52 protein-coding genes (1 of these 52 running past the window's edge) are annotated in these 57,671 nt (G+C 55.3%); 24 read left to right on the plus strand and 28 right to left on the minus strand.

The features are described 5' to 3' along the window. Positions 1-55 precede the first annotated feature (55 nt). The 6 genes from Q8W32_RS06965 to pilG all read right to left on the minus strand — a co-directional run bounded on the left by Q8W32_RS06965 (position 56) and on the right by pilG (position 6,268). On the minus strand, positions 56-1,927 hold the full coding sequence (locus Q8W32_RS06965) for an Hpt domain-containing protein (RefSeq protein WP_305414304.1): 1,872 nt from the start codon (positions 1,925-1,927) through the stop codon (positions 56-58). Next, entirely contained in the window at positions 1,924-2,811 is an 888-nt protein-coding gene (locus Q8W32_RS06970; RefSeq protein WP_305414305.1) for a protein-glutamate O-methyltransferase CheR, read from the minus strand. The genes Q8W32_RS06965 and Q8W32_RS06970 overlap by 4 nt, the downstream gene beginning before the upstream one ends. A 25-nt stretch (positions 2,812-2,836) precedes the next feature. Next, positions 2,837-4,891, minus strand: coding sequence for a methyl-accepting chemotaxis protein (locus Q8W32_RS06975; RefSeq protein ID WP_305414307.1), 2,055 nt, complete (start codon positions 4,889-4,891; stop codon positions 2,837-2,839). A gap of 67 nt (positions 4,892-4,958) precedes the next feature. Then, on the minus strand, positions 4,959-5,483 hold the full coding sequence (locus tag Q8W32_RS06980) for a chemotaxis protein CheW (protein ID WP_303432909.1): 525 nt from the start codon (positions 5,481-5,483) through the stop codon (positions 4,959-4,961). 2 nt (positions 5,484-5,485) lie between these two features. Next, complete coding sequence (gene pilH / locus Q8W32_RS06985) at positions 5,486-5,851, minus strand: twitching motility response regulator PilH (protein WP_303432907.1); 366 nt, start codon at positions 5,849-5,851, stop codon at positions 5,486-5,488. Positions 5,852-5,884: 33 nt separating this feature from the next. Continuing rightward, the gene (pilG, locus tag Q8W32_RS06990; RefSeq protein ID WP_303432905.1) at positions 5,885-6,268 is read right to left on the minus strand and encodes a twitching motility response regulator PilG; all 384 of its coding nucleotides are present in this window, start codon (positions 6,266-6,268) and stop codon (positions 5,885-5,887) included. A 191-nt stretch (positions 6,269-6,459) separates the two neighbouring features. On the opposite strand from pilG, the gene gshB reads away from it, so the two are divergent. The 12 genes from gshB (at position 6,460) to Q8W32_RS07050 (ending at position 16,158) form a co-directional block, all read left to right on the plus strand. Beyond that, positions 6,460-7,407: a glutathione synthase gene (gene gshB / locus Q8W32_RS06995; RefSeq protein ID WP_303432903.1), complete on the plus strand. Its 948-nt coding sequence runs from the start codon at positions 6,460-6,462 to the stop codon at positions 7,405-7,407. Between the two features lie 127 nt (positions 7,408-7,534). Beyond that, entirely contained in the window at positions 7,535-8,416 is an 882-nt protein-coding gene (locus Q8W32_RS07000) for an energy transducer TonB (RefSeq protein WP_303432901.1), read from the plus strand. Continuing rightward, positions 8,416-8,973, plus strand: a complete 558-nt coding sequence (locus tag Q8W32_RS07005; RefSeq protein ID WP_303432899.1) for a YqgE/AlgH family protein — start codon at positions 8,416-8,418, stop codon at positions 8,971-8,973. The genes Q8W32_RS07000 and Q8W32_RS07005 overlap by 1 nt, the downstream gene beginning before the upstream one ends. Next, positions 8,973-9,425 (plus strand): Holliday junction resolvase RuvX, encoded by a 453-nt coding sequence (gene ruvX, locus Q8W32_RS07010; protein WP_303432897.1) that lies wholly within the window; start codon positions 8,973-8,975, stop codon positions 9,423-9,425. The genes Q8W32_RS07005 and ruvX overlap by 1 nt, the downstream gene beginning before the upstream one ends. Before the next feature lie 14 nt (positions 9,426-9,439). Further along, positions 9,440-9,934 (plus strand): bifunctional pyr operon transcriptional regulator/uracil phosphoribosyltransferase PyrR, encoded by a 495-nt coding sequence (gene pyrR, locus Q8W32_RS07015; protein WP_303432895.1) that lies wholly within the window; start codon positions 9,440-9,442, stop codon positions 9,932-9,934. A 61-nt stretch (positions 9,935-9,995) separates the two neighbouring features. Continuing rightward, complete coding sequence (locus Q8W32_RS07020) at positions 9,996-11,006, plus strand: aspartate carbamoyltransferase catalytic subunit (protein WP_303432894.1); 1,011 nt, start codon at positions 9,996-9,998, stop codon at positions 11,004-11,006. Then, positions 11,003-12,229 (plus strand): dihydroorotase, encoded by a 1,227-nt coding sequence (locus tag Q8W32_RS07025; RefSeq protein ID WP_303432893.1) that lies wholly within the window; start codon positions 11,003-11,005, stop codon positions 12,227-12,229. The genes Q8W32_RS07020 and Q8W32_RS07025 overlap by 4 nt, the downstream gene beginning before the upstream one ends. Before the next feature lie 300 nt (positions 12,230-12,529). Beyond that, a complete protein-coding gene (locus Q8W32_RS07030) occupies positions 12,530-12,619 on the plus strand; it encodes a lipoprotein (protein ID WP_305414462.1) in 90 nt (29 codons plus the stop codon). Between the two features lies 1 nt (position 12,620). Beyond that, the gene (gene lysA, locus Q8W32_RS07035) at positions 12,621-13,877 is read left to right on the plus strand and encodes a diaminopimelate decarboxylase (RefSeq protein ID WP_305414309.1); all 1,257 of its coding nucleotides are present in this window, start codon (positions 12,621-12,623) and stop codon (positions 13,875-13,877) included. Next, complete coding sequence (gene dapF, locus Q8W32_RS07040) at positions 13,874-14,704, plus strand: diaminopimelate epimerase (RefSeq protein WP_303432890.1); 831 nt, start codon at positions 13,874-13,876, stop codon at positions 14,702-14,704. Before lysA ends, dapF begins: the two co-directional genes overlap by 4 nt. A gap of 55 nt (positions 14,705-14,759) precedes the next feature. Continuing rightward, positions 14,760-15,434 carry a DUF484 family protein gene (locus Q8W32_RS07045; RefSeq protein WP_303432889.1) on the plus strand — a complete coding sequence of 225 codons (675 nt, stop codon included), beginning with the start codon at positions 14,760-14,762 and terminating at the stop codon, positions 15,432-15,434. Between the two features lie 16 nt (positions 15,435-15,450). After that, complete coding sequence (locus tag Q8W32_RS07050; protein WP_305414311.1) at positions 15,451-16,158, plus strand: HAD family hydrolase; 708 nt, start codon at positions 15,451-15,453, stop codon at positions 16,156-16,158. A gap of 68 nt (positions 16,159-16,226) precedes the next feature. Here the strand turns inward: Q8W32_RS07050 and Q8W32_RS07055 are convergent, their stop codons facing one another. Further along, on the minus strand, positions 16,227-16,433 hold the full coding sequence (locus tag Q8W32_RS07055; protein ID WP_303432885.1) for a hypothetical protein: 207 nt from the start codon (positions 16,431-16,433) through the stop codon (positions 16,227-16,229). Positions 16,434-16,527: 94 nt separating this feature from the next. Then, entirely contained in the window at positions 16,528-18,600 is a 2,073-nt protein-coding gene (locus Q8W32_RS07060; RefSeq protein ID WP_305414312.1) for a sigma-54-dependent Fis family transcriptional regulator, read from the minus strand. A gap of 339 nt (positions 18,601-18,939) precedes the next feature. Here Q8W32_RS07060 and Q8W32_RS07065 point away from each other — a divergent pair, with 339 nt between their 5' ends. Further along, complete coding sequence (locus tag Q8W32_RS07065; RefSeq protein ID WP_303432883.1) at positions 18,940-20,772, plus strand: NAD(P)/FAD-dependent oxidoreductase; 1,833 nt, start codon at positions 18,940-18,942, stop codon at positions 20,770-20,772. 120 nt (positions 20,773-20,892) lie between these two features. Here Q8W32_RS07065 and speA read toward each other — a convergent pair whose 3' ends face one another. Continuing rightward, positions 20,893-22,791 carry a biosynthetic arginine decarboxylase gene (gene speA, locus Q8W32_RS07070; protein ID WP_303432882.1) on the minus strand — a complete coding sequence of 633 codons (1,899 nt, stop codon included), beginning with the start codon at positions 22,789-22,791 and terminating at the stop codon, positions 20,893-20,895. 235 nt (positions 22,792-23,026) lie between these two features. On the opposite strand from speA, the gene speE reads away from it, so the two are divergent. Then, a complete protein-coding gene (gene speE / locus Q8W32_RS07075) occupies positions 23,027-23,896 on the plus strand; it encodes a polyamine aminopropyltransferase (RefSeq protein WP_305414314.1) in 870 nt (289 codons plus the stop codon). 115 nt (positions 23,897-24,011) lie between these two features. Here the strand turns inward: speE and Q8W32_RS07080 are convergent, their stop codons facing one another. Beyond that, complete coding sequence (locus Q8W32_RS07080) at positions 24,012-24,416, minus strand: cytochrome c5 family protein (RefSeq protein ID WP_303432878.1); 405 nt, start codon at positions 24,414-24,416, stop codon at positions 24,012-24,014. A gap of 228 nt (positions 24,417-24,644) precedes the next feature. Then, on the minus strand, positions 24,645-25,388 hold the full coding sequence (locus tag Q8W32_RS07085) for an ABC transporter substrate-binding protein (protein ID WP_305414315.1): 744 nt from the start codon (positions 25,386-25,388) through the stop codon (positions 24,645-24,647). Between the two features lie 226 nt (positions 25,389-25,614). Here Q8W32_RS07085 and Q8W32_RS07090 point away from each other — a divergent pair, with 226 nt between their 5' ends. From Q8W32_RS07090 to ggt, 7 genes are all read left to right on the plus strand, one after another. Continuing rightward, the gene (locus tag Q8W32_RS07090) at positions 25,615-25,812 is read left to right on the plus strand and encodes a YnbE family lipoprotein (RefSeq protein ID WP_303432874.1); all 198 of its coding nucleotides are present in this window, start codon (positions 25,615-25,617) and stop codon (positions 25,810-25,812) included. A 15-nt stretch (positions 25,813-25,827) separates the two neighbouring features. Next, on the plus strand, positions 25,828-26,151 hold the full coding sequence (locus tag Q8W32_RS07095) for a YdbL family protein (RefSeq protein WP_305414317.1): 324 nt from the start codon (positions 25,828-25,830) through the stop codon (positions 26,149-26,151). Between the two features lie 85 nt (positions 26,152-26,236). Beyond that, positions 26,237-26,833: a LemA family protein gene (locus tag Q8W32_RS07100; protein ID WP_303432870.1), complete on the plus strand. Its 597-nt coding sequence runs from the start codon at positions 26,237-26,239 to the stop codon at positions 26,831-26,833. A 34-nt stretch (positions 26,834-26,867) separates the two neighbouring features. Next, positions 26,868-28,841 (plus strand): M48 family metallopeptidase, encoded by a 1,974-nt coding sequence (locus Q8W32_RS07105; RefSeq protein WP_305414318.1) that lies wholly within the window; start codon positions 26,868-26,870, stop codon positions 28,839-28,841. A 192-nt stretch (positions 28,842-29,033) separates the two neighbouring features. Continuing rightward, on the plus strand, positions 29,034-29,528 hold the full coding sequence (gene coaD / locus Q8W32_RS07110) for a pantetheine-phosphate adenylyltransferase (protein WP_303432868.1): 495 nt from the start codon (positions 29,034-29,036) through the stop codon (positions 29,526-29,528). 11 nt (positions 29,529-29,539) lie between these two features. After that, on the plus strand, positions 29,540-29,797 hold the full coding sequence (locus Q8W32_RS07115; RefSeq protein WP_303432867.1) for a YfhL family 4Fe-4S dicluster ferredoxin: 258 nt from the start codon (positions 29,540-29,542) through the stop codon (positions 29,795-29,797). A gap of 122 nt (positions 29,798-29,919) precedes the next feature. Further along, positions 29,920-31,707 (plus strand): gamma-glutamyltransferase, encoded by a 1,788-nt coding sequence (gene ggt, locus Q8W32_RS07120; protein WP_305414319.1) that lies wholly within the window; start codon positions 29,920-29,922, stop codon positions 31,705-31,707. A gap of 73 nt (positions 31,708-31,780) precedes the next feature. Here the strand turns inward: ggt and Q8W32_RS07125 are convergent, their stop codons facing one another. Both Q8W32_RS07125 and Q8W32_RS07130 read right to left on the minus strand, forming a co-directional pair. Continuing rightward, the gene (locus tag Q8W32_RS07125; RefSeq protein WP_303432865.1) at positions 31,781-31,975 is read right to left on the minus strand and encodes an oxidoreductase-like domain-containing protein; all 195 of its coding nucleotides are present in this window, start codon (positions 31,973-31,975) and stop codon (positions 31,781-31,783) included. Positions 31,976-32,049: 74 nt separating this feature from the next. Continuing rightward, complete coding sequence (locus Q8W32_RS07130; protein WP_303432864.1) at positions 32,050-32,457, minus strand: DUF2750 domain-containing protein; 408 nt, start codon at positions 32,455-32,457, stop codon at positions 32,050-32,052. Between the two features lie 423 nt (positions 32,458-32,880). Here Q8W32_RS07130 and Q8W32_RS07135 point away from each other — a divergent pair, with 423 nt between their 5' ends. Beyond that, the gene (locus tag Q8W32_RS07135) at positions 32,881-36,555 is read left to right on the plus strand and encodes a hypothetical protein (RefSeq protein WP_305414323.1); all 3,675 of its coding nucleotides are present in this window, start codon (positions 32,881-32,883) and stop codon (positions 36,553-36,555) included. Positions 36,556-36,789: 234 nt separating this feature from the next. After that, positions 36,790-38,619 (plus strand): hybrid sensor histidine kinase/response regulator, encoded by a 1,830-nt coding sequence (locus Q8W32_RS07140; protein WP_305414325.1) that lies wholly within the window; start codon positions 36,790-36,792, stop codon positions 38,617-38,619. Here the strand turns inward: Q8W32_RS07140 and Q8W32_RS07145 are convergent. From Q8W32_RS07145 to glnT, 12 genes are all read right to left on the minus strand, one after another. After that, the gene (locus Q8W32_RS07145) at positions 38,616-39,248 is read right to left on the minus strand and encodes a response regulator transcription factor (protein WP_303432861.1); all 633 of its coding nucleotides are present in this window, start codon (positions 39,246-39,248) and stop codon (positions 38,616-38,618) included. The genes Q8W32_RS07140 and Q8W32_RS07145 overlap by 4 nt on opposite strands. 215 nt (positions 39,249-39,463) lie before the next feature. After that, positions 39,464-39,790 (minus strand): multidrug efflux SMR transporter, encoded by a 327-nt coding sequence (locus tag Q8W32_RS07150; protein WP_303432860.1) that lies wholly within the window; start codon positions 39,788-39,790, stop codon positions 39,464-39,466. A gap of 95 nt (positions 39,791-39,885) precedes the next feature. Beyond that, positions 39,886-40,596: a hypothetical protein gene (locus Q8W32_RS07155; protein ID WP_305414326.1), complete on the minus strand. Its 711-nt coding sequence runs from the start codon at positions 40,594-40,596 to the stop codon at positions 39,886-39,888. A 149-nt stretch (positions 40,597-40,745) separates the two neighbouring features. Next, the gene (locus Q8W32_RS07160; protein ID WP_305414327.1) at positions 40,746-43,790 is read right to left on the minus strand and encodes a 2Fe-2S iron-sulfur cluster-binding protein; all 3,045 of its coding nucleotides are present in this window, start codon (positions 43,788-43,790) and stop codon (positions 40,746-40,748) included. Further along, a complete protein-coding gene (locus Q8W32_RS07165; protein WP_303432857.1) occupies positions 43,790-44,080 on the minus strand; it encodes a sarcosine oxidase subunit delta in 291 nt (96 codons plus the stop codon). The genes Q8W32_RS07160 and Q8W32_RS07165 overlap by 1 nt, the downstream gene beginning before the upstream one ends. A 274-nt stretch (positions 44,081-44,354) precedes the next feature. Next, positions 44,355-45,620, minus strand: a complete 1,266-nt coding sequence (locus Q8W32_RS07170) for an FAD-dependent oxidoreductase (RefSeq protein ID WP_305414330.1) — start codon at positions 45,618-45,620, stop codon at positions 44,355-44,357. Between the two features lie 17 nt (positions 45,621-45,637). After that, positions 45,638-46,510, minus strand: a complete 873-nt coding sequence (locus tag Q8W32_RS07175; RefSeq protein WP_303432855.1) for a bifunctional 5,10-methylenetetrahydrofolate dehydrogenase/5,10-methenyltetrahydrofolate cyclohydrolase — start codon at positions 46,508-46,510, stop codon at positions 45,638-45,640. 9 nt (positions 46,511-46,519) lie between these two features. Then, on the minus strand, positions 46,520-47,386 hold the full coding sequence (gene purU, locus Q8W32_RS07180) for a formyltetrahydrofolate deformylase (protein WP_305414331.1): 867 nt from the start codon (positions 47,384-47,386) through the stop codon (positions 46,520-46,522). Between the two features lie 293 nt (positions 47,387-47,679). Next, complete coding sequence (locus Q8W32_RS07185; RefSeq protein ID WP_303432853.1) at positions 47,680-49,011, minus strand: FMN-binding glutamate synthase family protein; 1,332 nt, start codon at positions 49,009-49,011, stop codon at positions 47,680-47,682. Between the two features lie 23 nt (positions 49,012-49,034). Further along, the gene (locus tag Q8W32_RS07190) at positions 49,035-49,718 is read right to left on the minus strand and encodes a protein glxC (protein WP_303432852.1); all 684 of its coding nucleotides are present in this window, start codon (positions 49,716-49,718) and stop codon (positions 49,035-49,037) included. 38 nt (positions 49,719-49,756) lie between these two features. Further along, positions 49,757-50,653, minus strand: coding sequence for a glutamine amidotransferase family protein (locus tag Q8W32_RS07195; protein ID WP_303432851.1), 897 nt, complete (start codon positions 50,651-50,653; stop codon positions 49,757-49,759). A 164-nt stretch (positions 50,654-50,817) separates the two neighbouring features. Next, entirely contained in the window at positions 50,818-52,167 is a 1,350-nt protein-coding gene (glnT, locus tag Q8W32_RS07200) for a type III glutamate--ammonia ligase (protein ID WP_303432850.1), read from the minus strand. Positions 52,168-52,466: 299 nt separating this feature from the next. On the opposite strand from glnT, the gene Q8W32_RS07205 reads away from it, so the two are divergent. Further along, positions 52,467-53,057: an XRE family transcriptional regulator gene (locus Q8W32_RS07205; RefSeq protein WP_303432849.1), complete on the plus strand. Its 591-nt coding sequence runs from the start codon at positions 52,467-52,469 to the stop codon at positions 53,055-53,057. A gap of 175 nt (positions 53,058-53,232) precedes the next feature. Here the strand turns inward: Q8W32_RS07205 and Q8W32_RS07210 are convergent, their stop codons facing one another. The 3 genes from Q8W32_RS07210 to Q8W32_RS07220 all read right to left on the minus strand — a co-directional run. Next, on the minus strand, positions 53,233-55,170 hold the full coding sequence (locus Q8W32_RS07210; RefSeq protein ID WP_305414334.1) for a metallophosphoesterase: 1,938 nt from the start codon (positions 55,168-55,170) through the stop codon (positions 53,233-53,235). A gap of 189 nt (positions 55,171-55,359) precedes the next feature. Continuing rightward, the gene (locus tag Q8W32_RS07215) at positions 55,360-56,262 is read right to left on the minus strand and encodes a LysR family transcriptional regulator (protein WP_303432847.1); all 903 of its coding nucleotides are present in this window, start codon (positions 56,260-56,262) and stop codon (positions 55,360-55,362) included. Positions 56,263-56,383: 121 nt separating this feature from the next. Next, positions 56,384-57,671 carry the 3' portion of an amidase gene (locus tag Q8W32_RS07220; RefSeq protein WP_305414335.1) on the minus strand. Its footprint extends 2 nt past the window's final position, so only the last 1,288 of its 1,290 coding nucleotides appear in the window; only part of the start codon is in view: it crosses the right edge, with 1 base visible at position 57,671; it ends in the stop codon at positions 56,384-56,386.

Raw genomic sequence — 57,671 nt, forward strand, 5'->3', positions numbered from 1 at the left:
CCCCCCCCCCCCCCCCGCCCCCTCGCCCTCCCGCTGGCTCTGGATCTGTCTCTGTCTATGGCGCTGGCTCTGTCTCTGGCTCTGGCTCTGGCTCTGGCTCTGGCTCTGGCTCTGGCTCTGGCTCTGGCTCTGGCTCAACAGTATTGGTAGCGTCTGTCACGCTTGCCAATGGTTTTTCTGCACCAGATGCCATATCGAGGTCGGTTTCTGGATCCGTCGCATCCAGTGACGTATCACCGGTTGCGGTATCCGCTACGTCGGCACTGCGGTTTGGAGCCTGTATATCGGTAATACTTTCCAGTGATTCCCATACCCGTTGCAGGATATCGTCACCTGGGTTACGTGGGTTGTCGGTATAACGCTCAATAAAGTATTCAACACCGGACAACACATCGGCAAAGTGATCCAGAGTCGTCCAGTCTGAACGCGCTCCGGACTCAATCAGCTGTTCAATAAACGGGGCTGCGATATGCAATATTTCGGCAACCGCTGGCAGCGGCACCATACGCAGAGAGCCGGCAATCGAATGCAGCAATGCCGGAATATCGCGCAGTTCTTCGGTATTCCATTGATTGCCAACGTAAGCAATGATGGCGTCCTTGACCTGCTCCAGCACATTACGAGCTTCACGCAGAACGGCTTTCTGGGCGTCGGTCAGAGCATCGGACTCATCACCGCCAGCCAGATTGCCATCCCGGATCATTCCGGAGAGTGTTGCTTCAACAAACAGCAGCGCACCAGCGACATCGAACAGGGCGGTATTATCCAGCACTCCCTGTTGTTGCATGTTTTCCAGTACGGTCAGTTGTTCTTGTATCGCTTGCCGTGGCGCACCCAGCCCCAGCATACCCATGGTATCGCTGACCTGTTTGGCTGCGGTCAGTACCTCAGCCAACGGCTCAACCGTTGCACTGGGATCCCGCATGGCCAGATCCAGCTTGTCCTTGATCGAGGTAATCTCTTCGGCCAGAACGGTCAGAACCTGGCCAACGGTATCCCGATCAGGGCCGGAAAGGACATCACGCTCGTGCTGGATTTCGTCTTCGGTCGGCAGGGCAGAATCGAGCTGAAAGGATTCCCGTACCGCTGCAATCGCCTCACCCTTGATGGTGGTGCGAGCAACATAGAACAGCAGGTTTTTAACCAGTTCATCAGACGCAGCCTGATTCAGTACCTGCTCACCCTGGGTAATCAGGTCTTTCAGTATCTGGTCGAGTTCGCGTAACAGTTGCTTGGCACTGGCCGGCATATGCTGCTGGCCAATCAGCCATTCGCTGAACGCCATGGCAGGCTGCCAAACCACACCGGATGGGGTATGACCCAGCGCGTTATGCAACCGGCTGAAGACTTTCAGCAGATATTCCTTGGCAACTTCCGGCTTTTTGTTTTGCAGTAGCTGCGATGTCGCGGCCTGCAACATCTGCCGGACCTTGCGGATCCACTGCTGGAAATCGTCACGGCTGAAACGTGCCAGTTGGGCAGGTGTCAATACCGCCCGACGCTGCATACGTGGACTGAACAATGCGGTTTCAGACAGCAGGCTGTCACCGCGGGCTGAGCGTAATTCATTCAGAATAGGCAGCAGGACAACGGGCAGATCGCGCCGACCCACCTTGACGTGATCCAGATAATGAGGCAGCTGGATAATAGCCTGCATCAGGACTTCCAGCCCATCCCGTTCATTACGCAGCTGGCCATCAGCCAGTGCGGCCGCAACGGCTTCCATTTCTTCTGCCAACAGGGCGGCACCATAAAACTCCACCATCTGGAGTGTGCCATGAACCTGATGCAGGTAGCTGAAGCAGAATTTCAGTCTGCTGTTATCTGCGGGGTTTTCACCATAAGCTTCCAGTGATTGCTGAGCTTGCTGGAGTGTTTCCTGGATTTCCCCTTTCACCCATTCCAGGGCGATGTAATCCTGACTCATCGCCGTTTGCTCTCCCTGTTAGAATCATTTTGCTTACGGACAAAGGCTGTCAACTTGCCACCACGTACCGGGTCGACCAGAGGATTACTCCAGCCGACGATTTCACCAAGACCAATCACCAGAATTCCCCCTGGAACCAGCCGTTCAGCAAGGACATTAAGAATCTCCCGACGTCGCCAGCGGCGGAAATAAATCAGCACATTCTGACAGTAAATCACGTGCTGGGACTGTAGCGGAAATGCGGAAAGATTCAGTAGATTCACCTGAGTAAAGCAGCAACGCTGACGAACGCTATCAGTCACCTGCATATGACCGTCGTCAGTACGGAGACAGTATTGGTCGCGGAGGTCGTCCGCGATCCATCCAAGGGCAGACAACGGATATCTGGCATCTCGCGCCTTGCGTAACGCAAAGGTAGAGATATCAGTCCCAGTGACTGCGTATTGATGCTCGACAGGAGACAGGTACTTATCTGCAACCATACCCAAACTGTATGCTTCCTCTCCTGATGAGCAACCGACACTCCACATTTCGAGAGTTTGACCATCGTCCAGTGCCGTCGCCATTGTCTGAATATAATTTCCAACAAATTCAAAGGCATCGGGATCCCGAAAAAAGCGGGTTTCCTGCACGGTCAAACGGTCGACCAGAGTATTCCACTCAATCGCTCCGGTCGGGCCGTTCACAACCTTACTGTAATATTCGGAGTAATTACTGCACTCTATTTCACGCATCCGGATACCCAGGCTGGTCTGCAGAAAAGTCCGTCGTTGAACCGGCATACACATTCCTGTTCGCTCTTCCAGCAGAGCTTGCCAACGACCAAACTGGTCATCGCTAAGCTCTGGCATCGTGCTGACAACAGGACGACTCTGATGATTCATAAGGAGTCTTCAACCAGGACTGTGATTACAGTACCTGTTGTTGCTCCATATCCAGGTCCGCTTCTGGCAGTTTGAAGCCCGCCACAGATTCACGCAGTTTGTTCGCCATTTCTGCCAGGTTACCAATCGATTTCGCCGTGGCGGTGGTACCCGCCGATGTTTGCGAAGTAATTTCCTGAATAACGTTCATCGTATTGGAAATATGACCCGCAGACGAAGCCTGCTGACGTGCTGCGTTGGAGATGTTCTGAATCAGTTCCGCCAGGTTTTTCGATACGTTTTCAATCTCTTCCAGTGCCACACCGGCGTCTTGTGCCAGACGGGCACCACGTACCACCTCGGAAGTCGTCGTTTCCATCGAGATTACCGCTTCGTTGGTATCGTTCTGAATCGTTTTAACCAGTGCTTCAATCTGCTTGGTTGCAGCAGCTGAACGTTCCGCCAGCCGCTGCACCTCATCCGCAACTACCGCGAAGCCCCGACCGGCGTCACCGGCCATGGATGCCTGAATAGCGGCGTTCAACGACAGAATGTTGGTTTGGTCAGCAATATCGGTAATCAGGGAGATGATGTCACCAATCTCCTGTGAGGATTCACCCAGACGTTTGATCCGTTTGGAGGTTTCCTGAATCTGCTCACGGATGTTATCCATGCCGTTGATCGTTGCCTGTACAACTTCTGCACCCTTGTTGGCGATCGCTACCGACCGCTCCGCAACCGCAGAGGATTCCGAGGCGTTAGCCGATACCTGGTCAATGGACACCGCCATTTCGTTGATCGCCGCCGATGCACCGGCAATTTCTTGCGCCTGGTGTTCGGATGCTTCCGCCAGATGCATCGCCGTGGCCTGTGTTTCCTGGGCCGCTGACGATACCTGTACCGCTGTTTCGTTAATTGCCGATACCAGTGAGCGCATCTGGTCGATGGCGTAGTTGATGGAGTCAGCAATCGCCCCGGTAAAGTCTTCCGTTACCGTTGCTGATGCCGTCAAGTCACCATCCGCAAGGTCAGCAATTTCGTCCAGCAAACGCAGAATAGCCATCTGGTTCTGTTGGTTCTGGCTTTCTGTTTCTTCCAGGTCGCGACGGGTTGACTGGTAAGACAAGTAACCCAATGCAACCATCAGCATCGCGGCCAGTACCGCAGCACCGTATCCCAGTGCCTGCAGTACAGTCCGCTCATCGGCTTCTGTCAGAATGGTTTCGGTCAGCTCGGATGTCTGGTTCAGCAATATACCAGAGTTGGTAAAGATGCTGTCGGATGCCTCACGCACCTGGAACAGCTCTGGGGAAGTCTCAAGAATTTCGTCTACCGAACCGGATACAAACTCGAACAGTTCGGATACTTCGGAGAGTGCCAGTATCGCCTCGTCGTCGGTTACCTTGGAGATGTTCATCGCCACGTTGCCTTGCACCATGCCGTTCAGTACTCGACCGAACAACGAGGCATCCCGACCAAACGCATCGGCGGCCATTACCGCGTCTTCACCACCCGCCAATACCTTGTTAACCGAGCGCACAATACGTTCCGCCAGCCATGACTGACGCTGGGCAACTGCCACCTGATCGGCTGGAGCGCCGTTATCAAGCAGGATTTCTACAATTTCATCGTATTCCACTTGCAGCTGGGGAATCGTTTCAGACAGTGTTGCGGCAACTTCGTGCAAAGAGAGGATGATGTCCTGGGCACGTACAATCTGGTCAGCATTCTGGCTGACACTGTCCCAAACCTGTTGCACGTCGGTCATACTGGCCACTTCGGCAGGAGCCAGGCCCACTTCAGGGTTACCGTTTTTCAGGTAGTTCCAACGCACTTCAAAGTTGTCACGGGCAATCCGGAGCTGTTCAAACGCTTCCCGGTTACCGGATGCAGATTCCACGGCGTTGGTCGCCATCTGCTGCGACAGTACCCGCAACTCACCCGCATGCTCGATGTATTGCTCATCACGGTTTTGCAGGCTGTTCACATACACCGTAATACCAATAAACAGGCCAAGGGATGCGACCAGCAGCACTGCCAACACACCATTGACTCCATTCTTCAAAACCGTCGAAAAGACGTTACCAGCTTTCGAACTCATGCCCTTGTCTCCACACTTACTGCATGCATTATCCTGGCGCCCCGAATGGAGTCACCTCAGAACCCGGTCACACCGCGATCTGCATAAACTCCGGGGATTGAATCAGTTCGTCAATACGAAAAATTGACCAGATTTTCTCATTCCGGTCAAAACCATATTGGGTATATTTTGCCAGCGCCGGATCCACCTGAGTCAGTTCACTCATGGTATCCACCGGAAACTGTTGCATCCCCAACACCGCATCAACAAGCAAACCCGTCAGTACATCACCTTGTTCAATCACCAGCACTCGCCGGGAACGCCAGTTGGCTTTCCCTGTCAATCCCAACATACCGGCCAGATCCATAACCGGAACCAGGCGGCCACGCACATTGGCCACCCCCAGCACCCAGCTACGGACACCGGGTACCTTGGTCATTTTGGGAGGTTGCAAGATCTCTGCTACCTGTCCCATATCCGTTACAAACTCATGCCCCGCGAGCAAAAAACCGACCCCCCGCCAATACGTCACCGCCTCAAGTTGCTGAGGCAATTCCGAGGCGTTACGGCGGCTGCGGTCGGCAATACTGACAAGCAGGGCAAATGGGCTCATCGTTACTTGGCCATCACCGAGTTGATTTCAGACAGCAAGATGCTTTCTGACACTGGTTTGACCAGATAACCACAGGCACCCTGGCGCTTGCCCCACACCCGGTCAGTTTCCTGATCCTTGGTGGTAACAATAATGACCGGTATACCAGAGGTTTCCGCGTCTTTGGTTAGCTGTCGGGTTGCCTGAAAACCGTTTAAACCAGGCATAACAATATCCATTAGTACTACATCTGGCTTTTCCTGTTTTGCCAGTGCCACACCGTCCGCACCATTCTCTGCGGTAAGGACTTCATGACCATTTTTCTCCAGCATAGAACGAAATACTTCTGTTTCTGTTGGAGAATCATCTACTACCAGAATGCGAGCCATGCTTGGTACCCCTTAATGCTTCGCGTGCTTGTCTTATGATTTTACGTATTGCCGTATTGAACCCAGGAGCTCGTCTTTGCTGAACGGCTTCGTGAGATATTCGTCAGAACCTACGATGCGACCTTTGGCCTTGTCGAAAAGGCCGTCCTTACTAGACAGCATGATCACTGGAGTGGACTTGTATTTGGAATTGTTTTTTATCAGTGCACAAGTCTGATAACCATCCAGGCGCGGCATCATGATGTCGACAAAGATGATATTGGGGCTGGTGTCTGCGATTTTGGCGAGGGCATCAAAGCCATCGGTTGCCGTAATCACCTCACAGCCTACTTTTTTCAGCAGGGTCTCTGCCGTGCGACGAATGGTCTTGCTATCGTCAATGACCATCACTTTGATGTTTTGAAAGTTGTCGTCCATATTAGGGCCTTAACCATCCGATCGTTAATTGCTGTTTTCGGCCGCGACCGCATGCATATGACGTTACGGTGCACTTTTGTATCACACATTAATGTACCAAGCTATAAGGTTCCCATGTCAAAACTGTTTCACCGAATGGAGATCCAATTACGATAGAATCCAAATCAGACTCTTGTTTTGAGGAAAACAGAATGATCAGAAAGCTCGGGGTTGTCATGGATCCCATTAATGATATTAGTGTCAAGAAAGATACATCACTTGCCTTGCTGAATGCCGCACAGGAGCTTGGTTGTGAACTCTTTTACATGGAACAGGCCGATTTGTACATTGACGCAGGCCGTGCAATGGCACGAATGGCTCCACTTACTGTCAGCATGAACCCTGATCATTGGTTTGACCTTGGTGAATGGCAACACCAGCCGCTGTCCGATCTCGATATTATCCTAATGCGTAAAGATCCGCCTTTCGATGGCGAATTTATTTACAGCACCTATATTCTGGAATTGGCCGAACAAGCAGGTGTGCTTGTCGCCAACAAACCTCAAAGCCTGCGCGATTGTAATGAAAAAGTCTTTGCGACGCACTTTTCCGAGTTTATGAGCCCTACTCTGGTAACGCGCAGTGCCGAGCTGTTACGCCAGTTTCATCAACAACATCAGGACGTTATTTTCAAACCACTGGATGGCATGGGTGGCTCTTCGATCTTTCGCCTGAAGCATGACGACCCGAACGTCAGCGTTATCATCGAGACCCTGACCAATCATGGCCGCCAGCAAATCATGGCGCAAAAATTCATCCCGGATATTACCGAAGGTGACAAGCGGATCCTGATGATCGACGGGGAGCCGGTACCATACTGCCTGGCACGGATTCCAGCCAAAGGAGAAACCCGTGGCAACCTGGCCGCCGGTGGTCGTGGTGAAACCCGCCCCCTGTCGGATAACGACTGGGCCATCGCCAGACACATCGGCCCTGAGCTGAAAAAGCGGGGACTGTATTTTGTTGGTCTGGATGTCATTGGTAGCTGCCTGACAGAAATCAACGTCACCAGCCCTACCTGTGTGCGTGAAATCAGTCGTGATTCAGGTATCGATATCGCCGGTCAACTGATCGCCGCATTGCTGGCAAAACTCGACTGATTCACTGAATCAGCTCGTTTTTACCACTGTTGACCCCGGCAGGTGGACAAAAGCCGGGGATCAGCGCAGACTGCGTGCCTATTGCAATCCGCCCTTTAAACCGAAGCCGTTCTGCGACAGATACCTCATGCCTGCTGCCGTTGTCTCCAGTTCCGACCGTCTTTCTTTTGCCCTCTTTCTGGCATTGCTGCTGCATGCCATGATTGTGCTGGGTGTCAGCTTTCGCCCGGACGATCGCAGTAACCTGTCCAAAACCCTTGAAGTCACCCTGGCCAGCTATCGCAGTGACAAAGCGCCGGAAGAAGCAGACTTCCTCGCCCAGGAAAACCAGGAAGGCAGCGGCACCGAAGAGGAAGCCCGCATGCTGACCACCGACGTCGAAGCGCCGTTCCAAAGCAACGACATCACCCCGGCCTCGGTACAGAAGCAGGAAGTCTCGGCCCCCAAGGCCGTCGCCAACACCCCGGCCCGTATCACCACAACGGCCGCCAGCCCAAACCAGGCCGTCAGCAGTCCCGACAAACAACCGCCAGTGGAAGCCAAACCAGTACCGGAAGGGCCACCCAAAATGCTGCTGCAGCGCAGTCTGGAAATGGCCAGTCTCGAAGCCAAACTCGACAGTATGCGTCAGGCTTATGCCAAGCGTCCCCGGGTCCAGCGTCTGACCGCAGCCTCCACCATGAAGGCCAGCGACGCCTATTACGTCAACACCTGGCGTAGCAAAATTGAAAAGATGGGTACTCTCAACTACCCCAAAGAAGCGGAAAACTGCTTCGACAACTGCCGTTTGCGCGTACTGGTTTCCATCAATCCCAACGGCACCATCCATAATCTTGAGGTGCTGGAGTCCTCCGGCCGCAAGGTACTGGATGACGCCGCCTTGCGGATTGTGCGTATGTCGGCTCCTTTTGCCCCTTTCACGGAAGAAATGCGCAAGAATACCGATCTCCTGGAAATCATTCGTACCTGGCAATTCAAAGGTAACCGCTATCTGTCGGAAGGATCCTGATGCAAGAACTCAACAGCCTCGACAACCAGCTTCTGATTGCCATGCCACAGCTGCAGGGTAGCGAGTTTGACAGCGCCGTTATTTACCTCTGTGAACACGACCAGGAGGGGGCCATGGGGCTGGTATTAAACAAGCCTCTGGATATCGACTTTGCTGCCGTCTGCGAACAGCTCGACATTGCCCGTCATCAAGGCATCAATACCACCATGCTCAAAGGTGGCCCTGTCGGCACCGAGCAGGGATTTATCCTCCACCAGCAACCGGGCCAGTGGCAAGCCACCGAAGCCATCAGTGAATTTGCCCACTTGACGTCGTCCAAGGATATTCTGACCGCCATTGGCCTGGGAGTAGGGCCGGAAAACTACCGCCTGACCCTGGGCTATTCCGGCTGGGGACCAGGCCAACTGGATGAGGAAATTCTCGGCAACAGCTGGCTGACCGTCGACGCCGATGCCGAACTGCTGTTTGACACCCCTCCCGAAGCGCTTTACCAGACCGCACTGCAGCGCCTCGGCATTCGCAGCACAGCATTGACTGATCAGGTAGGTCACGCCTGATGAGTCATATTCCTGCTCGAGTCATGCAAGTCATGGCGTTTGATTTTGGCACCAAACGTATTGGTGTCGCCATTGGCCATCGCCTGACCGGCAGCAGTACGGCTTTAAACCCGGTCAAGGCCAACGATGGCGTCCCCAACTGGGATACACTCGCAGCCTTGGTCAGTGAGTGGCAACCCGATGCCTTTGTCGTTGGTCTGCCACTGAACATGGATGGCAGCCCTAGCGAGATGAGCACCCGGGCCGCCAAATTTGCCCGACGTCTGGAAGGACGTTTGCACAAACCTTCGTTTACCCATGACGAGCGCCTGACCAGCTACGAAGCCAAGGGCATTGTCATTGCCGATAGCGGTGAACGAGACTTCGGCCGCCACTCAGTGGATGGGCTGGCCGCACAATTGATTCTTGAAAGCTGGATGGGCGAGCACCCTCGCCCTGACGACGAGCAGTAACAGGGAGAAGCCCCATGCAATTACCGGATATTCAGCTCGCTTGCAGCACTCTGGCCACTCGCCTGGACAGCCACTTGCAGCAACACAAGATAAACCAGCCATTATTTATTGGCATCCGCACCGGTGGCGTCTGGATAGCGGAGCGCCTGCACCAGCAACTGCAGCCATCAGAGCCACTTTACAGCCTGGATATCAGCTTTTATCGGGATGATTTCACTCACCACGGTTTACATCCCGAAGTCAAAGGCTCGGAATTACCCGATACCATCGAAGACCGCCACGTTATTCTGATCGACGACGTTATCATGAGCGGCCGCACTGTACGGGCCGCCATCAACGAGCTGTTTGACTACGGCCGTCCGGCCAGCATTACCCTGGTTGCCCTGTTTGATATCGGTCGGCGCGAGCTGCCTATTCAGCCCGATGTGTACGCAGCCCGTTTGACACTTGAAGAAGGTCAGCTGATCAAGCTCAGCGGCCCGGAGCCATTGGCCATCAGCCTGCTCTGACACCAGTATTCGGGGTGCCTCGGCACCCTATCGGTTTGGTTACAACACACATGGTTCTCCTATGACAACTGATCCCAGCCAGCTTCAGCTCACCGCCGACGGCAGGCTAAAACACTTCCTCACCACCGAAGGCCTCAGCCGGGCATTACTGACTGAAATCCTCGACACCGCCGACTCCTTTATCAGCACCCAGGAACGGGCCGTCAAAAAGGTCCCGCTGCTGCGCGGCAAAACCGTGGTCAACCTGTTTTTTGAAAACAGCACCCGCACCCGTTCGACCTTCGAACTGGCGGCAACCCGGCTGTCTGCTGATATTCTCAACCTCGACATCCAGCGTTCCGCGACCGCCAAGGGCGAAACCTTGATGGATACGCTCTGGAACCTGGAAGCCATGTACAGCGACATGTTTGTGGTGCGTCATGCCGATTCCGGTGCCGCCCATTTTATCGCTGAACAGGTAACCCCCAACGTTGCCATCATCAATGCCGGGGACGGCCGCCACGCGCACCCGACCCAGGCCATGCTCGACATGCTGACCATCCGTCGTCACAAGCATCAGATTGCCGGTCAGATTGTTGCCATTGTTGGCGACATATTGCATTCCCGCGTTGCCCGCTCCCAGATCCATGCCTTGCTGGCTCTGGGTGCAGCGGAAGTTCGTGTGGTCGGCCCCGCCACCTTGCTACCCAAAGACATCGAGTCTCTGGGGGCCAAAGCGTATTACGACCTTAATCTGGCGCTGCGGGATTGCGACGTAGTGATCATGCTGCGGCTGCAAAAAGAGCGTATGCAAAATGCCTTGTTGCCCAGCGAGGGGGAGTTTTTCAAGCTTTACGGCCTGACTACGGAAAAACTGGCACTAGCCAAACCCGATGCCATCGTTATGCACCCCGGCCCCATCAACCGTGGTGTCGAGATTGAATCTGCGGTTGCCGACGGCCCTCAATCCGTCATTCTCAACCAGGTCAGTTACGGTATCGCCGTGCGCATGGCGGTGATGGCCATGGCCATGAGCGGCCAACAAGCCAGCCAGCAAGCGGCCCAGCAACCAGTTGAAGGGGATACCGAATGAAATATCTGCATATTCGTGATGCCCGTGTCATTGCACCGGCACAACAACTCGATGACGTCTGTGATTTGTATCTGGCCGAGGGGCAACTCCGGGCTATTGGCGAAAAACCGGCCGGTGGCACGATCGAATCCACCCTCGACGCCCAAGGCAACTGGTTAGTACCCGGTTTTATCGACCTCAGCAGCTATCTCAATGAGCCGGGTTATACCCAGCGCGGCACCATTGCCAGCGAAACCCGGGCTGCCGCTGCCGCCGGATTCAGCCATGTCTGCGCCCAGCCACTTACCCGTCCGGTAGCCGACAGCCCGGCGGTGATCCAGCTGATGCAGGACAAAGCCAGCAGCGCCGGATATTCGCGGTTATTGCCACTGGGAGCACTCACTCAGGGGCTGGAGGGCGAACAACTGGCCAATATGGTCAGCTTGCGTAACGCCGGTTGTATCGCCCTGAGCAACGCCCGTCAGCCAATCAAGGACAGCTACGTCTTGCGACGATTAATGGAATACGCCGCCACCTACGACATTTTGCTGTTTTTGTCCGCTGATGATGCCGCATTGTCCAATGGCGGTGTGATGCACGAAGGCCCGACCGCCACACGACTGGGCCTGGCCGGCATTCCGGAAACCGCCGAAACCATCGCGCTGGCGCAAATCCTGCTGTTGATCGAACAAACCGGCGTTCGCGCTCATATCAGCCAGATCAGCTGCGCCCGCAGTGTCAGTATGCTGCGGGAAGCTCGCCAGCGTGGATTACAGGTCAGCGCCGACGTCGCCATCGCCAATCTCTGTTACACCGACGCCCAGGTCAACGGCTACGACAGCCGCTACCACCTGCTGCCGTCGTTACGCAGCGAAGCAGACCGGCAGGCACTGCTGGCAGCGGTCAACGCTGGCGAACTGGCGATTTGCTCCAACCATCAACCGCACGAAATTGTCGCGAAAAAAGCCCCATTTGCCGAATCCGCCGCCGGCATGGCGCTGTACGCTCCGTTTATTGGCTTACTGCTGCAGCGGGTTAACGATGGCGAACTGACACTCAATGCCGCCTTGTCGGCACTGAGTACTCTCCCGGCGGCAACCCTCGGTTTACACTCCGGGTTTGCAGAAGGCCAACGCTTTAATGCCAGCCTGATCAACCCGGAACAAACCGATGCATACGGTCGCAGCGGGCAAGTGATCGCTACCTTTGTGGATGGCTTCAAGGTCTACCAACAACCATCCTGAGTTCTCTCTCTGGCACTGATCACACAATGCCTGCGCTCCGGTTTCAGCCTCTGTATTCCGATACCGGGGCTGAAATCTACCCGTCTATGTAAAGTCAGTGCGAATAGATCTCAGCAGTCAAGACAGCCTGCACAGGCAGTGTATAATGCCTGCAAATTCGAGATACAGAACCCGCGTGCCAGTGCATCGCTCTCTGAGTCATCAGAGCAGATCCAGACACTGGCTACGCCCGTAAGCAGATAGCCATTACCCATGATAAATCTGAGTTACCGCCTGCCATCGTTACCGCTTCTGACCGCCATGTTACTGGCCGTATTGGCGCTCAGCGGTTGTGGTCAGAAAGGCCCTCTGTATCTGCCCGACCAACCTGATACGGAAACGACTCCCTAATATGTCAGCCTTTACTTACCTGCAGGGCAGCCTGCACGCCGAACTTGTCGACCTCGCCGGTCTTGCCGAACAGTACGGCACGCCCTTGTACGTCTATTCCCGTCAGGCTCTGGAACAGCAGTACCAGGCCTACGATGATGCGCTGGGTGAATGGCCACATCAGGTCTGTTTTGCGGTCAAAGCCAACTCCAACATCGCCGTACTGAATGTACTGGCACGACTCGGAGCCGGTTTTGATATTGTCAGCCTGGGTGAACTGGAACGGGCACTGGCCGCCGGTGGCGACCCTGCCCGGATGGTGTTTTCCGGGGTTGGCAAACAAGCCGTCGAAATGCGCCGGGCACTGGCAGTCGGCGTTGGCTGCTTCAATCTTGAATCAGAGGACGAGCTCGAACGCCTGAACGACGTTGCTACTGACATGGGTCTGGTCGCCAAGGTCTCGGTTCGTGTCAATCCGGACGTTGACGCACAGACACACCCTTATATCTCGACGGGGCTGAAAGACAACAAATTCGGCATCGACATTGAACGCGCTCCGGCCGTGTATCAACGCGCCACCAGCCTGCCCGGCATTCAGGTCGTTGGTGTCGACTGTCATATTGGCAGCCAGCTGACCTCAATTGATCCATTTATGGATGCCATCGACCGCCTGCTGGCGCTGATTGATGAGCTGGCCGACCTGGGTATCACCATCCAGCATCTCGATCTGGGTGGCGGTTTGGGCGTTTGTTACCGCGACGAACAACCTGCCAGCCCGGCCACCTATGTGGCCGCCGTCAAAGAGCGCCTGGCCGGACGTTCACTGAAACTGATTTTTGAGCCGGGCCGTTCCATTTGCGCCAATGCCGGTGTTTTCCTGACCCGGGTTGAGTACCTCAAACTCAATGAGCACAAGAATTTTGCCATCATTGACGGGGCAATGAACGACCTGATCCGACCGTCCTTGTACTCCGCCTGGCAAGACATCAAGCCTGTTGCAGAAACCAGCAGCGCCATCGAACGCCGTTATGATCTGGTTGGCCCGGTTTGTGAAACCGGTGACTTTCTGGGCAAAGACCGCGATCTGGCCCTGCAACAAGGCGATCTGTTGGCAGTGATGTCTGCGGGAGCCTATGGCTTTGTCATGGCCTCCAACTACAACAGCCGTGGCCGCCCGGCAGAGATCATGGTCGATGACGAGCAGGCGTATCTGATTCGCCGCCGCGAGACCATCGAACAGCTGTTCGAAGATGAGAATCTGCTGCCGGTGGATTCATGAGAGTCAAATTCAGCAAGATGCACGGCCTCGGTAACGACTTTGTGGTAATCGATCTGGTGACTCAAACCGGCCGAATCCGCCCCGAGCGAGTCCGGGAACTGTCCGATCGCCACTTTGGTATTGGCTTCGATCAGTTACTGGTGGTCGAACGCCCCAGTCGGCCCGATGTCGACTTCCGCTATCGCATCTACAATGCCGATGGCAGTGAAGTCGAGAATTGCGGCAATGGTGCCCGCTGCTTTGCCCGTTTTGTTAACGAGCAAATGCTCACCGGCAAACAGGATATTCGGGTCGAAACCGCCAACGGTATTATCGAGCTACATCTGACCAACGAGGGTCAGGTGATGGTGGATATGGGCCCGGCGATTCTGACACCGGCCGACATTCCGATGATCGCTGAACAGTTCATGCCCGAATATCAACGCCATGTTGCCGGTATTGGTGACGTGCGCTTCGGTGCCGTGTCCATGGGGAATCCCCATGCCGTGATCCGGGTCAACGACCTCGATAACGCTCCGGTACAGCAGTGGGGACCGATCATTGAATCCTGCGAATACTTCCCCAACCGGGTCAATGTCGGCTTTATGCAGGTCATCAATAGCCACGCCATTCGCTTGCGGGTATTCGAGCGAGGAAGTGGTGAAACTCTGGCCTGTGGCACCGGTGCTTGCGCGGCGGTGGTATCCGGGCAGTTACGTGGCTGGCTCGAACCGGGCGTGACGGTATCGTTACCGGGTGGCGAGCTGACGATTGACTGGGATGGTAAATCCAGCGTCCGCATGACCGGGCCAGCCGTGACGGTTTATGATGGTCGGGTTAACCTCTGATTCCCCCAACCATTGACGCTGAACAACGCTTCTGACAGAACAAGGTAAGGACCGCATGAGCCAGCAACCCCGACTCACCGACGCCGATGTCGCACAGTACCTGGAAGATCATCCCGAATTTTTTGTCGGCAAGGATGAGCTGTTATCCCATTTGCGTATTCCTCATGAAGCTCACGGAGCGACCAGCCTGATCGAGCGTCAGGTCCAGGTGCATCGGGATCGTAATATCGAGCTACGCCAGCGCATGTCTGACCTGCTCGAAAATGCCCGCCGGAACGACCAGCTGTTCGAAAAAACCCGGCGGCTGGTGCTGGCCCTGATCGAAGCCAACAGCTGGCTGGCGCTCCATACCGCACTGGATGACTCATTGCGTAATGATTTTGGCGTCAACGCCTGGGCCATGCTGCACTTTACCGAGCGACAGCTGGAGCGACCACTGATCGCGGTGCGTAATCAGGAACATCAGCGTAATATCCAGCGGCTGTTCAAAGGCCATCGCGCCATTTGTGGCCAGCTGCCCAAGGCCGATATGGCCGCCTTGTTGAGGCTCGATACCACCGATATGGAATCCATCGCTGCCGCCCAGATTCGGGGCCAGGACAACCATGGCCTGCTGGTACTGGCCAGTCAGGATGGTAATTACTACCGTACTTCCATGGATACCCTGTTTCTGGATTATCTCTGTGACGTACTGGCCTTGCGCTTACAGCAAACGCCGGTTAACCGTTAAACAATAAGGCAATGCTTTGGCTCTGAAACTGATCACCCTCGATCTCGACGATACCCTCTGGCACACCGCCCCGGTGATGCAACGCGCCGAGCAAGCCTGCTATGACTGGATATGCGCCCAATGCCCCGGGTTTGCCGACCTTTACAGCCGGGACGGCCTGCGCCAGTACAAATCAGAATTGGCCGAATGCTACCCGTCATTGCAGCATCAGATATCCAGGCTACGCTTCGAAACCCTGCGCCGGGCAGCCTTGCAAACCGGCTGTGACAGCAGCACGGCCCATGATCTTGCCAGTGCCGCCTTTGAGGTGTTCTCCCAGGAGCGCAGCACGCTGGAATTGTTTGCCGGTGCCGAAACCATGTTGCAACAATTGTCGGCACGTTGGCCCTTGATCGCCGCCACCAATGGCAACGCTGATCTTGAGCGTGTGGGTATTCATCATTATTTCAGCGCTCACCTGAACGCCGAAACCGTTGGAGCAGCCAAACCACAGGGAGATATTTTCTTGGCGGCCCTGGCTCACGCCGGTGTCGAAGCGCACGAATGCTTACATATTGGCGATCATCCGCATCACGATATCGACGCAGCCCGAACGGTGGGTTTACATACGTTGTGGGTCAATCTGGACAACCGTATCTGGCCGGATACCTTTAGCCCGCCGACCCTGCAAGTCCGCACGCTGTCTGAAGTCGTTGAGCTGATTCAGCGCTGGCAGCAGCCATAACAACCAACAACAACGCCACAGACAAACCCGGCAACATATGGCTCTGCCGCCAACCAGGGAGCCATCCCTCAGATTGGACGACGGCCGTAACTGGTTTGCGGCTTGCGCGGCGGGTCTGCCATCATCCGGTCTTCTACCTTTTGAATTTGGCCGCCGCCAGACAAAAAGGCTTCGACATCACTGGCCAGCGCTTGCTGGCGTTGCTTGTGTGCAGCATCACTCTGCTTGAGTTCGCTACCGTCATCTGCCGGTCTTTCAAAATGATCATCAGACATTTGAATCCCCTCTTGTTAACTGCTCCCCATTGCATATAGACCACTCGGGCAGCCTTAGCGCGGTACGATACAATTATTTACACGCCATGGCTCTCTAAACCAAACGGTTCTGCGGTTTCCCTCCAGCGTGCCCGGATACAATGCAAGTCTGGCGCTGGATGCTGTATTTGCGAATACGACGGTACAAGGTTGGTCTGGACACCTTCATCACCCGGGCCACGGCACTGAGATTCCAGTCATGCTGATCCAGTAACCCCACCAATGCCTGTCCTTCTGCATTCAGTGATGGATGGCTCGCCGATTCAGAACGGGACACCGCAGCCGAAGGTACTGCACCGGTTGTCATCATCGATCTGCTCAGCACATGACTAGTCTCCCGCGCACCAGCGACAGAAGCAGATTGATCACTGTGAAGAAGCTCCGGCAGATCCGCCAGCGTAATAACATCATCACAGCTATTGGCTTCTGCAAAGGCCAGTACGTTGACCAGCTCACGAACATTGCCAGGCCAGGCGTAGGCTAACAAAGCGCTGATCACATCCGCCCGCAAGCGCAATTCCGGCCGTTGTAATTTTTGTTTCAGTTCTGCCAGTAAAGCACGTATCAAAAATTCCCTGTCAGCCCGTTGCCGCAGTGGTGGCAGAGTCAGCGTCGCGCCATTCAAGCGATAATATAAATCGGCCCGGAATTCGTTACGTTCAATCATGGCCTGAATATTATGATGAGTTGCGGCGATGATACGACAATCAACGAAAACCGCCTCATCAGCCCCCAACGGCGTGACTTCGCCTTCGGCCAGCACGCGCAACAAGCGAGTTTGTAACTGCAAGGGCATATCGCCGATTTCATCCAGAAACAAGGTGCCGCCATCGGCTTGCTGCACCAGCCCTTTGGTACCCTTGCTGCGTCCGCCGGTAAAGGCTCCTGCGCGGTAGCCAAACAGTTCACTTTCAATCAAAGATTCCGGTATGGCGGCACAATTCAGCGCGACAAAGGGCTTGTTGCGGCGGTGGCTGCTGGCGTGAATCGCATTGGCCAGCATATCTTTACCCGTTCCGGTTTCTCCCAGAATCAACAAATTGACATCACGCTGACGCAAACGCTTAGCCTGTTCGAGGGTTTTACGCATGGCCGCATCATCACCGGCCAGACAGTCCAACTCCGGCACCCTCTCAAGTGGCCGACTGACATCCACGGGTGCCGGGCCAGTTGCCACCGAGATGCAGGGACGCTTGGGTTCTATCAAGGTGCCGAACACCGTTTGTCCACTCGAGGCCAGATGGAAGGCTTGTACGCCATCGCCACGAGTCTGGTTAATGGCCAGAATATCGTCCCAGTCACTGTCCATCAGCTCCGGCAAACCCACAGGATTATCGGCCAGCAATAAACGTCCGGCGGTATTGGCTGCGATAATTTCACCTGTGTCATCCAGCGCAAACAACACCCGACCATTAAGAGCAACAAACTCCCGTGAGTCGTCACAACGAAACACCAGATGACGACGATAACGGCGCAGAAAGTAAGCATCTTCAATCATATGTGCGTACAGCTGGGTCAAATGCAAGGCAAACATCTGGCTGTCCCGCGCTGCCGGAGAATTCAGCGCAGAGATATCCAGCACCGCAATCAACTCACCGGAAGGGCCAAAGATCGGGGCAGCAGTACAGGTCAGGCCAATATGGGCACCGTCAAAATGATCCCCCCGATGGCAAGTCAGCGCTGCCTGCTCCTGAATACAGGTACCCACCGCGCAGGTACCGGCATAACTTTCATCCCAGTCAGCACCCAGATACAACCCCGCCCGCCGCAAGTGGTCATCAAGATGGCGCTCACCATGAAACTGAACCGTTACGCCACGGTGATCGGTCAATAGCAAGACATAGCCCATCCCGTGAATACTGGCGTAAAGCTGGTTAACCCCGGCACGCGCAACGGCCAGCAGTTCATCAGCCGCCTCTTGATGCTCCTTCAGGATAGACCGAGTCACAATCCGGGCAGACTGTTGACGTCCGGGCTGCAACCCATATTGCTGCAAACAGCGTTGCCAAGAGCGGCCGATCATATCGGCGTCAGCAGACTCTGGTGGCCGCCGGGCGAATTCAGTAATCGCTTGGGTATGAGCACGGGCGCAGATCGCATCGGTTGAGCAGGTCATATGTTCAGGCACCTATATCCATCCTTGCCGCCTGGCGGCCAATACTTATTGTTATCAGGTCAATCAGTCTAAAGAGACTATGTAGTGGCTGTCACAGGCCCATTCGTTCCACTTTCGTTCAGCGTTACAACTGTAATGTGACCACTGCAGCTGTATCGTTTTCGGCGTTACAGCTGTTTCACAGCTTGCCTCCAGTACCGCTACAGATATTCCGATTAAAAATAAATCTTATTATTTATCAGTAAGTTATAAGAACAAATAACAATGCACTCAATCTGGCACAGCAGCTGCTATAACCCATCAGAGGCTCAGCGCCCAAATAAAAACAACAAGAGAAAGCAGGAGTTATCCATGACCCGGAATTCCACAGCCACACCGGCGGCAACGTCACCACAGTCCCCCGCATCCATTGAGGCACAAACCTGGCTCGATCACTTCAATCAGGCGTTACAGAACCGTAATACCGCAGCGGCTACGTCCCTGTTTGAACCGCAAGGGTTCTGGCGCGATCTGGTCGCCTTCACCTGGAATATCAAAACCCTGGAAGGCCGGGACGCCATACAGGCGATGCTGACCGAAACACTCGCTCAGGTGCAGCCATCCAATTGGCGGCTGGAAGAAGAAGCCACCGACAACAACGGTGTGATTGAAGCCTGGATCTGTTTCGACACGGCTGTCGCTCACGGACGAGGCCATCTGCGCCTACGTCAGGGGCAAGCCTGGACGCTACTGACCACCATGGTGGAGCTGAAAGATTTTCCGGAAAAACGTAATGCCCAACGCCCTCGAGGAGCAGAACATGGTATTCAGCGTAACCGTCAAACCTGGCAGGAAAAGCGCCAGCAGGAAGAAGCCGAACTGGGCTACGAAAAGCAGCCTTATTGCCTGATTATTGGTGGCGGCCAGGGAGGAATCGGTCTTGGTGCGCGGCTGCGCCAGCTGGAAGTACCAACCCTGATCATCGACAAGCTGGAAAAACCCGGCGATGCCTGGCGTCGACGCTACAAGTCCTTATGCTTGCATGATCCGGTCTGGTACGACCATATGCCGTACCTGCCCTTCCCTGATCACTGGCCCGTCTTTGCACCGAAAGACAAAATCGGTGACTGGCTGGAGATGTACACCAAGGTGATGGAATTGAATTACTGGGGTTCGACCGAATGCACTTCAGCCCACTATGACGAACAGGCCGAAGAGTGGGTAGTACAGGTCAATCGTCAGGGTGAAGCATTGACCTTGCGCCCCAAACAGCTGGTGCTGGCAACCGGAATGTCGGGTATCCCGAATATTCCCAGGATTCCAGGGCAAGACAGTTTCGAAGGTGAACAGCATCACTCCAGCCAGCACCCAGGTGGCGAAGCCTATGCCGGTAAACGTGTTGTGGTACTGGGAGCTAACAACTCCGCCCACGATATCTGTGCCGCGCTGTGGGAACACGGTGCCGACGTTACCATGATCCAGCGTTCTTCCACTCATATCATCAAATCCGATACCCTGATGGACAAGGTACTGGGAGGCTTGTATTCCGAAGAAGCGGTACAAAACGGTATGACGACCTACAAGGCCGATCTGACCTTTGCCTCAATTCCTTTCAAGGTGATGCCGGAATTCCATATTCCCATCTACAAAGAAGTGGCCGAGCAGGATGCCGAGTTTTATCAAAGCCTGGAGAAAGCCGGATTTATGCTTGATTTTGGCGATGATGGCTCCGGTCTGTTTATGAAATACCTGCGCCGGGCATCGGGCTACTATATTGACGTGGGGGCATCCGAGTTGATAGCCAACGGCGATATCAAGCTGAAAAGCCGCACCACCATCGAACAGATATTACCCCACTCGGTGATACTGACCGACGGCACGGAGCTACCTGCCGACCTGATTGTCTACGCCACCGGCTATGGCTCGATGAACGGCTGGGCCGCCCGGATTATTTCCCAGGAAGTCGCCGACAAGGTGGGCAAATGCTGGGGCATGGGATCGCAAACCACCAAGGACCCAGGACCATGGGAAGGGGAATTGCGCAATATGTGGAAACCCACTCACCAGCAGGCGCTGTGGTTCCACGGCGGTAACCTGCATCAGTCGCGTCATTACTCGCAATATCTGTCCCTGCAAATCAAGGCTCGCATGGAAGGGATTGCAACCCCTGTCTATGGCATGGAAGCTGTCAATCACTTGTCCTGAGTGATGACTCCGGACTGAAGGCCGGTCAGCGGTCACACGACGGTTGACCGGTTTTGCTCCGTTCCGTACATCAAACCCCGCATCAGCGGGGCTTGCTGGCTTGAATATTCAGGCCAGCGCTTATAACTGCAAGTAGGTGTACGCCTGCATGGATTCCGCCAGTTCACGCTGGAACATCGCTTTGTCGCTGTCATCCAGTGCGCTCTGTTCTACCTGACTGAGCAGGCGGTGGCGAATATCATCTTCATTAAAATTGACGTAACCCAACACCTTGGCAATATGATCGCCCCACACCGGATTGTGCAGCTGAGGCTGGCCTTCGGCATCCAGCACAACATCCACCGAGTCGGTATCCCCGAACAGGTTGTGCAAATCGCCGAGAATCTCCTGATAAGCCCCCACCATAAAAAACGCCAGCATATCGCCGCGATTGATCGATGGCAGCGGCAAGCTGGTGCCCAGACCGTCATTTTCAACATAATTATCAATACGGCCATCCGAATCACAGGTGATGTCTTGCAACACGCCGCGATACGCCATCGGCTGATCCAGCCCCGTCACCGGCAGGATAGGGAAAATCTGGTTGATACCCCAGATATCCGGCAAAGACTGGAACAGCGAAAAATTCACAAATACCTTGTCGGCCAGCTTCTCTTGCAGTTCGTCCAGCAGGGGCCGATGGGCACGATTGCCGGGGTTCAGTTTTTCCACCAGCAACTGGCAGGTACGGGCGTACAGGGTTTCAACACTGGCTCGCTGCGCCAGTGACAACAGCCCGAGACTGAACGAGGCATGGGCTTCCGCCACCCAGTGCTGGATATCGTGAAACAACTCCACCAGACCGCTACTGCGAGATGCCAGCAAGGTGTCATACGCCCGATACAGACCTTTGAGGCACACAGGGTCGCTGTCTTGCATTGGCTCCAGCTCGCCATCAAGGGGCCGCTCATGGTCAATGATTTCGGTTAATAACACCGCGTGGTGAGCAGTCATGGCACGACCGGATTCCGTCAGAATATGAGGTTCCGGGGCACCGATTTCGGCGCAGATCTCCTTCATGGCTTCCACGACTTTGCGGGCATATTCCTGCATGCTGTAGTTCATTGAGCAATAACTGCGCGAGCGTGTGCCTTCGTAATCCACGCCCAGGCCGCCCCCGACATCCAGCCACTGCACCGGAACCCCCAGCGTCACCAGCTCGGCAAAGATACGGCTGCACTCGCGCAAACCGGTATGAATATCGTGGATATTGGCCAGCTGCGAGCCCAGGTGGAAATGCAATAACTGCAGCGTCTCCAGCTGCCCTTGCTGACGCAGCAGCTCCACCACTTGCAGAATCTGCAGGGCCGACAGGCCAAACTTGGATTTTTCACCGCCGGTATTCTGCCAGTTGCCCTTGCCGATGGTGGCCAGCCGTGCCCGCACCCCCAGCCGTGGCTGGACGCCAACCCGCTCCGCTTCGCGCAGGATCATGGGTAATTCCGACAGTTTTTCGATCACCAGAAACACATGATGGCCCATTTTCTCTGCCATCAGCGCCAGCCGCACAAAATGCGCATCCTTGTAGCCGTTACACACAATCGTCGCCTTGATATCACGGGTTTGCGCCAGTACCGCAATCAGCTCCGGCTTGCTGCCGGCTTCCAGCCCGATCCGTTCAATGCCCGCCAGGCGCTGACCGGCAACAATTTGCGCCACCACCGGTTGCTGCTGGTTGACCTTGATGGGGTAAACCGGCGTAAACCCGCCCTGATAATCACATGCCTGGCGTGCCTGCTCAAAAGCCTGCACCAGACTGCCCACCCGGTGATGCAGAATACCGGGGAAGCGCAGCAAGACCGGCAAACGCAGGCCTTCCTGACGCACCAGTGCCGATAACCCTTCGAGGTCGATACCTGCGGACGGGGATGCATCCGGGTGAATACTCAGGTTGCCCAGATCATTGATACGGGCATAACCCTCACTCCAGTAAGGCAGGTTATAGACATCACTGGCGGAGGCAGGTTGGGCGGTGGTCATGGGCTATCCTGAATGCTGATTCACTTGGCGCGAATCCGTGGTTAAGGTATCTTGCTGCGCCAAAGAATGGTCGCGGTAACGGCAGCTGTTATCGGCTCGCAGAATCCGCAACGACCGGCGTTAGATCAATTCACGGATCAACGCACAGATCGCTGTCGGGGCGAGCGCGGACGGCATATCCGTCGTGCTGCCAGCCGCCGATTTTAAAGAACATCGATTCATTTGAGTATCCAATATGACACACTCACTGGCAGACGGCTGGTTTACCGAAGTATTTGATCAACAAGGCTCTGCCTTTTCCCTGAAAGTGAAGGACAAAATCGACAGCGTTCAAAGCGAATTCCAGCGCATTGATATCTACGACACGGAAACCTTCGGCAAGCTGATGGTGATTGATGGCTGCACCATGGTCTCTACCCGTGAGAACTTTGTGTACCACGAAATGATGTCGCATATAGCGCTGTTCGCTCACCCGGCCCCCAAAAACGTTGCCATTATTGGTGGTGGCGACTGTGGCACCCTGCGCGAAGTGCTGAAACACCCAGGCGTTGAGCAGGTCTGGCAAATCGATATCGATGAGCTTGTGACCCGCATGTCGGAGCAACACTTCCCGGAACTGTGTGAATCCAACGCCGACCCACGGGCCAATATTTTATTTGCCGATGGCATTCAGTGGATCAAGGATCGCGCACCGGAATCCCTGGATGTGATTATTATCGACAGCACCGACCCTGTTGGCCCGGCAGAAGGACTGTTTGCCATCGATTTTTACAAGGACTGCTTCACGGCGCTGGCGCCACTGGGCATTGTGGTACAACAGTCGGAATCACCGCTGTACCACAGTGACTCCATCATCAAGAAAATCCATGTTGATATGGCCGCCGCCGGTGCTACCAGCAGCCACACCGTGCAGTTTCCGCAAGTGATTTACCCATCCGGTTGGTGGAGCTGTACTCTGGCCAGCAAGGGGGGAGATACCACCAGCTTCCGTATCGAAGACGCCGCAGCCAAACCGTTCCGCACGGAATACTATAATGCCGAAATCCATGCGGCCGGTATGGCCATGCCTGAGTTTATGCGTCGGGCGCTGAATATCGCCGACTGATGCCTGACCCAGCCCGGACGAGCAACACAGCAACACCGGGCCGGGACAAATCACAGGCACAAAAAAAGCCGCGATAACGCGGCTTTTTTTGTGCCTGTGGCAAAGTAACCGAAGATTACTCGTGACCAGACATAAACTTGATAGCCGCCAGCAGCTCATCTTCCGAGCAATCCAGGCAGTTACCTTTTGGTGGCATGGCATTGAGGCCGTTGACCGCATTGCTCAACGTGGCTTCAAAGCCTTTATCCAAACGAGTGTTCCAGGCAGCAGTATCGCCTTTCTTTGGAGCACCCAGAATACCGCTACCATGGCAGGCAATACAGGCAGCACCATAGATGTCTTCGCCAGAGCGAGGACCGGATGCAACCACAACAGCACCACCACACTCTGCACCCACACAAACGTCACCCACCGGGGCGATACGTTCGCGAATGTTTTCTTCATTAGTAGCTGTCGCAGCGAATGCTTGCGAAACCAATAAGGTGGCAGCAACCAGAATCAGCGCTTTCAGATGTTTCACAACGGTCCCCTTTTTAAGCTAATACGGCTTATCAGAATTAGAATCGCGCGAATTATAGCGAGTTTTACGAGCTCATTGGAATCAAACAGCATGACTGAACGCAAGGGACGATGGTATTAGGCTGCTTCAGTGTTGACGAAATCCGCATTTTCACTGCCATAATGGCCCTTTTCATGGCGATAATTGCCTCTTGAAAGGTGGTATCCAATACATGAAAAAAACAGCAGACTACTTTAAATAACGATCCAGAATCGTCTGATAACGGCCACTCTGACGCAATTGCTGCAACCCGACGTTAAATTTATCCCGCAAGGCCGGATTGCGAAAGCCAACCCGATAGTGGACAGGATCCAACACATCAAACACATCCACCTTGAGTCCGGTATTCACCCGGGTTGTCTGATTTCGATAAAAATCAAAAATATGTTGATCAATAACAATCATCTCAGTACGTCCAGAGAACAACATTTCTATCTGGCGATTTTGCCGTATGGTTTCACTGTATTGAGGGTTACGAAGACTCATGCGCCCGTATTCCGGCCCCAAGAGCTGCTGGGCAGTCTGAAACCCCAGCACACGATAATCGGCCATATTGGCAACGTGATCCAGCTTGATCCCGGCGGATGCCAGCGCCACAGCCACGTTGTGATAAGTAATGTATTCATCTGAAAAAAAGATGCTTTTATCCGCTGGCTCATCGGTCTTGGGCAAGGTCATCGCCGCCGCCACATTTCCCTGATGCAACAGACTGCGCACCCGGATATAAGGTACGTACACTGGCTCGATGTCATATCCTTGCAGCGCCAGCACTTCGCGAACAATCTCCAGCTCTGCCCCTGAATCTTCTTCAGTAATAATATAGGGCGACATGGAAATGCCCACCGCAACCCGGATGGATTCCGCCATCACAGGACAGGCCAGGATCAACAGCAACCATGCTGTCAGAGGGAATCGCACAAGGCTATTTGTCATTAGAAAGTCAACCATGCCATAAAATAAACCAAAGTCCTGATCAAACACCGTATCCACGTATTATCATTCCGGGCACGGTAAAAGCTGCACTGTCTGATCGATCAACCGATCCCCTGACGACCCGACCATGCCAGACCCGGGTACTGACTGTCTACTGACGCCAGACAGCGGTTGCATTGCCACAATCCAACGTTACAGTAGAGTCCAATTGCCCAGGAGGCTTGTTATGCCATACACCCCCCGCATTGTCTTGAGCGTGTCTGCGATTGTTCTGGCCAGCGTTTTATCAGCCTGTACCGTCAAACTGGCCGCTCCCGAAAAACCCATTACCATCAACCTTAACGTCAAGATTGAACACGAAGTCCGGGTCAAGGTAGAAAAAGATCTCGACAATCTGTTTGAAGAAAACGACGCCCTGTTCTGAGTTATGGAGATATTCATGAAACGACTGCTGCTGGCACTCTGCACCCTGATGCTGTCCTTTTCGGTTATGGCCATCGACCTTGACACCGCTCGGGAGTCGGGTTTGGTGGGCGAACGACTGGACGGCTACCTTGGCCTGGTCGATACCAGCCATACTGAAGCCGCCGCCCTGACGGTTGAGATCAATCTCAAGCGCAAGATCCACTACCAGGAAATTGCCAACAAACAAAACGCACCACTGGCCAGTATTGAAAAAATTGCCGGAGAAAAACTGACGACCAAAGCCAACAAACAGGGACTGTATTACCAGACTGCCAACGGCGACTGGGTGCGGAATTAATCTTCGTCAATAATCATGCGTCACACGATCCTCGACCCCGTCATATCAGCATATCGAGGACGAGCTAACCGAGAAAGGAACTGTTATGGATATATCTACCATTGTCACGCTGGTTGTTATTGCCTTGCTGCTGATTTATCTGGTGTCGATTTACAACACTCTGGTGAGCTACCGCAACCGTTACGAAAACAGCTTTGCCCAGATCGAAGTGCAACTGAAACGGCGCTACGACCTGATTCCCAATCTGGTAGAAACCGCCAAGGCTTATATGAGCCACGAGCGCGAAACCCTTGAAGCCGTTATCAATGCGCGCAACAGCGCGGCCGCAGGACTGAAAGCCGCTGCCAGCCACCCTGGGGCCGCCGATGCCATGCAACAACTGATGAACGGCGAAGGTGCCCTGACCGGTGCCCTCGGTCGCCTCAACGTGGTGATGGAAGCCTACCCGGATCTCAAAGCCAATCAGAACATGATGCAAGTCTCGGAAGAACTGACCAGCACCGAAAACCGCGTCTCGTTTGCCCGTCAGGCCTTCAACGATGCCGTCACCACCTACAACAGCTATCGCCAGTCCTTTCCACCGGTAATGTTTGCCGGCCTGTTTGGTCACCGGGAAGATGCACGCCTGCTCGAATTTGCCGACAGTGCCGCCATCCAGGCAGCACCCAAAGTGTCTTTCTGATTAGCCCCGACCGTACAGGCAGAGTGGATACAATATGGACTTCTTTAACCATCAGGATCAGGCCCGCAAACAAACCCGGCGACTGATTCTGCTGTTTGTTTTGGCCGTGGTGGCGCTGGTGGCTGCCATCAACCTGCTGGTAGCACTGATTATCTGGTACGGCCAGGGTCAGACCATCAACAGTGTTGAGCTGGCCGCCCGGGCGAGTCAGCCGGGCCTCTCCTTTTTTGATTCCCTCTCGACAGAACGAATCCTGATCATCTCGGCACTGGTGATGCTGGTCATCGGACTGGCCAGTCTGTATCGCTGGCTCAACCTGCGTGGTGGCGGTCATGTGGTGGCCGAATCTCTCGGAGGCCATCGCCTGCCCCCCAACAGCAGCGATTTTTACGAACGCCGCTTGCTTAATGTCGTGGAAGAAATGGCCATTGCCGCCGGTATGCCGGTACCACCTGTCTATGTACTGGACGACGACAGCATCAATGCCTTTGCCGCCGGTTATCAGGCTTCCGATGCGGTGGTCGGCGTGACCCGAGGCTGCATGACCAAGCTCAGCCGCGACCAGCTGCAAGGGGTTATTGCCCACGAATTCAGCCATATTGCCAATGGTGACATGCGGCTGAATATCCGGTTGATGGCGCTGTTATTCGGCATTCTGTTTATTGCCCTGAGCGGCCGTTTTATTATCGAAGCCACCAGCCAGCGCCGCCTGCTGAGTTCCAGCGACAAACGCAATAACAGCGCGCCATTCTGGGCCATTGGCCTGGCATTGCTGGTACTGGGTTATATCGGCGTTTTTTTTGGCAACCTGATCAAGGCAGCGGTTTCACGACAACGTGAATTTCTCGCCGACGCCTCCGCAGTGCAGTACACCCGAAACCCGGAAAGTATTGGTGAAGCACTGAAAGTGATTGGTCATGGCAGTGGCAGCGACATCAGCAGCCCGGAGCGCGAAGAAACCGCCCACCTGTTTTTTGGCAGCGCCATGCACTTCAGCCTGCCACTGTTTGCAACACACCCGCCGCTGGAACAACGTATCCGCCGCATCGAACCCACCTGGGACGGCCGTTATCTGGCACCACAGGCCAGAGCCGATGCCGAACAGGCCAACCCCGAGCTGGTTGATCACTCATCCAGTGCCAGCCGACTGGCTGGTGTCATGGGGGTTGCCGCGGCTGTTGCAGCAACCAGCGGGCGTCCAGACTCTGCCAGCCATGCTATCAATACGATCAATAGCCCGGCCGATCATCAGTCGGGCAGCCCGGCCATGTCTCTGTCCGACCAGGCCCGTGACCCGCATCAGGCTCAGGCACTCATTTATGCACTGCTGCTGGCTCCTCCCGAGCGTTTTGTGCACGACCAACAGCTGAATCTTATTCTGCAACAGGCCGGTCGCGAGACATACCAACAGGCCCTGCGGCTGATTCCTGCAATCCAGGCTCTGGCGCCAGAACAACGGTTACCACTGGTTGAACTGGCCATTCCGGCTCTCAAACAGCTATCCGAAAACCAGTACCGTACCTTTCACACCCTGCTGATAGGCCTGATGAAAGCGGATGGCCAGATTGATCTGTTTGAATGGTGTCTGTTCCGCTTGCTGAGTCAGTATCTTGCTGGCCACTTTAACAAGGTCACCCCGGTCAAGGCCCGCTACAGCAAGCCCGAAGCGGTCGCTGACGACATCGCCGTATTACTGTCGTTCCTGGCCGCCAAAGGCCACGATGACTCGGAAAGCGCCGCCCAGGCCTTTCAGATGAGTCTGGCTGACGGGGCTTTTGGTTCACTTGGTATTCAGTTTCAGCCACCGGGCAACAGCCTGAAACCGTTGAACCAGTCGCTCACCCGGCTGACCGAGCTATACCCCCATATCAAAGGCCGATTGATCAAATCCATGGTAGCCTGCGGCCGTGCTGACGGTATATTGCGCCCGGCTGAACGCGACCTGATCCATACCATCGCCGCGATTCTGGAAACCCCTGTACCGGCCGGAGTGCTGGCCCAATGCTGATGGGGCAACAACTGTTATGATGACATCCGGCACCATTTGCTATTTGCTTTTTCACTGGCAATTGCCGCCCAAAGCCAGCAACAGTCTGATCAATGGCCTGACCAGGGTCATGAACAACCGTTGTAACCTTTATTGTGGCTTGGGTAGCTTTTGTTTACTATGCGCCCGACCTGAACCTCAGAGGCCACAGCCATGAATACTGTCGTCTACCCCGGTACGTTCGACCCCATTACCAATGGCCATACGGATCTGGTTGAACGCGCAGCGAAGATGTTTGACCACATCATCGTTGCAGTTGCAGACAATCAGAAAAAACGGCCTATGCTGGAACTGGACGAACGCGTCGACCTGGCCCGTGAAGTGCTGGCCCATCTGCCCAATGTTGAAGTTGTCGGCTTCAGTAACCTGCTGGCAGATTTTGTCCAGGAACGCGATGCCAACATCATCTTGCGAGGCCTGCGTGCCGTCTCGGATTTCGAATACGAATTCCAGCTCGCCAATATGAATCGCGTGCTGGCTCCACGTGTCGAGAGCATGTTTCTGACACCGGCGGAGAAATATTCGTTTATTTCATCCACTCTGGTGCGCGAAATTGCCTCCTTGCAGGGCAATATCAGCAACTTCGTACACCCGGCAGTCGCAGACGCCTTGGTAAAACATGTTAATGAGTCACGGCCACACGCCTGACGGAGGAATAAATGTCGTTAATTATTACTGATGAATGTATCAACTGTGACGTGTGTGAGCCTGAGTGCCCCAACGAAGCAATTTCTGCCGGTGAAGAGATTTACGAGATCGATCCAGGCAAATGTACAGAATGTGTTGGCCACTACGACGAGCCCCAGTGTCAGCTGGTCTGCCCTGTCGATTGTATTCCGCTGGACGAAAACAACACCGAAACCCAGGAAGAGCTCGAAGCCAAGTACGAACGCCTGACGGGCAAACAAGCTTCCTGAACTGACCCTCTGAGCTGAACACCCTGTTCTGCTGACGATAGCGTGTTTGCCTTGCAGCACGCTATCGGGTTGCGCACACTGGCATCTTCTATACGGCCTTCCGCCGCCATTCAGGATGACCGATGACCGCAACCTTATTATCCCGACTGTTACACCAACCACTCGTTTACCGCCCGGGCTTGTTATTACTCATATTGATCGGGGTGGTTGCCTGTGCCCAAACCGAAGAGCCGTCCACGGCGACACCTCCAACAACCACGCCGGAAACAACCCTGATCGTCAGGCCCCAGCCCCCCGGTTCCCATGCCATTGCCAGCGCCCACCCATTGGCAACCCAGGCCGGTATGGATATCCTCAATGCCGGTGGTAACGCCATTGATGCCGCCATCGCCGTTGCTGCCAGTCTTGGTGTGGTTGAACCCTACAGTGCTGGCATCGGCGGTGGTGGTTTCTGGCTGCTGTACCTGGCCGACCGCCAGCAATACCGTTTTGTTGACGCTCGCGAGCAGGCCCCGCTGGCGGCCCACCGTGATTATTATCTCGATGAGCAGGGAAACGTTATCCGCGACAAGGCCATTAACGGCCCCACTGCTGCGGCGATTCCCGGGCAGGCCGCGGCTTTTCACTGGCTTGCCGAACAGTATGGCCACTTGCCACTCAGCACCTCGTTACACGCCGCGATCCAACAGGCCCGTGATGGCTTTGCGGTTTACCCGCAATACCGCAAATTACTGAACTACCGCTTAAAAACCCTGCAACGTTACCCCGACAGTGCCCGCCTGTTTCTCAGTAACGGCAAGATGCCAGCCGTTGGCCACCTCATCCAGCAACCCGAACTGGCCATCACCCTGGAACGCCTGGCCAGCCAGGGCCACGACGGCTTTTACCGTGGCCCGACCGCCGCGGCGCTGGTTAAAGGCGTCCAGGCTGCCGGTGGCGACTGGACGTTACAGGACCTGGAAAACTATCAGGTGATAGAACGTCAGCCCATCACGGCAACCTTGGGGGAATACACCCTGATCAGCGCTCCACCGCCATCCTCTGGTGGTATTGCCCTGACCCAGATGTTAACCATGCTGGCGCAATTTCCCTGGCGCAGCATGGATCAGGTACAACAAACCCACTTGCTGGCCGAAGTGATGCGCCGGGCCTACCACGACCGCGCCAAATACCTTGGTGATCCCGACTTTGTTGACGTACCAACCCAACACTTGATGTCGACCAGCCACAACCGGCAGTGGGCCGACAGCATCCGTCTCGACCGAGCCACGCCATCCATCTCGCTAGCAGGCCCCAAAAACATCGAAGAAGGTTTCCACACCACTCACCTGTCAGTACTGGATGCCCACGGCAATATGGTGTCTGCCACGCTCAGCATCAATTTACCCTTTGGCTCTGCATTTACCGTTCCCGGCACCGGGGTGTTGCTGAATAACGAAATGGATGATTTCTCGGCCAAACCCGGCGCACCCAATGCCTATGGTCTGGTCGGTGCAGAAGCCAATGCCATTGCTCCCGGCAAGCGACCGCTGTCGAGTATGAGCCCCAGCCTGCTGATCTCCGCCGACCAGACAGCCATTATTGGCACTCCGGGCGGCAGCCGTATTATCACCATGGTCTTGCTCGGCATATTACAAGCCATGCAAGACAAGCCGGTCGAAGACTGGGTGGCCCAGCCACGTATTCACCACCAATACCTGCCCGACAGAATCCAATATGAACCCGGCAGTCTGACACCGGATCAGCGGCAACAGCTGCAAGCCCTGGGTCATCAACTCAAGGATGCTGGACGCCAATATGGCAATATGCAGGCAATTCGGTGGGATCATGTATCCGGTGCGGTGACTGCCGCCGCAGACCCGAGAGGAGAAGGTTCGGCACAGGTGCAGCCAGCCCGTAACGACCAGTAGAGGACAGCAGCAGCCAGCCCGTAACGACCAGTAGAGGACAGCAGCAGCCTGACCAGTGACCAGCCAGATACACTTACTGACCGTTGTGAGTGTCGTTGGGGGTTGGAGCTGGTGCTGATTCTGCCTGGGCGCGCTTGGCTTTTTGTGCCGCCTCCCACTCTGCCACGTCCTCACGATAAATATCCCACACACAGCGATCACAGCCACTTTCACAGCACTCGTAATCCCCTGGTGGTAATGGCTTGTCGTCTGGAATCTGCTCTGCCATCACGGCCTCCGGTGTAAATAACGCCAGTATATCAGCCCATTAGCGTAATCGCAGTGCAGCTCCTGAGCCGTTGGCTACCCTTCCAGCCGATACTCTCCGGCATCCAGCATGCCTTCAAAAATACTCATCAGCCGGTGGGGCGTAATCAGACAGCCGGCCTCTGTTCCTCGCGGCATGATATCGAGCATCACATCATTGGCCGCCAGTTCGGGCAGCACGGTATCCAGCAAATACTCCAGAGCGACAGAATCCGGGCGGCAGTCTTCCCAGATATCCAGAGCCGATTCCAGCGCATAACGCCGGTAAGGCCACAAAGGCAGTACCCGCTGGCCATCCAGATCACGTACAAACCAGGCTTTGCCTGCCCGCAAGCTCCAACTTTCCTCGGTTTCGAAAGCACGTAACAGATAATAATCCAGCCGCTCACCATCGGTCAGAGTCGGAACAGCCGCGTATTCGGCATCGTAAGGTTCATAGCGCATGGGTGGTCCTGCATCAGTCACGGAGTTGGCTGTTACGTTGCAAATCACCAGCCACTCATGGTCAAAATATTATCCTTTAAAATCAGTAAGTTATAAAAAAGGCGAGAGAAGAAAAAACACCAGGGCCGCATCTGTAAAGACAATGTCGTAAAAGCGACAAACCGCGTCACCTACTTCCCCCCAGCACATCCCCCAAGCCATACGCCTGCCCAGGCAGACCGTCATTTGAAAAACAACAGTTACTGACACAGACGAACAAAAGACCACAAAAACTGAAAATTCACCCGATTTGGTGAAGGAAAACCGCTTTTTCTTCCCTAGTCTGCTGACGTTTTTAGAACAAGACGCGCAAATATTTTCCTTAATGCCCGAATTTTCGGCTTACGGGCCACATGAATCGCCCGATAACATGGAATAAATACAATGGAAATAAGCAAACTGATGCTAGCCATTATGGCGGCTTCAACCCTTACTCTGACCGCCTGTGGCGGCAATTCAAGCTCAGGCTCAAGTGATAACCAGGACCAAAGCCAGGATACTGACAGCGGTGATACTGACAGCGGTGATACTGACAGCGGTGATACTGACAGCGGTGATACCGACAGCGGTGATACCGACAGCGGCGATACCGACAGCCCGGTTCTGACTGGTACCGCCGCCACTGGCCTGGCCATCGACGGCACGGTCTTTGTGTATGACGCGGATGGCCGCCAGACCAATGTGATCATCGAAGACGACGGCAGCTTCAGCGTTAACGTCGACGGCATGACGCCACCATTCATGCTGGAAGCCCGTCCGGATGATACCAGCACAGCGATTCAATATTCCTTTGCTGAAGCTGCCGATATTACGGTCAACGTTACTCCTCTGACCACCCTGGCCCTGTTCCTGGCCAACGACCAGCAAAGCCTGGCCGCTCTGGTCAGCGCCTGGGATGACGAAGCAGAAAGCTTTGATGAAACCGCACTGGCAGCAGCAGAAGATGTCATTCTGGCCAACTTCGCTGACCAGTTTGAAGAGCGCGCGCTCGACCCGCAAACCTACGACCTGTTTAATAATGCCTTCCGTGCCAACCGCACCGGCTTTGATGCGGTACTGGACGATGTGCGTATCGTCTTTGATATGGATGAAGGCAGCTTTGAGGTCGATGTCGACGAGCAGGATTACGACTTCGATGAAGATGCTGAATTTGGTACCGATCCTGACACAGGTACAGACCCCGACGCTGGCAGCGGTACAGACACAGAGCCAGACACCACACCCGACAGCTTCTCATTCCCGGCCCAGGACAACCGTGCACCCAACAGCACCTCGCAAAGTGCCACGGTTACCCTGTCGGGCTTTGATGGCAGCCTGACCCTGACCGTTACCAATGGCACCCTGATTGTTAACAGCCAATCCGTCGGTGAAAGCGCCTCCGTCTCCGCTGGCGACCAGCTCGCCATCCAGCAACAAGCCCCCAACGATTTTGGCAGCACCGGCATCAGCACCATCACCCTGGGCGATTACAGCACCACCTTCGAAGTGACTACCCGGGCAGCGGATACCAGCCCAGTCAGCTTTACCTTGCCCGCCGTGACCGATGTGGCACCTGCAACACAAGTCAGCACCGACCAAATCACCCTGACGGGTTTCGAAGGCCAGCTGGCGCTGGCATTTGATCAGGGTTACGTGGTCGTGAACGGTGCAATTTACAGCAGTGGTGTGATGGTGACAGCCGGTGACACGGTCTATTTCCGCCTGACCAGCAGCGGTGATTATGGTGCGACAGTCACCAGCACCATTACTCTGGGCGATTACAGCACCACTTTTGCCGTCACCACCCGCGCCATCGACAACACGCCGGACGCCATCTCATTTGACTCCCTGGCCAATGTCACTCCGGGTGAAGAGATATTCAGTAACGTTGTAACCGTCACGGGTTTTGATGAAGACGCGACGATCAGCATCACCAATGGCCAATTCCAGATCAATGGTGGCGCCTGGCTTACGTCAGGTACTATCCGCGAGGGAGATACCCTGCGTCTGCTTCAGAATGTGCCAGACAGTTTTGGCACCACAACAGACACCACGGTGACCATCAACGGCAACAGCTACACCTTCAGCACCATTACCCGTACCGGCGATACCACACCAGACAGCTTTAATCTGGTCAATCTGAGTAATGCCGAGCCGGATACCCGCTACGAAACCGACACCGTCACCCTGAGCGGCTTCGAAGGTTCACCCGAGATCACAGTCACCCATGGTGAGTTGCGTATAAACGGCACCTTGTCTGGTACCTCAGCCACGGTCTCCGTCGGTGACCAGATCAGTGTCGTTCAGCAGTCTTCTGCCGATTTTGAAACCACGGTGGTCAGCACCGTAACCATAGGTGATTTCTCAACCAGTTTCGAAACCACCACTCGTGCCGAAAGCGCCGACGTTGATCCATTCACCTTCGAGCAGCAAGAAGATCTTGAACCCGGTGTCGTAGCCATCAGTAACGCCGTCACCGTCAGCGGCTTTGATACACCCCAGACATTCACCCTGCGCAACGGCGTTGGCAGCCTGATCGTTAACGGTACCGATATGGGTACCTCAGCCGTGGTTGCCAGTGGTGACAGCATCCAGCTGTCCGTCACCACGTATACAAACTTTGGCTGGAACGCGAATGCGGTCGTTGAGTTCAGTAATGGCTCCGCCATGTTTATCGCCGGCACCCGTGCTGCCATTACCACACCCGATCCTTTCAGCTTTGCCTCGGTAACCGAGGTAGAACCCGGTGTCGAAGTGGTCAGCGCACCAATCTCGTTCAGCGGTCTGGAAGACGCCACCCGCATCCAGGTAACCAATGGTGTCGTCCGCTCCAGTCGCTATCCAGGCCAGGATCTGACCTCGCTGTCGGTATGGCCAAACGATACTATTACAGTGGTGCACACCAGCTCTAACCTGTACGACACGGATACGGTCACCACAGTGTCCACGCAAGAAGGTTACGGTTCGGTCAGCGCTACCTTTACCTCTACGACCAAAACCGCCGCATCCAGCCAGACAGATCCGATCATGGATCTCAGCTGGAACCTGGGTCAGGACAAGGTGAACGCCCTGGCATTACCAGTCAATCTGGATACCAATGGCAGTGAGCTGTACCTGCTGAAAAACAGCAGCACAACCAGCAGCCTGATGAACGTCACGCCCGGCTCGGCGGATCGTGAATTGGCGACACTGCAAGCATTGAGCAGCACCACGTACGAAGGCCTTGCGGTTGCTCTGCTGGAACAGGGAAGCACCAGCGAACAGCTTATTTTCAGCTGCGATACCGCTACCCAGCCCGCCAGGATCACCGCTCGCCTGGCCTCTGACCCAACGGCTGTTAGCAGCCTGGAACTGTCGGATACCGTCAGTGCGAATCTCGCAGGACGCGCTTCTGCCCTGCAAGAAGGCATGGCATGGAGCCTGAGCGCCTGTGATGATCTGTCGGTTGCCGATGTCAGTTACAATGCCACCGACGATACCTTCCAGATCAAACTGGGAGTCAGCGGTGCTGGCAAGATGGACACCGATGATTACCATCAGATCGCGGTGTTTGAATACAGCTATGATCTCAATGCAGCAGATGCCAGCACAGCCATGAGCAAAACCCTGGCCACGCCGCTATATCGCCTCATGTTCGGTACCCAGGAGTACAAAGCGGTGGAGCTGTCGTCCATCACTTCATACTCCTACCGCTTCTTTGCCATGTTCGAGAACAATGGCAGCGACACGTACAACTACCTGCGTATGTACTACGGTGGCGGTAGCAGTGTTGACCTGAACATCTCGCCGATCAACTACTTCACAGGCAATGACGGTAGCTGGGATGTCGCGGACATACACATCTGGAAAGAGTCCGAAACGGCTTACCACCTGTACCTGACCTCGGCCACCATGGGGTTGTACGAAGTCGTCTTCGATCCTACCACCGACACCAAAACCTCAGAACGTCTCCATAACTCCGGCGACCAGCAGTTCTGTAAGGGTGCCATCACCGGTAGCATCAGCGGCAGTAACCCGACCCTCTGGTGTCACGACGCCACAGACGAAGGCAAGCTGATCGAGTTCGACCCAACGGAGTAATCCTCCTCGACCGGTAACCTGCTCTGGCAGGCTACCGGCCCTCCCAGCCCTGCCGAATCTGGCATTTTTTTAATGTGTACTGTCCATGCTTCGGTCAGCGGTATCAGTATGATGTGGATGTCGCTGTAAAATAATCACCAGCACCGTCTGGCTCCAATGACCGGACCGCGGGCTTTTTATCAACCGCCAACGGCCTGAGATATTCTGTAAACGCCATGGATACAGGAACCCAGCATGAGTAACGCCTTATCAGAGTACCTCTCAGCCCTGTTCGAAAAACTGAGCCATCTCGGATTTGCCCACCACCCCCTCGCCGACAAAATACAATGGGAACGCCATCACCTGTTTATGCGCGAAGTCGGCCCAAGAATGGCGGCCACCCTGGTCGCCGCAGTGGTGGTTGGCCTGCTGTTCATGCAGTCCGCCAGTACCACAGAGTTGTGCACCTGGTTCGGTATGAACCTGTTGGCAGGACTGAACTCCTGGCTGATTATCCGCCACTACCATAAAACCCGTATCGGCCATCGGCCCGACCCGAACCAACAACAGCAACGGCGTTCGATCCACCGGTGGCATATGGCGAACCTGTATCTGGCACTGCTATGGGGCTTCCAATGGGCGGCCTTGCCTTTGTTGTTTTTGGCCGATGCTTCACTGGTGCAAATCTTTTCGATGCTGCTGCTGGTCACCATTGTCTCCGCCACCCCGTCCATGACCATGGGGCTGTATCCGGATGTGTACATCACCTTTCTGACCCCGGTACTGGGAGCATTTGGCCTGCACCTGGCGACAATGGAGCTGGATGGCACCTGGCTGCACAAGATCATGGCACCAGCGGTATGGGTGTCCCTGGTCGGTTTCAGTTACGCCATGTTCAAAACCCAGATCCATACCTTGGCGCTCAGGCTGGAGCTAGAGCAGTCCAAACAAAAGATCGAACAGGCCAACAAGGCCAAAACCCGCTTTCTTGCTGCCGCCAGTCACGATATTCGCCAGCCTCTACAAGCGGCCTCGCTGTATTGGAGCACCATCGACCCAGCCAGGCTTGCCCCCCAGCAACAGCCACTCTTTGAGCGCCTGGGCACCAGCCTGAAAGCCACCAATGAACTGCTCAATCATTTGCTCGATGTTTCCAGACTGGATGCCGGGGTGACGCCATTACGACCGCAGGCCACCGATGTAGCCACGTTACTGGACGAACTGCGCATCGTCTTTTTGCCCTTGGCACAACGCAAAAACCTGCATCTGGATATCGAATGTGATGCTGAAGTGTCGATCTGGTGCGATCGATCTATGACCTTCCAGATACTCAAGAATCTATTGGCCAATGCCGTGCAGTACACCCTTGATGGAGGCATTCTTGTGCGTGTTATCGCGCGCGAGCAGCAGGTGCAAATCAACGTTGAGGATACCGGTATGGGTATTTCTCTCGAGCATCAACACACCATATTTGAGGAGTTTGTACAATTGGACAACCCTGGCCGCCTTCATCAGAAAGGCCTTGGACTGGGTCTCGCCATTGTCAAACGTCTCTGTCAATTACAGCAGGTCCCACTACAGCTCGACTCCAGACAAGGACAAGGCAGCTGTTTTTCCCTGATATTCCCTCGCACCCGGCCAGCCCCCTTCAAGCCGCCAGAGGCCAACACCGAAGAAGCGCCGCATTGCCGCCTGAATGGCCTGAAAATATTGTTAGTGGATGATCAGAAAGACATTCTGGATGCTCTGTCCCTGCTGCTGGTGAGCTGGGACTGTGATGTGTGGATCGCCCAGAGCCTGACGAACCTGAAGCAACAACTGGATCAGCCAGCATGCTTGCCTGACGTCGTCATCAGCGATGATTCATTGACAGATGATGGTAATTTTGAACAGATCCTGGCGACGTTGCGGCACCAGCTGCCTTACACTCCGGCGATTATCATAATGACCGGCAACACCACCCCACAACGGGTCAAACAGCTCACCCAGACGGGCTACCCATTACTGTATAAACCGATCGAAACCGCACAATTGAAAGCGGCCCTGCAAAACGCCGACTGTCACCAGGAGACAGACACCGCTTAAAGATATCCATGCTGGTGCGCTGCACGCAGGCACTCGATACGGTTATTCACTCCCAGCTTGTCAAACATCAGCCGAATATGTGTTTTTACCGTATTGGGACTCAGGAACAACTGCTCGGCAATCTGCTGGGTCGCATAACCCGCCTGCATCAGCGTCAGAATCGCCAACTGGCGCTCGCTGAGCAGATCCGCCGGATGAGGTGTCGATGCGGCCATCACCTCGGGAGCCAGATAACGCTCACCTTGCAGCACTCTCCGAACCGCCAGCAAGATATCGTCGGTAGACTGGTTTTTGGTGATCAGACCCGAGGCACCGGCATTCAATACCCGAGTCAGTACAGCACCCCGACTTTCACCGGTACACACCAGTACCGCAACCTGAGTATCCTGCTGGCGAAGCTGTTGCAACAATTTCAGCCCATCGCTATCCGGCAACCCCAGGTCCAGCAATACCAGTTGCCAGGAAGATGCCAATACCTGTTCCAAACCTTGCTCAGCAGAATGAACACAACGGATTGTCGCGCTTGGCCAATGCTTACTGAACAGGCTGACCATCGCCTCGGCAAACATGCGGTGATCATCAATAATCAGGATAGAGAATGAATTACTGTTAAAGTTATACGTAAACACTGCATTTGCTCGATCAACATTCCTCTCGCATATAATGATACAGTAATCATCGGACTGCTTGGTCCGTGCGACACAGAATCCTGTTTTCGAGACCCAGTTACGCTACTCAGCCTGCTGCTTCCAAATCGACGCCCCGGCAAAACACAGTGATCAGGTCGCTATTATCTCCGGAACCAGCCATTCAACCCGATAGACAAGAATCAGATACAGGCGGCTCAGCCAGCGCTACCTTCCACCAGCTTTAATCCAACCACGCCCAGCACAATCAGGCCGATACACGCCAGTCGCAAAATGCCGCCGGGTTCGTTCATAAACAGAATACCCACCAAGGCAATAGATGCGGTACCAATACCGGCCCAGACCGCGTACGCGGTGCCCATCGGAATGGTGCGCATGGCCAGCGACAATATCGACATGCTGGCAATAATCAGCAGCACGGTAATGACCGATGGCCACAACTTTGAAAACCCGTCACTCTGTTTCAGTCCAATCGCCCATAAACATTCAAGGCCACCAGCGATCAACAAATAAATCCAACCCATTGTGTACAACTCCTGTTGTAGCCATCATTGAAAAACCAATGACCCGGCGGCGGTACAAGGCACCGCAGCCAGGTCATCAGCAGAAACATCCAGATTCAGCGCAAGACATCGAGGCCGACGGCGCCGCCCTCAAATTCCTGCACCGCATCCATCAATGCCGTCCAGAGGTAGTCACTGGAAGCGGTATCGCAAAGAATGGACATCACCGGCAAACCGTTGATTTGCTGGCGAACCATAATGGCGTTGATACGCGCGATAGAGGTTTGGGCAATGCTGCCGACGGGGAATACCGACTCACGCATATCCACCCCACTCAGCTTGGACATGATATTGGACAGGTGTTCACCGGTCAGCATCAGCCAGGCATGGGAGTCCATACAGAACAACGGATAACAATGATCCGGAGTCTCCGCACCCGCGGTCGGCAATGCCATCACGGCTGCACCCAGGTCTGCCGGGCTACCCAGCAGCCAGTATTCTTTCTGGCTCAGGCGCAGCACGCATTCGCCATTAGCACTGCTTGCGGCAGTGTTCGGACGTGCGGGAATCGGCAGTTTGTTAGCCGCCAGCAAATCGGTGGTCGTGGTGCCACGATAGCCTGTCCGTGGCAGCATTGATAATTCCAGCACGCCGGCTTTGGCGGCCCGCTGGACATCGCCGTTATCCACTTGTGCGATCACCGACGCTCCGGCAGCAGTCTCGACCCGACGGGCACCGGCACTGCGACGGTAACAGCCACTGCGCGCCAATTCAGCATCGGCCCATTCAACATGAGCGGAAATGTCAGTTTGATAGAGTTCAGACATGGTTCTCTCCTGTGACGGCTGTTTCACGCCACTCGGTCATTAGATTCTGGCAGCCGCTCTGAGATACGCTGCCCGCCGGTTGTTGCAGGCGTGATACCCACGCCACTGCAACCACCATTACCCACATGTATTACCAGTGAGGCCAGCCATTACATATCCTGGCGGGCTTGCTCGGCATCGTAAAACGGCAGAGCAACCACTTCAGCAGTGACGATTTCACCGTTCACCCGAATCGGCAAACGCGCACCGACTTCACTCTGATGCACTCCGGCGTACGCCATACCAATAATGGCGCCCACCGTGGGCGAGTATTCACAGGAGGTGACGTTACCGGTGATATCGGCCTCGGTCGCCGACGTCGCCAGAACCAGGTGCCCTTCTTCCGGTTTTTTGCCCGCAGCCACCAAATTGGCCGGCAGCTTGAAGCCCACCAGTTTGCGGCTTTGTGGACGCTTCATCACGATATCCACGGCCCGACAGCCATTGAAGTACGGCTTGTTTTTACTCACCGCCCAATCCAGCCCCAGTTCTCCCGGGTGGCTCATGCCATCGGTGTCCTGACTGATGATGATATGGCCTTTTTCGAGTCGCAGCAGACGCTGGGTTTCGACCCCGAACGGCTTGATATCAAACGCGGCACCGGCCTGCATCAAGACATCCCACAGGACTTCGCCGTAACGGCTCGGAACGTGGATTTCATAGCCCAGTTCGCCAACAAAACCGACGCGCAACAGGCGGGCCGGAATGGTCTGGTCAGCCTTGCCATCAACAGGAATACGGATTTCACCTTCCCGGCACGCCAGGTAAGGAAAACCTTCCTTGCTCAGATCCAGATCGGTCAACTGCTCCAGAACCTTGCGGCTGTCTGGCCCGGCCAGGTTAACGGCCGCAAAGGCAGAAGTGACATTGGTGATATCGACATCCAGACGCCACTGGGTATTCCAGAACGTCATCAGGCGATAAACCGCATCAACCCCGGTGGTGGTGGCTGTCACATAGAAGCAGTCGTCAGCAAAACGGCAGGCAACACCATCATCCACTACCACACCCTGATCACTGGTCAGTACCGCATAGCGGGTTTTGCCCACCGGTTGCTTGAGGAAGCCAAAAGTGTAAATCCGGTTCATCAGCTCGGCGGCATCCGGGCCGCGCAGCTCGATACCACCCAGCGTCGACACATCAATCAGACCGACGTGGTTACGAACGTGCAGGGCTTCGGCTTCGATGGCGGTGTTACGGATCTTGCGGCTGCGCGGAATCAGCGGGCTGGCCGCACTGCCGCTCAACAAACTGCCTTGCGGCGGATAAAACGCTGGCCGTGCCCAGGCACCTGCCGGGATCATTTTGGCACCCAGTTCCAGGTGACGATGATGCATGGCGGTCTGGCGATACGGATCAAAACCCCGTCCGGCCAGGTAGGCCAGTTTTTCCGGGGTCAGCGGCGGCCGGGCCGTCGTCACACCGGTTTCGGTGATGCTGCGGTTGGTCGATTGCGCGACCAGTCGAGCGGTCGGCAATGCCGAATGACGCCCCTGGGATGGCCCCATCCCAACGGTTGAAAAGCGTTTTACCAGCTGCACATCGCGGTAACCCATACGGGTGGCATTGACGATGTCCTTGCTTTGCAGGTCTTCGTCGTAATCAACAAAGTCCTTGCCTTTCGGGTGCGGGAAAATCGGCCAGTCGTAGTTAACCTTGCGACTGCATTCAACCGCTTCCGGTGCCGTTGCCAATGGCTGTCCCAATAACGCCAATGCTGTTGCAGCGGCATATTCGGCGTCCTTGATCACCGCACCAATGCTGTGCTTGCCGTTGACAGAACCGGCAATGTGCAGATGTTCCGGCAGATGGCGGATCGCGAACTCGGCACGCTCTTCATCGTAGCTCAGCTGGCCACCGGCCTGGCATAACAGCTGATAGGCAGGCATATAACCCGACGACATACAGACCAGATCACAACGCAACAGATCGCCGTTATCCGCCACTTTGCCGCGACCACGAATAGCGCGAATCTCAACCGCTTCAACGTGTTCTTTACCAAAGGCTTCATACAGGGTCTGGCCAAAACGCAGGGCGATACCGGCCTGCTGGGCGCGGAAAATCAGGTTTTTGGTTTCGACCGAATCCGTGCCGGTCGGGTCATCGACGCCGCCGCGCATATCCACCAGCGCCTTGACTTCGACCCCTTGGGCCACCAGCGCCAGCGCGGTCAGATAACCATCGTCGTTGCCGGTGACGACCACGGCACTCTGGCCAGGCTTGATGGCATAGAGTTTCATCATCCGCATGGCTGCACTGCACATCACCACACCGGGCAAGTCATTGCCACGGAACACCACATGCTGCTCGTAGCTGCCAGTGGCCATGATGCATTCTTTTGCACGGATCTTGTACAAGCGTTTGCCGTGCAGCACTGGCAGCCAGTTGTCGACAAACCAGGCGTTACAGACCGAGTCGGTCATCACGGTGATCTTATCGTGCTGCGTGACCTTGCTGATCAGCTGCTGACGCAGTGCTTCCGGGTCATCCAGATCACTGAAGTCAGCATAGGTCAGCGAGCCGCCCAGTACTGAATGTTCTTCCAGCAACAGCACCTCGACACCCGCGTCAGCGGCAGTCAGGGCGGCGGTCATGCCCGCCGGGCCAGAGCCGACCACCACCACATCGTAGAAGCGGTAGGCCTTGTCGTAATATTCCGGGGTGAATTTCAGGTCAGCAATACCCAGTCCGGCTTTTTCGCGGATCTGTTTTTCCCACCAGTCCCATACACCCTTGGGCTTGTAGAACGCCCGATAGTAAAAGCCCACCGGCATAAAGCGGCCGAAGTGACCCAGAATCGCGTCCTTGTCTTTCGCCAGCGTGCCGTTGACGTTTTGACCGGTTACTTGCAAATCGTTGGCGGCCGCCATTTTGTCGGCCAGCACATTGGGCTCACCCTGGATCTGCACCAGGCTGTTGGCATCGTGCGCCGACATGGTGAGCGGGCCTCGGGCGCGGTGGTACTTGAACGAGCGCGACCACATCCAGTAGTTATTACCCAGCAAGGCGCTGCCAATGGTGTCGCCCTTGTAGCCGATAACGGGCTGTCCCTCAAAACGGAACTGGACGGTTTCACTGCGATCCAGCAGCAGCCCCATGGGGGCTGCCAGCCGTTGTGAGAGGGCAGTCGATGGTGTAGATGCAACGGAATTCATCAGCAAGTCTCCCCGTCAGGCGTTGACTCATCCGATGGCAATTCGGATGGATCGTAAGTACGTAAAATTTCATCGCTCACACGATGGCGCTCGGCGACAAACCAGTAACCCGATGGTGTGTGATACCACCATTCGCGGGCCACACCCGTGCCGTTGTAGGCGTAAAAGGTGTGTTCTGCCCAGGCCTTGTCGGGGGCAGATTCAACGCTTGGCAGCGGAGTGACTTCGCCGCCATATACAAATTCGCTGATATTGCGTGGCCCGTTTAACGGGCAGGGCATGATTTTCATATCTCACCTATGTTGCCGGACGCCTGGGGTCAGACGTCTGACGCCGATTAGTTCTGTGTTATGGCGACTGTGTTTTATCCACAATCTGATGCGTGATGCGCACCCTGCAAGCGGTTTCCGGTTGGCCGATACCAGGTATTGGCCAACCGCGTTATCTTCATTATCAGAGGCGCAACCGGCACTGAATTGGCTGTTTTACCGAAAGACAGGATCATCTTGCCCTTCGGCGGCAGCTGAATTAAAAACACGTGCGTTGTACGCCATCTAACAGTGGTTAGTGTGAGGCAGCGGTAGCGCCCATTTCGTTCACCTGGCGGAATTCGCTGAAACGCTCAACGCCAAACGGTTTGATCAGGTCAGGAACCTTGCCGCCACTGGCGACCAGTTCGGCCATGGTCTTGCCGCAAATCGGGGTGGACTTGAAGCCCCAGGTGCCCCAACCGGCATCGAGGTAGTAGTTCTTGACTGGGCTCAACCCCATGATCGGGCTGTAGTCTGAGGTCATGTCCGTCAGTCCGGCCCACTGTCGCATCAGCTTGAGGTTGGCCATAAAAGGAAACAGCTCGACAGCGTGTGCCAGCAGCTGCTCTTTCAGTTCCAGACTGGAACGGGTGTTATAGAGCGGGTACGGATCCGATCCACCACCAAAGACCAGTTCGCCACGACCGGTTTGCTGGACGTAGCAGTGGAAAGCTGGAGAGCTGACCAATGGATTGAGGAAAGGCTTGACCGGCTGGGTCACCATCGCTTGCAGCGGGTAAGACACAATCGGTAACCGGAAACCGGCTTTTTCGGCCAGCAAGGAGCTGTGCCCTGCAACGGCCTGTACCGCGCAGCCACACTCAATGATTTGCTCAGCGCTGCCCTGCTTGACCTTGACGCCGGTGACGGTACCCGAAGCGTCATCCACGATGACATCGGTGACTTCGGTCAGCTGATGCAATTCGACGCCACGCTGGGTGGCACCCTTGGCGTAGCCCCAGGCCACGGCATCGTGACGGGCGGTCGCGCCATCCATATGCCACAAGCCCCCCAGCACCGGTTGGTGCCCGGGGTTCATGTTCAGCGTAGGCACCAGCTCACGGATCTGTTGTGGATCAATCAGCTCGGTCTTGCCGCCAAAGTGTTTGTTGACTTCGGTACGCTGGCGAAAGCCACGAATAGCCGAGTCGGTGTGTGCCAACGTCAACTGACCCCGCTTGGAGTACATGATGTTGAAGTTGAATTCGTTCGATAATTCCTGGAACAGTTTTACCGACTCACTGTAAAACCTCACCCCGTCGGAGGTGAGGTAGTTGGAACGGATCACCGCTGTGTTACGGGCGGTGTTCCCTCCCCCCAGATAGCCTTTTTCCAGCACGGCTACATTGGTAATGCCATGGTATTTGGCCAGGTAATAAGCCGTGGCAACACCATGCCCGCCGCCACCGATAATTACCACGTCGTAACGACGCTTGAGGGCAGTCGGTGCAGGCAAATCCGCGTCTTTTTCAAACGGATAATCGTTGTTCAGCCCGTATTTAAGAAGTGCAAAAGGCATGGCCTTGCTCCCGTTTACTAGAGTTCGTCAGACATCAGGCGTCTGGCGGCTGTCAGGGTGTTTTTCATCAGGCAGGCAATGGTCATTGGGCCAACACCACCTGGAACCGGCGTAATGGCAGCAGCCACCGGTTCAACCGCGGCGTAGTCGACATCCCCTACCAGCTTGCGCTGGCCGTTACGCTCAATCACGTTGATACCGACATCGATCACGGTCGCGCCAGGCTTGACCCAGTCGGCACCGATCATTTCCGGGCGACCCACTGCCGCAACCAGAATATCGGCCTGCTGCGCCAGCGCTTGTGGATTGTTGGTACGTGAATGCACCACCGTCACCGTGCAGTTGGCTTGCAACAGCAGTGCAGCCATCGGCTTGCCAACAATGTTGGAACGGCCGACCACAACCGCGTGCTTGCCACTGAGATCGTCACCCAGCACTTTCCCGATCATGATCATGCAGCCCTGGGGCGTACAGGGAACCAGAGATTCCTTGCCCACACTGAGCGCACCGACGTTGACCGGGTGAAACCCGTCAACGTCTTTTTCCGGGCTGATCGCAGCAATAATCTGCTCTTCATCCAGATGGGCCGGCAATGGCAGCTGTACCAGAATACCGTGTACCGCCGGGTCCACATTCAATGCGGCCACCAGCTGGTTCAGGGTTTCCTGGGTGGTATCGATCGGCAGACGATGCTCGATCGAGTTCAGTCCGGATTCGGTCGCACGGGCAATCTTGTTGCGCACATAGACCTGACTGGCCGGGTCTTCCCCGACCAGCACCACGGCCAGACCAGGCTTGATGCCGTAGTCTTCAAGAAAGGCCGCCGCATCAGTGGCGACCTCGTCCAGCACTTGCGCCGAGATAACTTTTCCGTCGATTCGAGTAGCCATGTTGTGCTCCTATTTGAAAACGACGGTTTTGTTACCATCAACAAACACACGGTGTTCGGTGTGCAGTTTGACAGCACGGGCCAGAGCGACGGTTTCGGTATCCCGTCCAGCGGCAGTCAGCTTTTCCGGGCCCATGGTGTGATCCACTGGCTGTACGGATTGCTCGATGATCGGGCCTTCGTCCAGATCGGAGGTTACATAGTGCGCAGTCGCACCAATCAGTTTCACACCCCGGTCATAAGCCTGGTAATACGGCCGTGCACCCTTGAAGCCGGGCAGGAACGAGTGGTGAATATTGATCGCTTTACCGGCCAGCTCCGCACACAGGGTGTTGGACAGGATTTGCATGTAACGGGCAAGTACTACCAGCTCGGTGTTGGTTTCGTTGACGATGTCGATCAGCGCCTGTTCTTGCTGCGGCTTGTTCTCTTTCGTCACTGGCAGGTGAATAAAGCGAATGCCTTCGCGTTCTGCCATTGGTCGCAAATCCTGGTGATTGGAAACCACAGCGGTGATTTCCATATTCAGCTCACCCTTGTTTTTGCGGTACAGCAAATCGCTCAGACAGTGGTCAGCCTTGGACACCATGATCAGCGTCCTGATTGGTGAACACACACTGTTCAGGCTCCAGGTCATGCCAAAACGCTCGGCCACTTCAGCAAAACCGGTTCTTACGGCATCGCACTGATCATCGCCTTCAAAGTGAAAACGAGTGCGCATGAAGAAGTTACCGCTGTCCTGGTCATCGAACTGGGACTGCTCGCTGAGATAGCAGCCATTGCCGGACAAAAAGCTGGAAACTGCAGCGACAATGCCACTACCCGCCGGGCAGGTGGTTTTTAGTACGTATTCAATTTTTTCGTTGTTACGAGGCATGGTTCTGCTCCTCTGTTGGCTTGTATCAGTCATGGCTTTTATGGAGTTTCAAGCCGCACAAAGCCTGCGAAATCAGTCGCTTCGCTGATCAATTCAATGGTTGTATTCACACAGCTGCGCGCGGCAGCCCGGAGTATATCCGAGCCTGACGCTGCGAGTTGTGTTGGTACGCGCGGTGACTACCCGATACCGCTGCGTACCAGCTCGCCGCTAGCGGCGATGCGCCCTGTTGTCGGTGCGCTCAATCAGTCGAACCAGACCAGCCGGGTTGGGTAATCAGGCTGGTGATGGCCTTAGTAGCCTTGTCCAGGAATCCAGCTGGTACCAGCCAGTGGCACCCGTGCCATGGCGGCAGATTCTACCGTCAGGGCAACCAGATCTTCTGGCTCCAGGTTACGCAGATCGCTTTTACCGCAAGCACGTGCCAGGGTCTGGGCTTCCAGTGTCAGCACGCGCAGGTAGTTAGCCAGACGATGACCGGCAGTAACCGGATCCAGACGCTTCATCAGCTCAGGGTCCTGGGTAGAAATACCGGCAGGGTCTTTACCTTCGTGATAGTCGTCGTAATAACCCGCTGCAGAACCAATTTTCTTGAACTCTTCGTCCCACTTCGGATGGTTACAACCCAGGGCAATCAGAGCCGCAGTACCAATCGCTACCGCATCGGCACCCAGTGCCATACACTTGGCGACGTCGGCACCGTTACGGATACCACCGGAAACAATCAGCTGTACCTTGCGGTGCATGCCCATTTCCTGCAGTGCCTGTACGGCTTGCGGAATCGCGGCCATGGTCGGAATACCCACGTGTTCGATAAACACTTCCTGAGTCGCCGCCGTACCACCTTGCATGCCGTCGACCACGATCACATCGGCACCGGCTTTGACAGCCAGTTTGACGTCGTAGTAAGTCCGGGTTGCTCCGACCTTGATGTAGATCGGCACTTGCCAGTCGGTGATTTCACGCAGTTCCAGAATCTTGATGGCCAGATCGTCCGGGCCAGTCCAGTCCGGGTGGCGACAGGCGGAACGCTGATCCACGCCCATCGGCAAGGTACGCATTTTCGCAACACGGTCGGTAATTTTCTGACCCAGCAACATACCGCCGCCGCCAGGCTTGGCACCCTGGCCCAATACCACTTCGATGGCATCGGCTTTGCGCAGGTCGTCCGGGTTCATGCCGTAACGGGAAGGCAGGTACTGATACACCAGCTTGGTGGACTGACCGCGCTCTTCCGGTGTCATGCCGCCGTCACCGGTCGTGGTGGTGGTACCGACTTCAGAAGCACCCCGTCCCAACGCTTCCTTGGCATTGGCAGACAGTGCGCCAAAGCTCATACCGGCGATGGTGACCGGTGTTTCAATCACGATCGGCTTCTTGGCATAACGGGTGCCCAGTGTGACCTGGGTGTTGCACTTCTCGCGGTAGCCTTCCAGCGGGTAGCGGGACATGCTGGCACCGAGGAACAACAGGTCATCAAAATGCGGCAATTTGCGCTTGGCACCAAAACCACGGATATCGTAGATACCGGTGTCTGCTGCGCGGCGGATTTCCTGCATGGTCAACGCGTCAAACGTCGCAGACTCACGCAGTCCAGGGTTCACTTTCAGATCTTTATCGCTCATATCACTCTCTCCTGGCTGCGTGATCAGTAGGCACTGACGTTATCGACTTTAAAGTTATACAGCTGACGGGCTGAGCCGTAGCGCTTGAAGCTGGCCGGATCTTCATCGATCCCGGCACGGTTGAGCAAATCGGTCAGGTAATCGAGATGTTCCTGACGCATTTCTTTCTCAATGCAGTCGGCTCCCAGAGACGCCACGCTGCCTTTGACAAAGATTTTGGTTTCGTACAATGAATCACCCAGGGCATCCCCGGCATCACCACAAACAACCAGTGCACCGGCCTGACCCATAAAGCAGCTCATGTGACCCACACTGCCTTTGACGACGATTTCCACACCTTTCATGGAGATACCACAACGGGCACCGGCGTTACCTTCAATCACCAGCATGCCACCGTGGGCGGTTGCGCCAGCGGATTGGGAAGCTTCACCCTTGACCCGGACGGAACCGGACATCATGTTTTCTGCTACGCCCTGCCCGACATTGCCGTGTACCACGACGTGGGCTTTCTTGTTCATGCCGGCACAGTAGTAGCCAGCATGGCCTTCAATATCCACACTCAGCGCCTGGTCGAGACCACAGACCAGATTGTGATCGCCCTTGGCGCCGGTGATTTTCCATTCGCGTTCGGTGCATTCAACCGCCTGTTCATGCAGCGCCTGATTGATATCGCGCAGCGAGGTGGTGGCCAGATCAAATGTTTTCATATGAGATTCCTCGTATTTGCCGTTGGCAGCTCGCGTGCTCAGGCACGTTCCCAGACATAAATTTTGGCCGCTTCCGGCTCCCAGACCTTGGCGTTCTCGATGCCAGGCAGTGTCGTCAGTGCCTGATACTCAGACGCCATGGCAACGTAGTCTTCGGTCTCGGCCAGGACAGCAGGCTTGCAAGCGATCGGATCGCGGGTAACCGCAAAACCGTTACGTGTTCCGATGGTGAAGGTGAAGAAACCATCAAGATCCTTCATCGCGTTTTCCAGCGCCTGATTGAGAGTGTCGCCCAGTTGCAGGCGGCGCGTCAGATAGCCAGCGGCCACTTCCGAGTCGTTTTCAGTTTCAAAGCGGATACCTTCACGCTCCAGTTCCAGACGCAGACGGTTGTGGTTAGACAGCGAACCGTTGTGTACCAGACACAAATCTTCACCGGTTGAGAACGGGTGCGAACCAGCCATGGTGACGGCAGATTCAGTTGCCATACGGGTGTGCCCGATGATGTGTGTACCCTTCATGCCTTTCAGGTTGAAGGTTTCGGTAATCACTTCTGGCAGACCCACTTCTTTCAGAATTTCGATCGAGTGACCGGCGCTGAGGATCAGCACTTCCGGTGCGTGTTGCTCAACAAAGGCAGTCGCAGTGGCGGCATCCGTGTGCATCTTGAAGACAGCAACCGTAGCATTCTGGAACCAGCTGACTTCAGCATTCAGTTCTGCACGAGCGGCTTCAGCCAGCGCTTCCCAGTCGTAATTGACATCTTCGTGACGCAGAGTCAACTTGATGCCATCGGCGACTTCGTCACCGTAAATAGCAAAGCCGGCACTGTCCGGACCACGATCGGTCATCGCGATCAGCATGGGTTCAAACAGGGCACCGAGCTGGCTCTCCAGCGCCGGATTTTTCAGATACAGACCTACGATTCCACACATCGCGCTATCCTCGTTAATTCACAGTCGTTTGTTCGTTTGATTCGCTTCGTTATGCCTGTTGCAGCACAAGCGAAGCCGTTCCGCTGCTGCCAAACACAGCAGCGGCACATAAAAAATGGGGTATAACGGCTGGTGCGCTCCAGGCGCACCGAGCTAGTTCAGGCTTAGAAGAATTCGCCGTAGCGCTGTACTTCCCAGTCGGAAACGTGGCGACAGTAGTCGATCCACTCTTCGCGTTTGAGGCGGACAAACTCAGCCATCACTTCTTTGCCGATGGCATCCGTCAGAACCGTGTCTTTTTCCAGTTCATCAATGGCTTCGCCCAAGGTTTGCGGCAGGATTTCGACGCCTTCAGCTTTGCGTTCTGCTTCGCTCAGGGCATACATATTGATGTTTTTCGGATCACCGGCTTCCAGCTCACGTTCGATTCCGTCCATACCCGCAGCAATCAGTGCCGCGTGTACCAGGTACGGGTTACAACCTGAATCTGGCAGACGGAATTCCAGGCGGCCGTAAGGCACACGAACCATGGCGGAACGGTTGTTGTCGCCGTAGCAGATATACGCTGGTGCCCAGGTTGAACCGGAAGCCGATCCACCAACAACCAGACGCTTGTAAGAGTTCACGGTAGGAGCGGCGATAGCACACAACGCCTTGGCGTGATGCAGCAGGCCAGCGGTGAAGTGGTAAGCCATTTTCGACAGACCCATGCCGTGCTTGTCGCTGTCATCACCAAACAGGTTCTTGCCGCTTTCATCACAAATCGACAGATGGAAGTGCATGCCGTTACCGGTGCGGTCTGCTGATGGTTTTGGCATAAAGGAACAGACCATGCCGAGGTCGTTGGCGATTTCACCGGCCGCCATACGGACGAAGGTAAAACGGTCAGCCGAAGTCAGTGCGTCGCTGTAGGTGTAGTTGATTTCAAACTGGCCATTGGCGTCTTCATGGTCGATCTGATACACGTCCATGCCAACCGCTTGCAGGCTCTCAACCAGGGTTTCCAGAAATTCACGTGAACGCGACAGGCCCTTGTAGTCGTAGCACGGCTTGGTCAGCGTATCGGTATCATCCACTGGGCCGAGAGAACCGTCGGCGTTACGTTTGAACAGGTAGAACTCAGGCTCCAGACCCGTGTTCAGAGTCCAGCCTTTGTCATCCAGACGCTTGAGCTGGTTTTTCAGTACCACGCGGCTGTCGTGGGAGTACGGCGCGTTGTTCACGTAACCGTCACAGGCAATACGGGCATACCCTGGCTGCCAGGGTACGGTGGTCAGGCTGGCCAGGTCACCACGTGCCAGGAAATCCGGGCCATGTGGTTCCATGCCCATTCCCCAGACAGCAAAGCCGGCAAAACCAGCCCCTTTTTCAACAACGTCCATCAAGCAATTGGCGGGCACAGACTTGGTCTTGGCCACACCGTGGATATCAACAAACTGGGCCAGAACGTATCGAATATCATTTTCCGACATGAAAGCTTCGATTTCGGCGGCGGATGGGGTCGCGGACAACATACACTTGCTCCTGATTCCGAGGTCAGCTTCTCGCCGAACCTTTGTTTCTCTTTGGGAAAATTACTTTCCTAAAGTGAATGCAACCCCTATGCCACATAATTTCCCGAGGGGAATATTTTTTTCATATTGAACCGAAAGCCCCGATTTACCTATAGTTAGTTAATAAATTTTCCCACAGAGAAACCCGTCTGGTTCGTCGATCAGGGCTGAATAGACTGAAATAAAGCACCGCTAGAGTGCGTCCATTCATTCTTACGCACCAAGAGGGTTCATCTACAGCACCGGTGGAGCATCAGGACATGGAAGAAAACGACACACGTTTTAATCTGGACCAGTACATTGCCATGAAAGTCAAAAAGGCCAGATTGGAAGAAGGCCTGAAAATTACCGATGTGGCGCGAATTTCTGGCATCAGCCAGGGTATGGTCAGCAAAATCGAGAACGCCCAGGTCTCCACCAGCCTGGAAACCCTCAGCCGCCTGTGCACCGCCATCGGCTTGCCTATCTCCAAACTGTTCAGCGATTACGACCGCCCGGACGGCGGCGCACACTTCACACCGTCTGGCGAAGGTCTGGAAGTTGTTCGACGTGGCACCGACAAAGGCCACACCTACCAGCTACTAACCTATCAGCGGGGTGGCAAACGTAACTTTGAACCCTTCCTGATTACCATGGATGATCTGTCGGAGGTGTTCCCGACCTTCTCCCACCCCGGCGAAGAATTTATTTACCTGCTAAAAGGACAGCTGGTGTACCGCCACGGCAACCACTTGTATGAAATGGGCCCCGGCGACAGCCTGACCTTTGATGCGGAAACGCCTCACGGCCCCGAGAAACTGATCGAAGTACCGCTGCAGCTGCTATCGATTATTAACTACGTCGAAGAGTAAAGACCGGCTCCCCTCTCAAGCGTCACCCTGAACCTGATTCAGGAGCCAGACGGTTGCGAGTCCGAGCCGGTGGATTCCGGGCACGCCCGGAAAGATATGGCAAAACAGAAGAGATATTCCAGATCAGCCCAGGATTACCGCACGCGTGGCGGGTAATCCTGTACAGCCAGAATACTTAACGAGACACCAGCGCCAGTTCAGCATCGCTGTTCAGTACCGTCCACCACTGATTACCATCGGCATCGTAACCGACCAAAGGCTCTCCAGAGCAGGCGGCATCACGGGCGGGTGCCGTGACGGCGTAGCTTTCCAGCCACAATCCCTGGTAAATACAGTCAGCCGATGTCAATGCTTCCCAGCCGGTATCGGTTTTGCTCGCCAGCACAACGTCGTCGCCCGACAGCGAGTCCGTCGCGGTCATTGCTACGCCATAGCTATCCGCCACTGCAGTGCCCATGTCCCAGCTCTGGGTTGCGGTAGCCGGCAAGACCACAGCACTTTTTGCGGCACCAGACGGTGATGACAGATCCAGACCCGCATCGGCTTCGATGTCTTTCTCAGCACCGTAGGCACTTTGGTATATGCCGGTCTGGTTCTGAGTGCCGCTGACAATCAGGATATCGGAGCGGGTGTCAGAGGTTTTCTCTGTCCAGCTGAGCGTGACGTGTTCTTTCAGGTCAATGGTGGTGCCAGGGATCAGCAGCAGGTTTTCTTCTTCATCCGGAATCGCCCGGGCGGCACTGTTAAGGTTGGGTGTCCAGCTTTCGTGGTACACATACATCCACTGGTAGGCCAGACGAGTCAGATCCATCAGGGTTTCGGCGCGACTGAAGCCCGGGGTGTATTCCATATCGCGGGTACGGGTGTCGGTGCGGTTAAAGGTGTCGTTGGAACCACCAATCAGTTGCGCCACGGTGCCGTCATCCGCAATACAGATATCGCTCAGGTAGTCGGTCTGGAACACCAGGACCGGACGGGTATCTTCTGGCACAGACGTCGGGTAAATCACGTTGTCACAGCGGTTGGTAGTACGACTGAAACCATCCAGCATTTTCCAGTCGGCACTGAAAGCCTGGTCGGCGTCGTTGCTGCTGGCGGTATGCTCGGAATAGTAGGACTGGTAGTCCACCCGGTCGTTGTCGAATGCCAACCAGCTGGAGTTAACGTCAAAGCCGGTGGCACCGTTGCTCAGTGTGTTGTTCTTCTGCGAGATCACCATCTGGATCAGCTCACGCTCGCCATAGCGGTATTCGTAACCCTTGTACGAAGCATTACCGGCCATGATCTGGGTGTAGGCATTCATGCGGTAATTTCCACCTTCCGGGGTGGAACCGGATGAGGTGGTGGTCAAGGCGGTTTGGGCGGTAATCAGGGAGCGCTGGTACTGATGTTCGTGTCCCTGAACATAAATCACATCGTGCTGGGAGAAGTAGTCCCGGATGTCTTCCTGAACGCTGTAAACCCAGTCGTCGTCTTTGGTGCCTTCCACGATTTGTTCACGGGTCTGGCCGTATTTAGCGCCGACCAGACCGTCGTGGCTGGCAACAACAATGTGATCGATCTGATCTTCGTTGGATTCGATCACGTCCTGAATCCACGAGAAGGCAATTGGCAGGTTGTAGTACGCCAGGCCCACAATCAGTACGTTTTCACGGATCACGTAGTAGTTGATCCATTCAAAGCCTGGCATATGGACGGCGTCTTCCGGGATGTAATCCCGCATGGTTTTGATCCACTCTACGGTATAGGCGTAGCTGGTTTCGTGGTTGCCCATCACTGGCAGGAATTCGATACCCTGATCTTTATAAGACTCCGCCACGGATGTCCATTCTGCCCATTCAACGGTGGTGCCCTTGTCGGTCAGGTCACCCAGTGCAATCACCATATCCACACCGGCATCGGCCTGGTGCGACAAGACTTCGCGCATCGGGTGCATGGCCACGTGAGACTGGCCTTCGCTATCGCTACCACCTTGAGTATCAGGCAACAGGCCTATTTTATAGGGCTGGTATGCACTTTCCGATGGTGACGAGTTGTCATCGTCTGACCCACAAGCAACGAGACCACTGGCAGTGACTGCCGCGATGGCCACCGATAAAACGGAACGGGTCATACTCTGATAACGCATCTTGCTACCTCTCTGATCATTCTGATAATAATTTTCGGAGAGGCAGTATCAGCAGGGAACAAGACAGATTGCTGACACTTGCAGTAATAATTCATGACAATATTTTACAGTTTGCCAGGAACTTGGAATAAGGCAGGCTGCGCCTGGTCTCCTGATGCCGTCCGAGTGGTGACTTCAGTCACCCTGTCCCAGCACCTCGACCAACACGTTCACCAGCGCCTGGGCTGCCACCGACAGTTCGTGGCCTTTTTTCACCAGAATGCCCACTTCCCGGCCAATGGTTGGATCTTGCAGCGGCACACACACCGCCCCCATTTCCTCCATTTGTTGGCGACACAAGGAAGGCACGGCGCTGACTCCCAGACCACAGGCCACCATGCGGCCAACCGTGGCCAGCTGATGGGCATCGTAAGCAACATTTAATGCCATGCCCTGTGCTGCCAGGCGACTTTCCAACATCAGGCGCACAATTGATGGCCGTTGCAGGGCAATAAAGTCTTCCAGCAGCAAACGCGCCCAGGACAGCCGTCCAGCTACCGGCAGGGATCTCAGAATGGTTGAATCCGGTGGCAAGACCGCCACCAGTTCGTCATCAAACAGAGGTAAAAAAACCAGATCGGGCGCACCTTCCGGGCTTAACGACACCCCGACTTCTATACGGCCGGAGCGCACCATGCTGACGACCTGCTCCGCCACCACGTCATGTACTTCGACACGGATATCGGCAAAGCGCTGACGATACACTTTGAGTGCATTCGGCAGCAGGCTGGCGGCAAAAGACGGCATTGCCGCGACCGCAACCTGTCCCAGTTGCAGGGCAAATCGTTTTTGTAACTGCTCTTCGGCGTTATCCCAATCGGCCATCAACCGCTGGGCAATCGGCAGTAACGCCTGACCTTCCGGTGTTAATGCGACAGAACGGGTAGTACGGCTAAGCAAACGCCCACCCAACGACTCTTCGAGGCTCTTGATCGCCAGACTCAATGCCGGTTGCGACAGATGCACCAGGGTGCTGGCTTCGGCAAAGCTGAGGGTTCGGGCAACGGCGAGAAAAGCACGTAGCTGTTTTGCGGTCATGGCAGTCCTCCGACGGTATGGCACCATCATAACCGCCGCCGCTATCGTGCTGCTATCCGCCAATCGATGGGCACTGGCAAACCATCACCAGACCCATCCATCGCCAAGCAGACAGGCACAATCAGTTCATGATGTTCTGCTCAACCCAGGCGGCGACCTGCAGCAAGGCATCATCCTGGCGGGCACGACCGACCAGTTGCAGGCCCAGAGGCAAGTGATCGCCATCGGTTTCACCCGGTATCGAAATCACGGGGAATCCCATGGCCTGCCAAGGGCGACTCATATGCGGCGCACCGGTCTTATCAAGACCCAACGGCGCCACGCCAGGCGCGGCAGGGGCCAGAATGGCATCGGCTTCCGCACAGGTTGACCACAGCCAGTGACGGCTGGTCTCAACCGCATCCAGCGAAGCCAGATAATCTTCACGCGGCATCGCCAGACCATCCTTGATCAGTGCCTGCAATGGCTGACTGAGCAACTCGGCTTGTTGTGACTCCATCACCAGGTTACGACACACTTCCCAGGCCATGATCCGGCTGTGATGCATCACCATTTGTTGCAGCAGGGTTCCTGCTTCCAGCCAGGTCACTTCAACCCCGGCCGCTTGCAAGTGCTCGGCCACCTGCTGCAAGGCGGTGTTCATATCGGCGTCGGTGTCACCCACATTGTCGCCGGCACACATCACTATCCGGCGCGGTTTGACGGCGGCGGGTAATTCCGCTGCTGGCAGTCGTAACAAGACGGCCCGCAGCAGTTGAATATCTTCGACATGACGGGCAAACAGACCCAGTGAATCCAGCGACTGCGCCAGAGGCTGACCACCCCGCAGCGAGAATTCTCCCCGACTGCCGACATAGCCCACCGCGCCACAATAGGCCGCCGGACGAATCACGGAAGCGGCGGTTTGGGAACCCAGCGCCATCGGCACCATCTCGTCAGCTACGGCAGCAGCAGAACCACTGGAAGAGCCACCCGGGGTACGATCCAGAGCGTGGGGGTTACAGGTTTTACCAGGGCGGAAATAAGCAAATTCGGTGGTGACGGTTTTGCCCAGCACCATGCCTCCGGCAGCTTTCACCAGTGCCACACAGCTGGCATCTTCGATCGGTTGGCGTCCGGCGTGAATCGCAGAACCCATTTCAGTGGGCATATCGGCGGTATCAATAATATCCTTGATACCGACCGGCAGACCTTTTAACAGGCTCTGCTCATAAAACGCTTGCTGGTCATGGTATTGCTGCAAATAGTCGGCACGGGACAAGTGGCATTCCCAGGCCCCGACCTTGTCTTCCCGGGCGTCAATACGGTCGAAGCAGGCATTGATCACATCGACAGCGGTGCATTCGCCGGCCTCGATACGGCGTAATGTCTCTGCCAGTCCGGCTCTGTTCAGGGGATTGCTTGCGTTC

Source organism: Oceanobacter sp. 3_MG-2023 (assembly GCF_030688925.1).
Classification (GTDB): Bacteria; Pseudomonadota; Gammaproteobacteria; order Pseudomonadales; family Oceanobacteraceae; genus Oceanobacter.

What these genes read in the sequence shown, in the direction of transcription:
- Q8W32_RS06965 (WP_305414304.1), bottom strand. Translation starts at nt 1,927, where the DNA reads ATGAGTCAGGATTACATCGCCCTGGAATGGGTGAAAGGGGAAATCCAG.
- Q8W32_RS06970 (WP_305414305.1), bottom strand. Translation starts at nt 2,811, where the DNA reads ATGAATCATCAGAGTCGTCCTGTTGTCAGCACGATGCCAGAGCTTAGC.
- Q8W32_RS06975 (WP_305414307.1), bottom strand. Translation starts at nt 4,891, where the DNA reads ATGAGTTCGAAAGCTGGTAACGTCTTTTCGACGGTTTTGAAGAATGGA.
- Q8W32_RS06980 (WP_303432909.1), bottom strand. Translation starts at nt 5,483, where the DNA reads ATGAGCCCATTTGCCCTGCTTGTCAGTATTGCCGACCGCAGCCGCCGT.
- pilH (WP_303432907.1), bottom strand. Translation starts at nt 5,851, where the DNA reads ATGGCTCGCATTCTGGTAGTAGATGATTCTCCAACAGAAACAGAAGTA.
- pilG (WP_303432905.1), bottom strand. Translation starts at nt 6,268, where the DNA reads ATGGACGACAACTTTCAAAACATCAAAGTGATGGTCATTGACGATAGC.
- gshB (WP_303432903.1), top strand. Translation starts at nt 6,460, where the DNA reads ATGATCAGAAAGCTCGGGGTTGTCATGGATCCCATTAATGATATTAGT.
- Q8W32_RS07000 (WP_303432901.1), top strand. Translation starts at nt 7,535, where the DNA reads ATGCCTGCTGCCGTTGTCTCCAGTTCCGACCGTCTTTCTTTTGCCCTC.
- Q8W32_RS07005 (WP_303432899.1), top strand. Translation starts at nt 8,416, where the DNA reads ATGCAAGAACTCAACAGCCTCGACAACCAGCTTCTGATTGCCATGCCA.
- ruvX (WP_303432897.1), top strand. Translation starts at nt 8,973, where the DNA reads ATGAGTCATATTCCTGCTCGAGTCATGCAAGTCATGGCGTTTGATTTT.
- pyrR (WP_303432895.1), top strand. Translation starts at nt 9,440, where the DNA reads ATGCAATTACCGGATATTCAGCTCGCTTGCAGCACTCTGGCCACTCGC.
- Q8W32_RS07020 (WP_303432894.1), top strand. Translation starts at nt 9,996, where the DNA reads ATGACAACTGATCCCAGCCAGCTTCAGCTCACCGCCGACGGCAGGCTA.
- Q8W32_RS07025 (WP_303432893.1), top strand. Translation starts at nt 11,003, where the DNA reads ATGAAATATCTGCATATTCGTGATGCCCGTGTCATTGCACCGGCACAA.
- Q8W32_RS07030 (WP_305414462.1), top strand. Translation starts at nt 12,530, where the DNA reads ATGTTACTGGCCGTATTGGCGCTCAGCGGTTGTGGTCAGAAAGGCCCT.
- lysA (WP_305414309.1), top strand. Translation starts at nt 12,621, where the DNA reads ATGTCAGCCTTTACTTACCTGCAGGGCAGCCTGCACGCCGAACTTGTC.
- dapF (WP_303432890.1), top strand. Translation starts at nt 13,874, where the DNA reads ATGAGAGTCAAATTCAGCAAGATGCACGGCCTCGGTAACGACTTTGTG.
- Q8W32_RS07045 (WP_303432889.1), top strand. Translation starts at nt 14,760, where the DNA reads ATGAGCCAGCAACCCCGACTCACCGACGCCGATGTCGCACAGTACCTG.
- Q8W32_RS07055 (WP_303432885.1), bottom strand. Translation starts at nt 16,433, where the DNA reads ATGTCTGATGATCATTTTGAAAGACCGGCAGATGACGGTAGCGAACTC.
- Q8W32_RS07065 (WP_303432883.1), top strand. Translation starts at nt 18,940, where the DNA reads ATGACCCGGAATTCCACAGCCACACCGGCGGCAACGTCACCACAGTCC.
- speA (WP_303432882.1), bottom strand. Translation starts at nt 22,791, where the DNA reads ATGACCACCGCCCAACCTGCCTCCGCCAGTGATGTCTATAACCTGCCT.
- speE (WP_305414314.1), top strand. Translation starts at nt 23,027, where the DNA reads ATGACACACTCACTGGCAGACGGCTGGTTTACCGAAGTATTTGATCAA.
- Q8W32_RS07085 (WP_305414315.1), bottom strand. Translation starts at nt 25,388, where the DNA reads ATGACAAATAGCCTTGTGCGATTCCCTCTGACAGCATGGTTGCTGTTG.
- Q8W32_RS07090 (WP_303432874.1), top strand. Translation starts at nt 25,615, where the DNA reads ATGCCATACACCCCCCGCATTGTCTTGAGCGTGTCTGCGATTGTTCTG.
- Q8W32_RS07095 (WP_305414317.1), top strand. Translation starts at nt 25,828, where the DNA reads ATGAAACGACTGCTGCTGGCACTCTGCACCCTGATGCTGTCCTTTTCG.
- Q8W32_RS07100 (WP_303432870.1), top strand. Translation starts at nt 26,237, where the DNA reads ATGGATATATCTACCATTGTCACGCTGGTTGTTATTGCCTTGCTGCTG.
- Q8W32_RS07105 (WP_305414318.1), top strand. Translation starts at nt 26,868, where the DNA reads ATGGACTTCTTTAACCATCAGGATCAGGCCCGCAAACAAACCCGGCGA.
- coaD (WP_303432868.1), top strand. Translation starts at nt 29,034, where the DNA reads ATGAATACTGTCGTCTACCCCGGTACGTTCGACCCCATTACCAATGGC.
- Q8W32_RS07115 (WP_303432867.1), top strand. Translation starts at nt 29,540, where the DNA reads ATGTCGTTAATTATTACTGATGAATGTATCAACTGTGACGTGTGTGAG.
- ggt (WP_305414319.1), top strand. Translation starts at nt 29,920, where the DNA reads ATGACCGCAACCTTATTATCCCGACTGTTACACCAACCACTCGTTTAC.
- Q8W32_RS07125 (WP_303432865.1), bottom strand. Translation starts at nt 31,975, where the DNA reads ATGGCAGAGCAGATTCCAGACGACAAGCCATTACCACCAGGGGATTAC.
- Q8W32_RS07130 (WP_303432864.1), bottom strand. Translation starts at nt 32,457, where the DNA reads ATGCGCTATGAACCTTACGATGCCGAATACGCGGCTGTTCCGACTCTG.
- Q8W32_RS07135 (WP_305414323.1), top strand. Translation starts at nt 32,881, where the DNA reads ATGGAAATAAGCAAACTGATGCTAGCCATTATGGCGGCTTCAACCCTT.
- Q8W32_RS07140 (WP_305414325.1), top strand. Translation starts at nt 36,790, where the DNA reads ATGAGTAACGCCTTATCAGAGTACCTCTCAGCCCTGTTCGAAAAACTG.
- Q8W32_RS07150 (WP_303432860.1), bottom strand. Translation starts at nt 39,790, where the DNA reads ATGGGTTGGATTTATTTGTTGATCGCTGGTGGCCTTGAATGTTTATGG.
- Q8W32_RS07155 (WP_305414326.1), bottom strand. Translation starts at nt 40,596, where the DNA reads ATGTCTGAACTCTATCAAACTGACATTTCCGCTCATGTTGAATGGGCC.
- Q8W32_RS07160 (WP_305414327.1), bottom strand. Translation starts at nt 43,790, where the DNA reads ATGAATTCCGTTGCATCTACACCATCGACTGCCCTCTCACAACGGCTG.
- Q8W32_RS07165 (WP_303432857.1), bottom strand. Translation starts at nt 44,080, where the DNA reads ATGAAAATCATGCCCTGCCCGTTAAACGGGCCACGCAATATCAGCGAA.
- Q8W32_RS07170 (WP_305414330.1), bottom strand. Translation starts at nt 45,620, where the DNA reads ATGCCTTTTGCACTTCTTAAATACGGGCTGAACAACGATTATCCGTTT.
- Q8W32_RS07175 (WP_303432855.1), bottom strand. Translation starts at nt 46,510, where the DNA reads ATGGCTACTCGAATCGACGGAAAAGTTATCTCGGCGCAAGTGCTGGAC.
- purU (WP_305414331.1), bottom strand. Translation starts at nt 47,386, where the DNA reads ATGCCTCGTAACAACGAAAAAATTGAATACGTACTAAAAACCACCTGC.
- Q8W32_RS07185 (WP_303432853.1), bottom strand. Translation starts at nt 49,011, where the DNA reads ATGAGCGATAAAGATCTGAAAGTGAACCCTGGACTGCGTGAGTCTGCG.
- Q8W32_RS07190 (WP_303432852.1), bottom strand. Translation starts at nt 49,718, where the DNA reads ATGAAAACATTTGATCTGGCCACCACCTCGCTGCGCGATATCAATCAG.
- Q8W32_RS07195 (WP_303432851.1), bottom strand. Translation starts at nt 50,653, where the DNA reads ATGTGTGGAATCGTAGGTCTGTATCTGAAAAATCCGGCGCTGGAGAGC.
- glnT (WP_303432850.1), bottom strand. Translation starts at nt 52,167, where the DNA reads ATGTTGTCCGCGACCCCATCCGCCGCCGAAATCGAAGCTTTCATGTCG.
- Q8W32_RS07205 (WP_303432849.1), top strand. Translation starts at nt 52,467, where the DNA reads ATGGAAGAAAACGACACACGTTTTAATCTGGACCAGTACATTGCCATG.
- Q8W32_RS07210 (WP_305414334.1), bottom strand. Translation starts at nt 55,170, where the DNA reads ATGACCCGTTCCGTTTTATCGGTGGCCATCGCGGCAGTCACTGCCAGT.
- Q8W32_RS07215 (WP_303432847.1), bottom strand. Translation starts at nt 56,262, where the DNA reads ATGACCGCAAAACAGCTACGTGCTTTTCTCGCCGTTGCCCGAACCCTC.